This is a genomic window from Paenibacillus sp. SAFN-117 (assembly GCF_051966115.1).
GTDB lineage: Bacteria > Bacillota > Bacilli > Paenibacillales > NBRC-103111 > Paenibacillus_L > Paenibacillus_L residui.
On record NZ_JBQCLK010000041.1, the window covers coordinates 1 to 57,671 of the forward strand.

Here is a 57,671-nt window from a genome sequence, read left to right on the forward strand (position 1 = left end):
AGAAGCTGGCCCGGCTTAAGCGGTAAATTCCGATGCCGACCTCGAAGTGATTCGAGAAGCATTTTCAGCCGGTGCGGGAGGACGTTGCCAAGCGGTTTTTTTTTGCCTGAATTTAACGTCATCTCTCCCGAAGGAGAGTATGCGGAATTTTTTATGAGAACCAAGCCTTGCGGGCATATGCCGGCGAGGCTTTTTTATTTTGTCCTTAAACTCCGGTACGATGTCGATAAGACATCAATGCAACGAAATCCTTTAAAGGATTTCCCGTATCAGGTTGAATAGAGCAATAATTCATCAGCGGTTATTTTAATCAGCCCGTGGGGGTGAACCTGCTTCAGTTGTTGCAGAATCCATAGTCTCGGGAGCAGAGTCCAAATATGTACAAACATAAATGTGGCAAATACCGGGACGGGAACCCAGATGTAGGCTGCTCCAATAATAGCGGCCCCAGTAAGCAACAGGTGCATGTGAATGGAGAGTAAGAAGCGATTACGGATATATCCTTCCGGCAGATATCCGTTCCAAGGCAGGTTCTTCGTCCATAACCAGGAAAAGTCCGCTGACCAGGGAGTAAATCGCTTGATCAGGCGGATAAGCACATAATACAAACCATGAACAGCCGGTAAAGCCAGCAGCAGCCCAAGAGCACCGCTGTAATGCCAAAGGAAACAGCCCGCCCCCCATAATAACAATATGGTTATATAGATTGAAGAGGGCAATTTTCCATACCCGCATTTTTTAAGCAAGGTATAATTATATATCGTAGCCTTTTCAGATAGTCCCCTGTTCATATTTGCCTCCGATTGTATGTATAGACCTATCATTAGTATATTGGAAGTACGCCTAAAGAAAAAGACTTGTTCGCATTAAAGCGTACAGACACCATCGGTCATCAGCTTACATAATATAAATAAAAGATAAAAATAGCGGCGGGGAGTTTAATAGTTTTCTATTTGGGAAATACTAATAGGAAATTCAAAAGCGGGGTGGGGAGGATGGAGGCAGCCAGACCGACTGAAGAAATAAGTCAGACTATATGCATCATATGCGGGCAGCAGAGAGAGGACGGCATTCACATTATTTCGCAATTTATATGTGCCGCTTGCGAAGAGGAGATAGTCCATACGGATGTGCAGGACGAAAAATATCCATTTTTTATTCATCAGCTCAGACAGATCTGGTACCCTAAGGATGCATAATTTTGGCTAACTGCAAAAAAAGCTTTATTAATAAAGCTTTTTTTCATATAGTAAGGGGAGAATAAGTGACTGGCTTATTCTCCTTTTTTCTTAAACATAGGAGGAAAGCCCTGGGCTTCTGGACTAAGGAACAAAGATCAAAGCCATATGGAGGATCATCAGGGTGATTCATGATAGATACATACGCGCTCCATTATATGAAACATTATTAGAATATCATTTTCAAAGACGTTCGAGCTTTCATGTTCCGGGACATAAGGGGGGTTCCGCCCTTTCTGCCAAGAACAAGGGCATGTTGGAACAGATTATGTCTATAGATTTTACGGAAATCACCGGATTGGATGATCTTCATCAGCCGGAAGGAGTCATCAAGGAGGCTCAAGAGCTTGCGGCAGATTGCTTTGGCGCGGACCGGACGTATTTTCTGGTAAATGGCAGCACGGCGGGGAATTTGGCCATGATTACGGCAGTCTGCGGCCGCGGGGATGTACTGATTGTGCAGCGGAATGTTCATAAGTCGGTTATCCATGGCTTGATGCTTGCGGGTGCCAGGGCGGTTTTTGTGACTCCGTGGTTGGATCCGGAAACCGGACTGGCCACGAGTGTCGGCAGCAAGGATCTGGCCGAGGCACTGGATCGGTATCCTCAGGCTAAGGGAGTTTTACTCACTAACCCTAATTATTACGGAATGGCAATAAACTTAAAGCCTATAGCTGATCTCGTTCATTCCCGGGGCATTCCGCTTCTTGTTGATGAAGCCCATGGGGCTCATTTTGGCTTTCATCCGGCATTTCCTGAATCGGCTTTGTCCGCAGGTGCGGATGTGGTCGTCCAATCGGCTCATAAAATGCTAACCGCTCTGACTATGGGTGCGATGCTGCATGTTCGTGGCAACTTAGTCGACGTTCATAAGATAGCCTCCAGGCTGTCCATGCTGCAGACCTCGAGTCCTTCTTATCCGATTATGGCGTCCCTGGATCTATGCCGGAGCATGCTTCAGCAAGAAGGCAGCCGGTTGTTTGAGCGCGGACTTGAGAGTGTCGGAACATTTCGTGATAAAGCGGCGTCATTGGATGCTTTTCAGGTGGTGAAGCTTGAGGGGAATGGGGCTTATGATGCCAGGGATCCGTTTAAAGTTATTTTAAGGGATCGAACGGGAACCTTGAACGGATTTGAGTTACAGCGAGAATTGGAGATTAGAGGCTGTATGATTGAAATGGCGGATCCCCGTCATGTGCTCTTGCTATTCAGCCTTGCTTCCAGCCTGGCGGACACGGAAAAATTACTATCCGCTCTAACGGATATTAACGACAAATTCGGGCTTCATGAGAAGGAAAAGCATGATGCTTTGACGAATAAGATTACAACCGCTTCAATGCCGCATGTATCTCTTCCTATTCCTTTCGACATCGATCTTTCCCGCCTTGATGATTGTGTACAGACGGTTCCCTTGGACAACGCAGTGGGGTACCGTTCGGCTGAGATGGTCATACCGTATCCGCCAGGCATTCCTGTTCTGTATCCGGGTGAGCCTGTTACGAAGGAAGCGGCAGCTTACCTTGCTGTCCTGGCCAATACCGGGGCAAGGTTTCAGGGAACAATGGATCGCTCATTAGCTACACTTCAGGTACTGAATCCTGATTAACCTCTGGGCGCGCGCCTGCATATGTTATATAAGAACCCACTTTCAGGGGGAGGGCCATCGGTTTTTGAGTCTTGGAAGGTTTAGCAGGAGAAGCCGAGCGAAGAGTTCCAATCCTAATATGTTCAAATGATGATAAATACATTCGCTTAAAAAACTGACGATACATCTAGGTATAGTCATTCTTCGGGAGGAATTTTGTGAAAGGAATTTTTGTCACCTTCGAGGGCCCGGACGGGTCAGGCAAGTCGACTCAGCTCCAATTGCTGGCTGATCGTTTAATTAAGCAAGGCTTGGATGTGCTGGTCACACGCGAGCCGGGCGGTACACCGATAAGCGATGAAATTCGCCGAATCTTGCTTTCTCCTGATCATCAAGAGATGGTTGATCAAACGGAAGTGCTCCTATATGCAGCCTCACGGGCTCAGCATGTACATGAGAAAATCATCCCGGCCCTGGAACAAAACCGGATCGTATTGTGCGACCGGTATATTGATGCAAGTGTTGCTTACCAGGCCTATGGGCTTGGTCTTGACTTACAGACTGTCCTGGCCGTAAGCCGTTTTGCCAGTGCGGGCCTGCAGCCTGCGAGAACCTACATGCTGGATGTTCCGGTAGAGATCAGCAGAAGGAGATTGCTGGAGAGAAGCCAAGCTTTCAATGGCGAAGGCTTGGACCGCATCGAACTTAAAGGCGATGATTACCATCAAAAGGTAAGAGAAGGCTTCCTGACCATCGCCGAACAGGAACGGCACCGGGTTCGCTTGATTCGGGCGGATCGGACGGTCCAGGAGATTGCGGACGAAATTGCAGAAGATTTTGAAAAGCTTGTACACCCCGACTCACAAGTTAGGGTATAATAATAGGGAGGGATATCTATGAAACTTGTTATTGCCGTTGTGCAGGACAAAGACAGCAACCGGCTGTCCAACGCGCTGGTCAAGGAAGGCTTCCGCGCAACCAAGTTGGCCAGTACGGGGGGATTCCTTAAAGCAGGCAACACCACTTTCATGATCGGTATTGAGGATGACCGAATCCCTGAAGTGATGCAAGTCATTAAAGCCAACTGTAAAGTCCGTGATCAACTGGTTACTCCCGTGTCTCCTATGGGAGGTTCGACGGATTCGTATATACCTTTTCCCGTTGAGGTACAAGTGGGCGGAGCCGCCGTCTTCGTCCTTCAAGTGGAACGGTTTGAACATTATTAAGCGGCGCCATTGTCCGCGATGAAGGCAGGTCTACAGGCATGAAGATAATACCGGGCTTGCGGCCCCTTGCCAAAGATATCAAGCCGCTGGACAATTCTTTAAACCAGCAGATTCAGCCGAAGCCTTTCTCAGAATTCATGCGGAGGCATGATCAGCAGGTAACCGCGGACGAATTGCAGCGAATTCTGGACCAAATTCATCTGCAGGGCGAACGTCTTGCGAAATCCTTGACACTAAGGGAGCTTCGGCAGTACAAACTGCTGGTCAAGAAGTTTCTGGAGGAGACTGCCCGGCGCGGAGTCCATCTTAAAGAGACGAAGGGCTGGGACCGCCGCGGGCGGGCCAAACGTTATAAATTGCTAGAGGAGATTGACGCCGTTCTCTTGTCCATGGCGGATGAGCTGCTGCAGCAGGAGAACGGTAAAATTGAGCTGTTGAGTAAAGTGGGAGAAATTCGCGGCATGCTTATCAATCTCCTCTATTGAAATGAGGGGGAGCTATGTCCTTTCAAGCGATAGCCGGACAGGCTCAAGCGAAGAGAATTCTGCAGAACGGTTTGCGGTCGGGACGGCTATCCCATGCTTATATATTCAGTGGCCCTTCAGGTTCGGGCCGCAGGGAGATGGCCAAGGAATTGGCCAAAGCGCTCTACTGCAGCGAATTAGTTGACGATAGCTGCGGCCATTGCCTAAACTGCCGTAAGGTAGATCATAACAACCATCCGGATGTGGTATGGATCGAGCCCGACGGCGCCTCGATTAAGATAGATCAAATTCGTGAGCTTCAGAAAGAGTTTGCCTATCGTGCCACCGCTTCCCAGACGAAAATTTATGTCCTGAATGAAGCGGACCGGATGACGGTTCAGGCTGCCAACAGCTTGCTGAAGTTTCTGGAGGAGCCCCTTACGGACATCATTGCAGTCCTGATAACGGAAAATGGACATGCCTTGCTGCCCACCATTCAATCCCGGGCGCAATGGATTTCTTTCGTTCCGGCGAGCCCGCTGGAGATGTCTTCTATTCTAATAGAAGAAGGACTCTCGCCGATACTGGTTTCGCCTGCGGTTCATCTGGCGGCCGGAGTGCATGCGGCGAGGGAGCTGGTATCTGCGGAATGGTTTGCGGAGGCGAGAAATACGGTTTTGCAGCTGGCCAAGGAATCATTGACGAAGCTTCCTCACGCGATGATTACTTTACAGCAGAAGGTGTTCAAGAGTAAGCTCAACGAGCATATAGACATATTAATGGATTTGTGGATGTTATGGCTCAAGGATATGGTGCGTTTGAGCAGCGGTCATAAGGAGAATATAGTTTATATAGATCAGGCTGACTGGATGTCCCCGTTAGCTTTCAGCCGGGAAGTCGGTTTTTGGATTACAGGAATGGAGCGGGCGGTTGATGTCCGGAAACGGATTAGGTTTAACGCCAATCCCCAGCTTACGCTCGAAAAATGGATGATTGACTTACAGGGGGGGTAGCTTTGTATTCAGTAGTCGGTGTTCGCTTCAAGAAAGCGGGCAAAATATTTTATTTCGATCCTATAGACTTGCCAGTGGATAAGGATGATCATGTGATAGTCGATACGGCAAGAGGATTGGAATATGGCAAAGTTGTCATCGGCAAACGGGAAGTGCCTGAAGATGATGTCGTGCTCCCGCTCAAGAAAGTAATTCGCATTGCGGATGATAACGATGCGAAATTAGTGGAAGGCAATAAATTGGCGGCCAAGGACGCTTTTGGCATCTGCCAGGAAAAGATAAAGGACCATCAACTGAAGATGAAGCTGGTTGATGTAGAATATACATTTGATCGCAATAAAATTATTTTTTACTTTACGGCCGAAGGTAGGGTGGATTTTCGAGAGTTGGTCAAGGATCTGGCCAGCATCTTCCGCACACGGATAGAGCTTAGGCAAATTGGAGTCCGGGACGAAGCGAAGCTGCTTGGAGGAATCGGGCCTTGCGGAAGAATATTATGCTGCTCCTCTTTCCTGGGGGATTTCGAGCCGGTATCCATCAAGATGGCCAAAGATCAGAATTTGTCATTAAATCCTACCAAGATTTCCGGACTATGCGGAAGATTGATGTGCTGCCTCAAGTATGAGCATGATAATTATGAAAGTGTGAAGGATGAGCTTCCCAAGATAGGCAAAATTGTAATGACCTCATATGGTACCGGCAAAGTATTAAGCATTAAGGCTAATGAAAAGATGATTAAAGTTCAATTGTTCGAACAGAACAGAATTCTGGATCTTCCTTCGGAAGATGTTGTCGAACAGGAATAGCGGATTTTAACGTCGGGGTGAAACCGTGGACAAAAAAGAACTATTTTTACAGATAGAACAAATGGAAGAACGGATGAGCGCAAATCTTGCCGACCTCAATTCCTTGAAACAACAGCTTGTCCTTGTCATGGAGGAAAATCACCGTTTGACGAACGAGAACCAACAGCTCAGGAAATTATTGAAGAAGGACACCTCTGGCGAAGTCAAACATCAAGAAGGGAAAGAAACGCCGGTCATAGGAGAAGGCTACGATAACCTGGCCAGACTATACTATGAAGGCTTTCATATATGTAATGTTTATTACGGGCATCTTCGTAATGAGGGAGATTGCTTGTTCTGCTTATCTTTTTTGAATAAATGATTCTACCGCAGAGATATAAGTCTCTGCGGTTTTTTACCACATCCGAAAGTTAAATTTACTAAATCATAAAGTAAAGATCTTTCGGATTGGCATGAAAAGTTACCATATTATTTTCAGATTAAAGTTGTGAGGGAAATATCATGGAATCGATTCCGGTAAAACTCCAGGAACACGAACGGGTTGATGATTTATTGACGAATGATTTGCACATCATTCAAAGTGGCGAGGTCTTCAGCTTTTCGATGGACGCTGTTTTGTTGTCTCGCTTTTGTACGGTACCGCCACGAGGCAAAATCATGGATTTATGCACAGGAAATGGAGTTATTCCACTGCTGCTGACAACCCGTACCAAGGCTAATATATGGGGGGTAGAAATTCAGGAGCGGCTTGCCGATATGGCGGACCGGAACGTGCGTCTTAATGGTCTGGAAGAACAGGTCCGCATCATGCAGGGCGATTTGAGGACCATTCATGAGACATTGGGCTATGGGAAGTTTGATTTGGTAACGGTCAATCCTCCTTATATGAAAGCCAGAACCGGGGATCAGAACCTAAACCCCCATGTTGCGGCGGCACGGCATGAAATCTTCTGCACTCTGGATGATGTAGCAGCCGCTTGCAGCAGACTGGTCCGAACAGGGGGCAAAGTAGCGATGGTTCACCGTCCCTCCCGACTGGTGGAGATTTTGCATGCGTTAAGTAAGTACAGGCTGGAAGCGAAGCGTATCCGTTTTGTTCATCCCCGGCAAGGGGAAGAAAGTAACATGGTGCTAATTGAAGCGATTCGCGACGGCAAGCCGGAAGTGAAGCTGCTTCCTCCGCTTATTGTCTATAAGAATAATCATGAATATTGCGAGGAGCTCATGGAAATCTATTATGGCAATAGGGATAGCCTGTCGTCCGAAGAAGGAAAGGAAGGAGGGGAAAGATGAACATTCAGCAAAGCTTTCGAAATGCGGGAAACACGGGAACGCTATATTTGGTGGCGACACCGATTGGAAACCTGGAGGATATCACCTACAGGGCGGTACGAGTATTGAAAGAAGCCGATTGGATCGCGGCCGAAGATACGAGGCAGACGCGCAAGCTGCTGTCCCATCTGGAAATCTCCAACCGTCTGGTCAGTTATCATGAACATAATAAAGAAGCGAGTGGAGCGGAGCTAATCCGCAGGATGGAGGCGGGGGAATCCGTGGCATTGGTCTCCGATGCGGGGCTGCCGGCCATTTCCGATCCCGGTTACGATCTGGTTCGTGCTGCTGTGGAGCATAGTATACCCGTAGTTCCAATTCCGGGTGCTAATGCCGCGTTGTCGGCCTTAATCATTTCCGGTCTGCCGACCGATAAATTCGTCTTCGTTGGATTCCTTCCAAGGGATAAGAAGGGGATGGCTAAAGAACTGAGTTTATGGAAAGACGTCCAGGCGACCGTCATCTTCTATGAATCCCCTCATCGGATTGTCAAAACCCTTAAAGAAATACGCGAGGCCTGGGGAAACCGGGAGGTCGCTTTGGTAAGGGAATTAACCAAGAAATATGAGGAAGTCGTTAGAGGGCGGTTGGATGATTGCCTGCAGCATCTCGATGAAGTGGAACCGTTGGGAGAATATTGTATCGTGGTCGGTGCGGGAGAAGCAGAGGCTGACGACCGAGAAGCCTGGTGGCAGGAGCTGACTCTGGAGGACCATGTGGAGTTCTATATTCGCCAAGGGGAAGATCGCAAGCAAGCGATCAAAAGAGCCGCGCAAGATCGGGGAGTGCCGAAGAGGGAAGTATACAATCAGTTATTATAATAGTAGAAACACAACTAAAAACTCTCCTTGAACAAAAAAAGATCCCTAAGTAGCAGGCGGAAAAATAATGCTTCCATACTTAGGGATTAGAGGAGATATGAAAAAGGTTAGAATTAACAAATTATCGATTATACCCATTATACACCATTATTATTATTTTGTCACAGGTGCGGGCATTTCAGTGACACAATTCTGACAAACTATTTTTCCTTTGAAGTAAGTCACGTCTTCTGCATTGCCGCAAAAGATGCAGGCAGGCTCATATTTCTTCAACATGATTCTTTCGCCATCTACATAGATTTCCAAGGCGTCTTTTTCCCCGATTCCTAGAGTACGGCGAAGTTCTATAGGAATAACAACGCGTCCCAATTCATCAACTTTCCTTACAATTCCGGTAGATTTCAACATAATGAAAACTTCACCTCTTCAATATATTAATCGTCATTATTCGACAATATTTTACTTTATTATAATACCAACTCTTCCCATAATAGTCAACACAAATCATTTCCCTTGCCTATCCATTTACAGGAAAAAGATAGATAGACAGTTGGTTTTTGTCTCTAACCCAGCGTTTACGCGATATTTTAAGGTGCAAACTGGATTTTTCAGTCATGAATCTTGTATATTTATACTATATTTTGGAATAGCAGGGAAGAGAAACTTTTCCTCTAAACCTTTTATATTGGGAAATCATCCATATATTTTTCGACAAATTCCTTCGATATTTTGTCGAATTAATGTCTAGAAAACTAATGAATTTAAGAGATTAAAAGGAGGAACTGACTTATGATGGAAGAGAAAGTGTTCAAAGATCCAGTCCACAAATATGTTTATGTTCAAGACGAGACTATCTGGCACTTAATCAACACAAAAGAGTTTCAAAGGCTGCGCCGCATCCGTCAATTAGGTACCTCCTATGTAACCTTTCATGGAGCGGAACACAGCCGGTTCTCCCATTCTCTTGGAGTCTACGAAATAACCCGCAAAATCATTTCCTTGTTCGAGCGAAACCATTATCCGGATTGGCCGCGGGAAGAGCGGTTGCTCTGTCTTTGTGCCGCCTTGCTTCATGATTTGGGACACGGGCCCTTCTCCCATTCCATCGAGAAAACATTCAAGACGAATCATGAGGATTGGACTTGTCGAATGATTTTAGGAGATACCGAGGTTAATGAAGTTTTGCGCCGGATCGATCCCAGTTTTCCCGAGCAGGTAGCTGCGGTGATTGCCAAATCTTATCCTAAGGAAATAGTCGTCAGCTTAGTATCCAGCCAATTGGATGCGGACCGGATGGACTATTTACTGAGAGATGCTTATTATACAGGTGTTAATTACGGTACTTTCGACATGGAGCGCATTCTTAGAATGATGCGGCCCTATAAGGGGCATGTCGTTGTCAAAGACAGCGGCATGCATGCCGTAGAGGATTATTTAATGTCCAGGTATCAGATGCACTGGCAGGTTTATTTCCATCCCGTAACCCGCAGCGCGGAAATTTTATTGGATAAAATCTTTATGCGTGCTAAAGCTTTATACGAAGATAGATACCCGTTTCGCTTTATGGTGAAACCGATACAGGCGCTTTTTGATCAAAAGTTATCAGTGAATGATTATTTTTATTTGGATGAAGCGCTGATGCAGACGGTGTTCATGTATTGGATGGAGGAAGAAGATGGGGTACTTGCCGACCTGTGCGCCCGATTTATTCACCGCAGGCTGTTTAAGCATGTTCCGATTGAGAAAGAGGACGAAGCGCTGGCTGAAGAGCTGAGGCTTTGGATGAACCGCCGGGGGTGGAAATCCGAATATTATGTCGAAATTGATTTTCCGCTCGATTTGCCTTATGATGTGTACCGACCCGGCGAATTGGATGAGAAGCTGCCTATTTTGTTATTGGATGAGCGCAAACAATTAAACGAAATATCGACCCGGTCTGAGATCGTTCGTTCCATCAGCGGCATCCGCCGGGGCCAGAATCAACTTTATTATCCGGCTGAAATTGTTGCGCTGGACGATATGCCCGAAACTCTGCGCAGGCTGCTGGATGCAGATCGGTAATGGTTTTGGAAAGGAGCAGAACATGCTGACAGATACTCATGCGCATCTGAATGATGAGAAATTTGACGAAGACCGCGAAGCCGTCATAGCCAGAGCGGTAGAGCAAGGAGTTACAAGAATAGTCAATGTGGGTTTTAATCGGGAAACGATCCCTACTTCCCTTAAGCTCGCGGAACAATATGATTTTATTTATTCCACTGTAGGCTGGCATCCCCAGGATGCCAAAGATATGCGGCCCGAGGACCTCGATTGGCTCGAATCGCTATGCCGTCATGAGAAAGTAGTCGCTATAGGAGAGATCGGACTTGATTATTATTGGGATACTTCTCCCAAAGATGTACAGGATCGCGTCTTCCGTGATCAGATCCGTTTGGCCCGCAAGCTGGGGCTGCCGATAGTGATTCATAACCGGGACGCTCATGGCGATATCGTTAAAATCCTGCGGGAGGAGAAAGCTTCGGAAGTAGGCGGCATCATGCACTGCTATTCGGGAAGCTGGGAGACTGCCAAGCTGTGCCTGGATATGAACTTCCATATTTCCTTCGGCGGGCCGATAACCTTCAAGAACGCCAAACAGCCGAAAGAGGTGCTGCAGAAGGTGCCCCTCGATCGGCTGCTGATTGAGACGGATTCGCCTTATCTTACTCCCCATCCCTACCGCGGCAAAAGAAACGAGTCCGCCTATGTCCGGCTTGTAGCCGAAGCGGCCGCCGAACTGACAGGGAAGACGCTGGAAGAAATTGCAGAAATAACGACAACGAATGCTATACGACTGCTAAAGCTGAAGTGAGGTCCGCTTCAGCTTTTTTCTCATGAAGATGAGGCAGTAAGCGCTGATCATCATCAAAGAAACAGCTACCGCGGCCAAGGAGAAGCCGGATCCCCGGGATTGCCAGACAAGCACCGCTCCTAGAAGGAACCATTGGCTGAGCAGGCTTACATAAACAATGCGGATAATCGCTGCTCTCTTGCTCATCGCATCAACAGGGTAGAGCTTAAGCCAGAACGTATAACGGTGATACTGATCCAGAGAAGACATCTGGACACAGGACATCCATAGGAAGATGCCGAACACCGCGATTTTCCAGTTCGGATCGGGAACTAGAAGGAGAAGCAGAGCCCCGGCAACGGTTAATCTGACCGAAATGCTGGCCGTTTCCGAGCGAATATACGTCTTCGTAAACAAATATAAATAAGTGGACGCTTGGCGGAACGGGAATCGGCCTGTAATGGAAGCCAGCCAGCGCCGTGGTTTGACACGATTCGGCAGGTGATCCACTTCAATGAACCAGCTGAAGAACAGATAATGCTTGGAGAGGTGCTCCCGCTCCTTCCGAATCAGATATTCCCAAGGGATCGGATATTGATTCGTCTTCTTGAAGCTTGCCCAGAGGAGGGTTATCCAAAGAAGGCCGATGATGCCTGCTATAGCGGGTCCATACTGGTATACGGTAAAAACGACACTGGTGGAGGCTGTCCATCTAATGAAGCGAAGCAGTCGTCGACTGCGCTCATGAACCTGCCGGGCCTCTTGCCAACTGCCGAGAACATTCCCCCATTTAACAATTAATAGAAATACGCTCAACAGAAGAAAGGAGGTCGAACCGTCTTTGGATACTTTATAAAGTGGCCATAAAATAATCGCCACGACGAGAACTGTGGCAGCCTGCCAAAGATAACTGTACCGTAATGCCCGGGATAAATAAGGCCCGATTCGGCTTTCCACCGGGAGCAAAAACACTCGATCCGCCGGCTGCAGGAATGTACGGATGGGACTGAAGGCTACCGCCCAGGTTATCAGAGGGACCATGAACCAGTAATAAGGAAAGTTGTCCGGCAAAGTTTCCAGCCACTGAATATACATATACATTGCCGCTATAAAGGCAAAGAACAAGACCCCTTGGCTCATGCTTCTGCCGATGAACCGCCAGTAGTAGGCCGCCTCCTTCCAGAAGGATCGGCATCTTCTACCCCATAATTGAATGGGATCAAACATCTCCTTTTCCCCCGTTTTGAATCAGTTTATAGAAAATATCGTCGAGTGGCGCGCCTTCCATATTTGCCAACTGCCCCAATTCGACAAGCGTTCCCTCTCCAACAATGACCCCCTCGTTAAGTACAAGGAAACGGTCGCAGTATTTTTCCAGAGTGGATAGGATATGAGAGCTGATCAGGAAGCTCGCCCCCGCCTCCTTGAAGGTGACCATCAAATCCAGCAGAGAGCGAATACCTAGCGGATCCAATCCGAGGAACGGCTCGTCGATAATATATAGCGGCGGTTCGATCAGAAAGGCGTTCATGATCATTACCTTCTGGCGCATCCCCTTGGACAAATGTACCGGAAAATGCTTGACTTTATTCCTCATGTGAAACAAATCCAGAAGCTTGTCGGCCCGCGTGTTCAATTCCGTTTTGGAAAGTCCATAGGCAAGAGCGGTAAGCTCCAGATGCTCCCAAATCGTAAGCTCCTCATACAATTCAGGGCTTTCCGGAACATAGGCGAAGGCGGAGCGATAGATCTCCGGAGCCTCGGCCAAGGTCTGCCCTTTCACGCGGATATCGCCTTGCTGCGGTTGAAGCAAACCGAGAATGTGTTTGATTGTTGTGCTTTTGCCTGCTCCGTTTAAACCTATCAGGCCTATCATTTCCCCTTCATTGACAGAAAAGGAAATATTTTTTAGGACTGGCTTGTGGATAAAGTACCCTCCGAATACGTTTTCAAGGGTCAAAATCGGTGCCAAAAAACCTACCTCGCTTTCCCATATTATGGATATTTTTAACTTAATTTATGTCTGTCCATTATAAACCTAAGGCGCTTATTTTCCTAATGCAACACGAAAAACGGCGAAATAATCAGAAAACCTTTATTAATGGATAGAAATAGAACGGTTATGTTTTGTAATTTTCAGAATTTGCCGGAATAGGTTCGAAAATCGGGTTTTTATATAGGGCTCACCCTCTTTACAAGGTTGATCGATAGAGCTTATGATAACTTTCATGAAAGCTTAAAACCTATCGCCGAATTTCTAATCGCTAATAATTTTGGGATACATATCCGGACTTTCACATAGAGTTTTGTTTAAGGGGAGGTGGAGCTAGGTCAAGAGCGCCAAAAGTGTGATCTTGTCAATCAAGAAATTACGGTGATATTAATCTAAACCCAATTATCTTAGTCGCGTCAGATCTTAATCATGCGTAACAGTCGACGGCGGGGCTTTGAAGGAGGACCGAAGAAGTGGGCGCAATCCAGGTTGAGAACACCCATGTAAAACGATCATCCAGCATGTCCTTCGCATTGCGTTGGAAGCATGAAAACCTGCGTTTGGTAACAATAATTGCCTTGGCTTCATTCGCATTGACTTTCATGTTTTTCATGTTGTTGTACGGTACGGCAACCAAAAGCGTTTCTTTGGTGGTGGACGGAGAAGAAAAAACGATTCAAACGAAACAGTGGATCTTGAGTCGTCTGCTGGATGAACAAGGAATCTCGGTAGATGAGCATGACCGCATTTCGGCGGATCTCAACACCCAAATCGAGAACGGCGACCGATTTACGATCGATCATACATTGCCTGTTCTGGTAACTGCTGATGGGGAGACCAAGACATTGTACACAACTGGAAGAACGGTTGCCAGTGCGTTGGAAGATTTAAATATACATGTTGGGGAAGACGATAGAGTCGTTCCCGCCATAGAAGATCCCATTGTGTCGGACGCCTCTATTCAGGTGATCCGCGTTACGAAACAGATTGAAGAACAGACGGTGCCGCTTGCCTTTGAAACGATAACCCAAGATGATCATAACTTGCTCAAGGGAAAAGAGCAGGTAGTTCAGGAAGGGAAAGAAGGCAGCAAGCTGGTGCAGACCGAGAAGGTTTATGAAGACGGTCAGTTAATTGCGGAAAGCATCGTAGGAGAGACGATTGTCGAAGAGAGCGTGAATAAAGTTATTGCGGTAGGCGTTAAAAATCCGCAAGTCATGGCTTTGTCCGCAGAGTCAGGCGGCGAGTTCATTCCCGACAACGGAGTTCCGACGAAGTATAATAAAATTTTGAACAATGTTACGCTTACGGCATATACAGCCGGGGCTTCTTCAACGGGGAAAAATCCCGGAGATGAAGGATACGGAATTACCGCATCCGGAACGAAGGTAACGGAAGGGCGTACCATTGCTGTAGACAAGAGTGTCATCCCGATGGGATGGTGGGTTTATATCGATGGAATCGGCTATCGCCGGGCCGAGGATACAGGCAGCGCCATTAAAGGCAACAAGATTGATATTTACTTCGAGAGCGAGTCTTATGCCAATAAATTTGGCGTGAAACGGGGCTATACCGTATATGTTATCGGACCTAAGAAACCAACTGCTGATTAAGCTTGGCTTTTGGGCCAGTTAATGGTATAAATTAAAAGACAGTGAAGCATGACAAGAAGAGGGTAGCTCCTCTTCTTTTTGCTTGTTATAGGTGGTCCGGTTCAATCGTATGGCGGGAACGAACCGCTGATAGCATTATGTTAATCCGAGGATAACAGCGATTGGAAGTCCAAATTTGTCTAGGATAAAAATTTTACGGATAACTTGGAATTCCAACGGTCTCTAAATCACTTCATACCAAGTAGCGCAGCACAAATGGTTCATAATTTTTCGCTTGAGGTGAACCGAATGATCAAGGAATTAATTGTCGTTGAGGGGAAGGACGATACGGCTGCTATTCGTAGAGCCGTAGAGGCGGATACGATCGAAACCGGCGGATCGGCCATTAACGAAGACATCTACCGCCGGATTGAATTGGCGCAGGAACGGAGAGGCGTCATCATATTCACCGACCCCGATCATGCGGGGGAGAAACTGAGAAGACTGATTACTGCCAGAGTACCCGGCTGCAAGCACGCTTTCCTCCAGAAGGAGGACGCCTTATATAAGGATGATATAGGCGTCGAGAATGCCTCCCCAGAGGCAATTCGGACGGCTCTTGCGAATGTTAAGACAGATTTCAATCCGGCCGAATCGGAAATCTCCTGGCAGGATCTGATCGAAGCGGGCTTGATCGGTCATCCCCAAGCTTCCCAACGCCGTCTGGAGGCGGGCAAGCTGCTTGGAATTGGGTATGCTAACGGAAAACAGTTTCATAAGAGATGCCGCATGTTTAAAATTAGCCGGGCGGAATTCGAGCAGGCCATTAAGGAATTAGCCAAAAGAGGGTTGTAAATGGACAAACAACTAAAGGACTACGGAGATATTTCTGCACCGAATCGAACGAAAGAGATTGTGTCCCGACATGGATTTTCCTTTAAGAAAAGCTTGGGGCAAAACTTTCTGGTCGATCAAAATATATTGCGTAAAATCGTTGAAGCGGCTGAATTGGGCCCCGATGATGGAGCCTTGGAGATCGGACCCGGGATCGGATCTCTCACCGAACCGCTGGCCAGGGAGGCTAAGGCTGTGTTAGCTGTGGAGATTGACCAGCGGCTGATTCCCATACTTGACGAAACTCTGGCATCTTACTCTAATGTGCAGATCGTACACGGGGATGTGCTTAAACTGCCTTTGGGTGATTTGCTGCGCCAACATCTGGGGGAATGCGAACAGGTCAGCGTTGTGGCTAATTTGCCCTACTATGTAACGACCCCTATCGTGATGAAGCTGCTGGAAGAGAAGCTTCCGCTCCGTAACATCGTGGTTATGATTCAGAAGGAGGTTGCCGATCGTATGGCCTCGGGACCGGGGACCAAGGATTACGGAAGCCTGAGTATAGCGGTTAGCTATTACTGTGAGCCTCAATTGGTCACCATTGTTCCGCGCACGGTCTTCATTCCGCAGCCTAACGTGGACTCTGCGGTCATTAAGCTGAAGGTAAGAGATCGGCCTCCGGTACAGGTGGAAGACGAAGCCTTCTTCTTTGATGTTGTGCAGGCAGCCTTTGCCCAGAGACGGAAAACGGTTGCCAACAACTTGCTCGCCCGTTTCTTCGGTAAAGGGGAGAGATCGCGTTTGGAGACTATTCTGGCAGAGGCGGGTATAGATCCGGTACGGCGCGGAGAGACACTGTCCATTGACGAATATGCCCGATTAAGCAACATCATGCTGCGCTCCCTGTAAACTTCTTATACACCAAAAGCCCATCCCTGCCATAGGATAGTTCAAGGGGAGGGATTATGGCGATGAAGCAAGGGGATCTGGTAACGAGAAAATCCTACGGCGGAGATGTCATCTTCAGAATCGAAGCGATAAGTCGGTACAAATCCTGGTTGAGAGGGATCAATTACCGGCTTCTGGCCGATGCACCGCCGGCTGATTTGGAACCGGTCAGCTCCGCGAGGATTTACAAGGACGAGGAGGCGTTTCAAAGGAGTGCGGACGAATCCATACGGCGATTTGGCGAAACGCAGAAACAGACCCATAAGAAGGGAAACAGCCGCGTCAATCCGAATAAAGCGCGCCAAGCCCGCTCCTTCTTTGAGCTTCCGGGCAAAGTGCTCCATCTGGACGGAGACCCCCGCTACTTGAGAAAATGTATGGAGCTGTATAAGCAGCTAAGAGTACCCGCTGAAGGGGTACATGTCCATGAATCGGCAATGCCGTCTGTACTATATAAGCTGCTTCCGCAGTCCCAGCCCGATATCGTGGTCATTACGGGGCATGACGGGCTTGTCAAAGGTCAGGGGCAGCCGGATGTCATGAATCTTAGCAATTACAAAAATTCGCATAATTTCGTTCAGGCTGTGAAGATAGCCCGGCAGTACGACAGAAACCGGGACTCTCTCGTTATTATAGCAGGCGCCTGTCAGTCCCATTATGAAGCGTTGCTGCTCGCCGGGGCCAACTTTGCCAGCTCGCCTTCGCGGGTGTTGATCCATGCCCTGGATCCGCTGATTGTGGCATCGAGAGTATCCTTCACTTCCATTGATGATACGATCCAAATTTCCGACATTATCCATCAAACCCAGTCGGGGCTTGAAGGGCTGGGAGGCATACAGACCCGGGGAAGCTTCCGATTAGTTTTGCCGAAGCCGCAGACCCATATGGAGTCCTGATTCAAGCACCTTGCTTATAGGTGCTTTTTTTGTAGAATTATGGAGGTTTAACCGGATTCGGGAACCGTACCGGCAGGCCTCGTTGTTCAAAAAAATTCGGGACAAATTAACCGTTGACAACGCAATTATGATGCTGATATAATATTATCCTTAATTGACAAGCTGCCCATCTTGAGTTATAATGGACTAAGGAAAGAGGTGGTAGCTTACAATGGCTAAAAATGCGCTATTGGAGATCAGACGCAGTTTGGAGCCCCACGTTGGGCAGAAGATTGTGTTGCGTGCAAACGGTGGTCGCCGAAAGACCATTGAACGATCTGGAGTTTTGGAAGAGACCTACCCTTCTGTTTTTATCGTAAAGCTTGATCAAGAGCAGCATGCTTTTAAACGAGTGTCATACAGCTATGCGGATATACTGACGGAGTCCGTAGAAGTAACCGTCTGCCAAGATGAAGGACAAGTCCGCATCTCTTATATGCAAACTTAACTGAACGAATTTTGCAGCAAAGCCCTTTTGGGTTTTGCTGTTTTTTATTTGTAGGGGATATTCAAGGCTCGCCGCAAAGAGTGTAATTAGGGAAGAGCGACAGCGCTTAGAGGAAGTCTTGGCCGCTGACTCTGTTGGAACACGGATGGAATATGCTTCGAAGGCCGGACGTTACTCTGTGGGGTTATTTTATTGTCTGCCTTTACACATACTAACCCTGAGCGAAAGGAGGGATACTGATGAGCCGGAGAAGAAGAAGCGTCATGTCCGAACAGTTTAAATATGAGCTTGCCAAAGATTTAGGATTCTATAATACGGTCAAAGAAGAGGGCTGGGGCGGGATTCGGACCAAGGATGCCGGAAATATGGTTAAACGGGCGATCCAAATCGCCGAGCAGGCCACAAGCGGAAACCGTCCGAACCGTTAAATGCCGAGTTCGCCGGAAGTACATGCCGCAAGCTCTGAGCCGGCGAAACGGGTTGCCAGAAGCCGGAGGCCGGAGGGATAGCCGTTCCGGCTTTTTTTAGTATCATTAGCCGCAAAATGTTATCAAGCTGCTATCGAAAGAAAGTCAGGGAGTGCGACCGGGATTGGAGGACTCAAATGCGTGCCTCTCGCGGCACACGTTGCGGCGCTGCATGGCGGGTGACCAGGACGGAGTACGCTTCGAAGGCATGCGCCACTTTATGGGGTTATTTTGCTGACCAGCCATGTTATAATATGTTAAGCTGTTTAACGGTAAATGCGAAGAAGGTGACTGCATGAAAGTATTTGAAAAGGCTCCGGCTAAAATCAACCTTTCTTTGGATGTATTATACAAAAGGGAAGATGGGTATCATGAAGTGGAAATGGTCATGACGATGGTTGATTTGGCGGACAGGCTGGAAATGCAGGAGCTGTCTCGGGACACCATTATCATATCAAGTCAGGCGGGCTATATCCCGCTGGATGAGAAGAACCTTGCTTTCCAGGCGGCCAAGCTGATTAAGGAACGATATAACGTACATAAAGGGGTTTATATCCACCTGGACAAAAAAATTCCCGTTGCGGCCGGTCTGGCAGGGGGAAGCAGCGATGCCGCCGCCACTCTTCGCGGCTTGAACCGTCTGTGGAATCTGGGCATCCCCGCCCGGGAATTGATGGAGCTCGGAGCCGAGCTTGGTTCGGACGTGCCCTTCTGTGTGATGGGAGGTACTGCTTTGGCAAGTGGCAGGGGAGAGAAGCTCGAGCCCCTACCTTCACCTCCACAGTGCTGGGTTATCCTTGCTAAACCGCCCATTAATGTATCTACAGGGGAAGTTTACGGGAAGCTGAAGGCTTCCGAAATCGAACACCATCCTTCCATTCCGGATATGCTGCAATCCATCCGTTCGGGACGATTTGATTTATTGTGCCGCTCACTGGGTAATGTATTGGAAAATATAACCTTCGAATTATATCCGGAGGTAAGGCAACTGCGGGACAGCATGCAGCGGATGGGAGCCGACGGCGTATTGATGTCCGGAAGCGGTCCGACGGTGTTCGGCCTGGTCTCGAAGTTTTCCAAAGCGGCAAAGATATATAACGGCTTGAGAGGCTTTTGCAAAGAAGTGTACGCTGTACGGCTGCTGACCTGACACTCTTGCGGCAAGCTTGTCTAAATACGTATAAAGATGGTATATTTAATGTTAATATTCGGATTTTAACTTAAAATGCCGACTTGTTGAGTAAACGGTCAGAGGTGTGTCATGAAAAAATTAAAACGCAGTGCAAGATTAGTGGAGATGACGCAATACTTGCTGTACCGGCCTCATTCCTTGATTCCGTTAACCACTTTTGCTGAGCGTTATCAAGCGGCCAAGTCCTCCATCAGCGAAGATTTGGCGATCATTAAGGAAGTGTTTGAAGCGGAGGGCTTCGGTGAACTGCAGACTTTGGCAGGGGCGGCCGGGGGTGTAATATTCATCCCCAAATACCCGAAAACGGCCTCTTTGGAATTGATCCGCAAGCTGTGCGGAATGCTGGAACAACCGGAACGGATCCTTCCGGGAGAATATTTATATATGTCCGATCTTTTGGGTAAGCCGGCGATTATGAATGAAATCGGCAAAATTTTCGCCACGGCGTTCGCCGACCGTGATATTGATGTGGTGATGACGGTAGAGACCAAAGGAATCCCTCTAGCCTATGCGACCGCGACTTTCCTTAATTTGCCGGTCGTTATTGTGCGCAGAGACAGTCAGGTCACGGAGGGGTCGACCGTAAGCATCAATTACGTATCGGGCTCCAACCGGAGGATTCAGACTATGTCATTGGCAAGACGCGCATTGAAGGAGCAATCCAAGGTGCTGATCATCGATGATTTCATGAGAGCCGGCGGGACGATCCAGGGAATGATGGACCTTCTTCAGGAGTTTAAAGCGACTGTGCAAGGCGTTGGAGTGTTGGTTGAATCGGAAGATGTGCGGGAACGACTCGTTACCGACTATGTGTCGCTAGCCAGACTGTCCGTCGATTCGAAAGCGAGAAGTCTGACTGCTGTTCCCGGTAATTATTTTGACTAGAAGGAAGTGATGGAATGAAACCGATCCAAATTGCAACGGAGAAAGCACCGGCCGCCATCGGCCCCTATTCTCAGGCCGTTCAGTTCGGGAATGTACTTTTTACATCCGGACAAATTCCCCTAGGGCTGGACGGCAAGATTGTAGAGGGTGGAATCCGGGAACAAACCCATCAGGTCTTCCGGAATCTTAAAGAAATCCTTGGCGAGGTGGGAGCCGATTTCCAGCATGTGTTGAAGGCGACCGTCTATTTGAAGGACATGGGTATGTTCTCTGAGGTCAATGAAATTTATGCCGAATATTTCGGCAACCACAAACCGGCGCGTTCCACCGTCGAGGTGGCAAGGCTTCCCAAGGATGTTCTTGTCGAAATCGAATTGATTGTAGCGATTGGTGTCGAATAATAACAACTCGGGAAAATATTTTAGAAAATGCCATTTTTTTATCATTGAAAAGAAGGATTTTCCAACAAAATGTGGAAGTCTATACCAAGTCTTTTTGATGATAAAAGGTGGTGAACTTGAGTGCAAATTACAGATGTAAGACTCCGCCGAGTCAACACAGAAGGAAGAATGAAGGCGATTGCATCCATTACGATTGACAACGAATTTGTCGTTCACGATATTCGTGTCATCGACGGGAACAACGGGATGTTCGTAGCTATGCCTAGCAAGCGTACGCCCGATGGAGAGTTCCGCGATATCGCCCATCCGATTTCTTCGACCACTCGCGAAAAAATTCAGGTGGCTGTACTGGCCGAGTATGAAAGAGCCGCTATTGAGGAAGAGCAAGTAATAGAAGAAGGGGCGTAATGCATTTCAGCCCCGCGAAGAGAGCCCGGAATGGGCTCTCTTTTCTTTTTGCAGAAAGTGAGCTATATTCTATAGTGAACCTTATATTAGCTTGGAGTGGTCTGATTTGCAGATAAACAGCATCATATTGGCTGCCGGCTTGGGGAAGCGGATGAAATCTAAGCTGTACAAGATGCTTCATCCGGTTTGCGGAAAGCCGATGGTCGGTCACGTCCTGGATTTGTTGGAAAAGATCGAAACAAAGCGCAAAGTCGCTATCGTAGGCAACGGAGCGGAAGAAATTAAAGCCTACTTGGGAGACCGGGCAGAATATGCGTTTCAGGCCGAGCAGCTAGGCACTGGACATGCAGTGCTACAAGCCAAGCCCCTCCTTGAGAATGAACAAGGAGTCACCATTGTAATATGCGGGGATACCCCTTTGGTTAGAGAAGAAACTCTGAGGGAGATGATCCGTCTTCATCAGGAGAGCGGAGCGGCGGCAACGATCTTGACCGCAGAAATGGAGAATCCCCACGGATACGGCCGGATCACAAGAGACGATCAAGGGCTTGTGACCGGAATTATCGAGCAGAAGGACTGTAACGAGTCCCAGCAATTAATCAAGGAAATCAACGCGGGGACTTATTTGTTCGATAACCACAAGCTGTTCAAAGCTTTGGGCCGCGTGACTAATCATAATGTTCAGAACGAATACTATTTGACTGATGTCATAGGTATTATGAAAGCCGATGGCGACCGGGTAATCGGTTATTGCACCCCCGATCCTTCGGAAGCGGCCGGAATTAACGACCGCATTGGACTGGCGGAAGCGGAGAAGCTTATGAGAGACCGAATTCTCCGGAGGCATATGATAAACGGCGTTACGATTCAAGATCCGGCTCAAACCTATATCGAACCGGATGTGGAGATAGGCCAGGACACGGTACTGCTGCCCGGAACCGTTTTGAAAGGGAAGACCGTCATTGGTGAAGACTGTATTATAGGGCCTTATTCTGAAATTATCGATTCCACCATAGAGCATGGCGGGACGGTCAAGCAGTCCGTGCTGCAGGAAGCGACGGTAGGAGAGCATTCCCATGTCGGCCCGTTCGCCTATTTGCGTCCGGGAGCCCGATTGGGAAGAGACGTTAAGGTCGGCGATTTTGTCGAGATCAAAAATTCAACGCTTGGCGACAACACCAAAGTATCTCATTTGAGCTATGTGGGCGACGCAAAGGTTGGAAAAGATGTCAATATTGGCTGCGGTGCCATTACGGTAAATTATGATGGCTATAAGAAGCACCTGACCGAGGTGGAAGACGGAGCTTTTATCGGCAGCAATGTTAACCTGATTGCTCCTGTCAAAATCGGCAAGGGCGCTTATGTGGTGGCCGGTTCCACTATTACCCATCCCGTAGAGGAAGGGGACCTCGCCATTGCCAGGGAACGACAAACCAACAAACCCGGGTACGCTCAGTTATTGCGCAACCGAATCAAAGCCAGAAACAGTAAAAAAGACTAGCACCGATCTGCCAAGGAGGAACGGCTGGAAATGCCATATTGCGATTCAAAACTTAAAGTGTTTACCTGTAACTCCAATCCTCAGTTAGCCCAGGAAATTGCCGACTATATAGATGTTCCGCTCGGAAGCGCGGATATTGTGCGGTTCAGCGATGGAGAAATCCAAATTAAGCTGAATGAGAGTGTCCGGGGCTCTAATGTATTTCTAATCCAGTCCACATGCAGCCCGGTTAACGACCATCTGATGGAAGTGCTGGTGATGACCGATGCTCTCAAGCGGGCATCGGCCAGAAGCATTAATGTCGTTATTCCGTATTACGGCTATGCACGACAGGACCGCAAGGCAAGATCCCGTGATCCGATCACGGCCAAGCTGGTAGCGAATTTGATTGAGACGGCCGGAGCTCATCGGGTCATTACTATGGATTTGCATGCGATGCAGATTCAAGGATTTTTCGATATTCCGGTCGATCATTTGCTCGGAGTTCCCATATTGGGACAATATTATCGGGATAAAGAATTAAGCAATGTGGTCGTTGTATCTCCAGACCACGGCGGAGTGGTTCGGGCGAGAAGGCTTGCGGACTATCTTAAAGCGCCGTTGGCTATTATCGATAAGAGAAGGCCGGAGCCCAATGTCAGTGAAGTGATGAATATCATTGGAGACATTGAAGGGAAGACCGCCATTCTGATAGACGATATTATCGATACTGCCGGTACGATGACTTTGGCTGCCAACGCACTGATGGAGTATGGCGCCAAGGAAGTTTTCGCTTGCGGAACCCATGCGGTTCTGTCGGGTCCGGCTATGCAGCGGATCGAAGAATCTCCGATTCGCGAGCTGCTGGTAACCAACACCATTCCGATTTCTCATCGCGAGCCATCCCCCAAGATCAAGGCGCTTTCGGTTGCGCCGCTGATGGGAGAGGCCATTATTCGTGTGCACGAAGAACAGTCGATAAGTAATTTATTTGAATAGTTTTGGTTTTGAACCTCCAATATATGGGTAAAGTAACGAGTGAGTATTCTTTCACAAGGTGGTGCTGAGAGTTCTTCTGGGCGGAGCAATCTCCCCATAAGGACTCTGCTATCGCCTCCTTCAGAGAGTCTGCGGTACTCGCTCGCTCTTAAACCTATGCTTGGAGGTATTTGATTATGACCGCTACATTGATAGTGAAGGAACGCCCGGAATTAACGAAGTCTGGACGAAAGCAAGTAAGGAAGGAAGGTTTCGTGCCGGGAAGTGTATATGGCAAGACTATAGGCAGCGTATCGGTCCTGGTGGATAACAAGGAAATTGGGCAGCTTCTAAGGACAAACCCTCATGGAGTCATTGAGATGTCCATGCCTGACGGAGGGAAGCAGCCGGTGATGATCCAGCAGGTGCAGAAGGACCCGCTTTCCGGGGAGCTGCTGCACATCGATTTTCACCTCATCCGCATGGACGAGCCTGTCCGTTCCATGATTCCGGTAGAAATTACCGGAGAGGCGATTGGAGTCAAGGAAGGCGGAATTTTGCAGATAAGGGCTCATGAAGTGGAGGTTAAGTGCCTTCCACAGCATCTTCCCCCGACCATTTCCGTAGACGTATCGAGATTGGGAGTAGGGGAGAATTTGACGGTCTCCGAAATAACCGTACCGTCTGAGCTGGAGATTATTTCAGACCCCCATGAAGTAGTGGTAACTATACTGGCTCCTCAGAAGGAAGAGGCTCCCGATGATACGGAGGCCGAGGAGACAGCCGGAGAAGCACCTGGGCAGCAGGGTGAGGAATAAGATTTCAATTAGGGACACGCCTGATCCGATTCACGAGGCGTGTTTTTTGTCGTTTGATATCATTGCGATATAGTCGGCAGGTGCTATTCTGCCATTAAAAATCCGCCGACCCAAAGGCTTTCCGGCCTTGCCGATTTGATCTTGCGCAAGTTCCCGATTAAAATAGTAAGATAATCATTTATTTACGAAGGTGGATATACGGCTATGAAATGTTTTGTCGGTCTCGGCAATCCCGGAAGGTCCTACGAAAACACCAGGCATAACATCGGTTTTATGGCGATCGATTGGTTTGCCCGTGAGTGGGGAATTCCCATCAAGCAAAATAAGTGCAAAGCGATGATCGGGGAAGGTGTCGTTCAAGGGACTAAAGTATGGCTGATTAAGCCGACGACCTATATGAATCTGTCCGGCGAATCGGTGCGGGCTTTTCTGGATTATTATAAAGCGGAGTTGGAGGATGTTACAGTATTGTATGACGATCTGGATACGGCCTTCGGCAAATTTCGCCTTCGTTATCAGGGAAGCTCGGGTGGACATAACGGAATCAAATCCATCATTCAGCATACGGGGACACAGACCTTCGACCGAATAAGAATCGGAATTTCGCGTCCCGCCCCGGGTTCGGATATTGCCGATTATGTGCTTTCCTCTTTCACCAAGGAAGAATTTAAGCAGCTTCCCGATATATTGGACCGCGTGAGCGAAGCGATGCTTTATTCGATAAGCCATACCTTTGAACAAACGATGGCGAAATTTAACGGTTAGTTACATAATGCCGTCGCCATGGATGGCGTTTGGTCATAATTTTGAATTAAGACCCCGCCAGGCTGACTGGTCAATAACAAACAGTGTGCCCCAACGGTTATCCTATGCTTAATTGCTGCAGAATTGGGCATAATAAGTTGGTATAGGATGACTCCGGGAGGCATAGATATGTCAATACTTTACATTTGCAGGCACTGCCGCAGCCATGTCGGGCAGATTGATAGGGATACGGTGGACGAAGCCCGCCTCGGGTTTCAATTCTTGACCCCCGGCGAGCGCAGAGATATAATATCGTATAACCCGGATGGCAATGTTATTGTCAAGGTTACATGTGATTACTGCCGGGAAGCGCTGGAAGCCAATCCTGAGCTGTCCTTGCTGAGCAATCCGCTGCAATAATCGGAATATATCAATATATAGAGCGTCTATTACTAAGGAATGTTAATGGCCTTGGCAGTTCCGCCGAGGCTTCTTTTTGATGGTCGAGAGGAGTGAATTCATTGCGATCGCTAATACAAGCGCTGTCTCAAGACACCGATTTTCAAACCGTTATATCCGGATTGAAGTCCGGAATGAAGGAACAATTAATAGCTGGTCTGGCCGGTTCTTCGCGTCAGGTGTTGATCGCAGCATTGGCCGATGAGCTTAAGCAGCCGATCCTTGTTGTAACCCACAATATGTTTGCGGCACAGAAAATTGTAGAAGATTTATCCGAGTTCCTTCCTCCGGAGGATGTGCTGTTGTTCCCGGCCCAGGAGCTGATGGCTGCAGAAACCGCTGTGTCCAGCCCGGAGACTCTTGCTCAGCGGATTGATGCGTTAACCCGCTTATCAACCGGATTCAGAGGGGTTCTCGTCACTCCCTACGCCGGCTTGAGGAAGCTGCAGCCGTTGAAGTCCGTATTTGCCGAAGCTCAAGTAACGGTTAGCGTGGGTGAAGCGCTCGAACTGGAAGCCTTCCTGACCCGGATGACGGAGATGGGCTACGAGCGTGTGGATCAAGTAGAGAAGAAGGGCGAGATGAGCGTCAGGGGCGGAATTATCGATATCTTTCCGCTGACATCGCCAAATCCTTACCGAATAGAGCTGTTTGATGTCGAAGTAGACTCAATCCGAACATTTGACGTTGCCAATCAACGATCGATAGACAAAATAAATAAACTGATTATTCCTCCAGGTAAAGAGATTATTGCCGAAGGAAAGCGTTTCCAAAATGCGGCCGAACATGCCTTCGACCTGCTGCAGAAGCAACTGGCAAAAATGACGGACCGTCAAGCCAAGGAGAAGCTGGAAGAGGAGATTCGCAGCGACATAGAACGGCTCAGACAGCAGCAGTCGTTCCCGGGAATCTATAAATATATTTCTTTGCTGTATCCCGAGAGACATACTCTGGCTGATTATATGGACAAAGACACACTGCTGATTCTCGATGAGCCATCCCGTTTGCTGGAAACCGCCAAACAACTGGAAAGAGACGAGGCGGAATGGGTGACCGGGCTGCTGCAGGAAGGTAAAACTCTGCCGGCTTTTGTGCTGTCCAAGACATACGACGTCTTGTTGTACCGACAGCCGTTTCCTACTCTATATGTCTCCTTATTCCTTCGCCAGGTTCCGCAGACCCAGCCGCAGAATATTGTTAACTTCATGAGCCGGGCCATGCAAAATTTCCATGGTCAAATGAATCTGCTCAAAGCGGAAACCGACCGTTGGAAAAAAAGCGGCTATAAAGTGGTTATGCTCGCCAGCGGCGAGGAGCGGATGGAGCGGGTCCGCCGGGTGCTTCATGATTACAAGATTGAAGAGCCGATTTTGCTTGATGGAAATTTACAGAGCGGATTTGAATTGCCTTCGGTTCATTTGGTCGTGCTGACGGAGGGAGAGATGTTCTCCCAGAAGCAGCGCAAGGCCCGTAAAGTAGACAAGAAAATAGAAAATGCGGAACGGATTAAAAACTATCAGGAGCTTAGAGTGGGCGACTATGTCGTCCATGTTAATCACGGGATCGGGAAATATGTGGGCATTGGAACCCTGGAAATCAATGGGATCCATAAAGACTATTTGCATATTCTCTATGCCGGCGGAGACAAGCTGTCAGTTCCTATTGACCAGATAGAGCTCATCCAGAAATATGTAGGCTCTGAAGAGAAGGAGCCCAAGATCTATAAGCTGGGCGGTACGGAATGGAACCGAGTTAAGAGCAAGGTGCGCTCCTCCGTTAAAGATATTGCCGATGATTTAATCAAGCTCTATGCAGACAGGCAGTCCACGCCGGGATATCCTTTCTCCAAGGATACGCCGTACCAGCAGGAATTCGAGAGTCTCTTCCCCTACGATGAGACCCCCGATCAGATACGGGCCATCGAGGAAATCAAGATGGATATGGAGAAGCCTCGGCCGATGGACCGGCTGCTATGCGGTGACGTAGGCTACGGTAAAACCGAGGTCGCTATTCGTGCTGCCTTCAAGGCGGCAATCGACGGCAAGCAAGTGGCCGTACTGGTGCCGACAACGATACTGGCCCAACAGCACTATGAAACGTTCAGGGAAAGATTCTCGGAATATCCGTTCAATATTCAGGTGCTCAGCCGTTTCCGCTCCAAGAAGGAACAGAACGAAACGATTAAAGGAATCAAAACCGGTACGGTTGATATTGTTATCGGGACCCATCGGTTATTGTCCGCCGATATCGTCTTTAAAGAGCTGGGTCTTCTTATAGTGGATGAGGAGCAGAGATTCGGGGTTTCCCATAAAGAGAAGCTAAAGAGGCTTAAAACAAACGTGGATGTTCTTACATTGACGGCTACTCCTATTCCACGGACACTGCATATGTCGATGCTCGGTGTCCGGGATTTGTCGGTCATCGAAACCCCTCCGGAGAATCGCTTCCCGGTTCAAACCTATGTGGTAGAGCATAGCAACACTCTTGTGCGGGAAGCCATTGAGCGGGAATTGGCGAGAGAGGGACAAGTGTATTATTTATATAACCGGGTGCAGGGCATTCAGCAAATGGCCGATCAGATCTCCATGCTGGTGCCGGACGCCAAGGTGGCCGTCGCTCATGGTCAAATGTCGGAGCAGGAGCTGGAGAGGACGATTCTCGACTTCCTGGACGGGGAATACGATGTGCTGGTTAGCACAAGCATCATAGAAACCGGAGTAGACATTCCCAACGTCAACACTCTGATCGTTCATGATGCCGATAAAATGGGGCTCTCCCAGCTGTATCAGCTTCGGGGTAGAGTTGGCCGCTCCAACCGGATAGCTTATGCCTATTTTACTTATCAGCGGGATAAGGTACTTACGGAAGTGGCTGAAAAACGGCTGCAGGCGATTAAAGAGTTCACAGAGCTCGGTTCCGGCTTTAAAATTGCGATGAGAGATTTGGCCATCCGCGGAGCGGGTAATTTGTTAGGAGCGGAGCAGCACGGCTTCATTGCGTCTGTCGGCTTCGATCTGTATTCCCAGATGCTGGGGGAAGAGATCGCCAAGCGGAAGCAGGAGCTGGATGGCGAGGATAAGACCGAGCCCGAATTCTGGAGTACCCAGTTGGATCTTCATATTGACGCCTACCTACCGTCCGATTACATCTATGACAGCATTCAGAAGATCGAAATTTATAAAAAAGTAGCCAATGTGACTACGCTGGAAGAGGCGGGAGATCTTCATGAGGAGCTGGTAGATCGTTTCGGCGATTTGCCGCCGGCAGTCGAAAATTTATTGGCGGTGGCGAGACTAAAAGTTTACGGTTCCATGTATGGGATAGAATCGATTGTGCAGAAGGGAGACGATTATATCCTCAAGATCGATCCCAAGCGGAACAAAGCACTGGAAGGCAAGAAGCTTGTGGCTCTGGCCAAAGAATTTGAAGGCCGTCTGAAGGTTAATCCCGGGGCGCATATCGAGATCGTCGTCAAATGCAAGGGTCTCAAACCAGAACAATCCATAGCATTGTTAGAGCAGTTTTTGGTACAATACAGGGAGGCTTATAAAGAGAAGGGAGAATTGCAAAATGCTGCTAAATAAACCACGCAAGACTAGAGCGCTTATCATAAGCCTCGTCCTGATCGTGATTGTAGCCATGCTGAGCGCCTGTGGGGATAAGAACAAGTCCGGAGCGCAAGGGGAAGTCCTGGCCACTTACAAGGATGGCTCCATTACTCAAAGCGAGTTTGACAAATTTTTCAATACCGTTTCTTTCTTTAATGCCCAGTTCGCCGCAGCCAAAGACATTCCGGGATTCCAGGAATATTTGCTGAAGCAAATGGCCGCACTCGATTTGATGCTTGGACAAGTTTCTGATGAGAGCAAGAAGAATGCGGAAGAGGAAGTCAAGAAGCAGATGGATGAAATCAAAGCCTATTATGAATCTAAAGGGAAAAGCGCTTTGAAGGATCATCTGAAAGAGCTTAACATTACGGAGAAGGACCTGGAGGATTACATTCGTAACAGTCTGGTTGTCATGACGGATTTGGACAGCAAGGTAACCGACGAACAAATCCAGCAATATTACGATAATCTGGTCAATGAGAAAGTATTGGACGTTGTTACGGTGAGCCACATTCTCATCGGAATCAAAGATATGGAAGGTAAGGATCTTCGCACTAAAGAAGAGGCTCTGACTATCGCCAACGAAGTTAAGGGCAAGCTGGACAGCGGAGCGGATTTCGCCGAGCTGGCCAAGGAATATTCCGATGATCCCGGTTCCAAAGATAACGGCGGTAAGTATGAAAATGAGCCGCTATCTGCCAAGAGGTGGGTTCCTCAGTTCCAGCAGGCGGCCGAAGAGCTTCCGTTGAACACCATCAGCGAACCGATCGAAACGGATTATGGATATCATATCATGAGGGTTGATTTCAGAGGCCCGCGTCCATTGGATGATGTAAAGACCAACATTCGCGAAGCCATTACTTCAGAGCAAATTGGCGAGTTTATCGAGTCGGAGCTACCTAATTACGACTTCAAAACCAATCTGCCTGAACCGGAGCCGTCCGAAGCCCCGGATTCTACCGGTACCCCTGAATCCACGGATACGCCGGAATCGGACAAGCCTGCCGATGCCAATGCGGAAACTCCTTCCGAGTCTCCTGCTCCTTCAGCATCGCCGGCCGCTGAATAATATCGATAAACAAGCACTCTCTTCAAGGGAGTGCTTTTGTTTTTTAAAATATAAGAAAGTATAAGTTTTCATCTATACCTGTTCTTATATTTCATCGGTAAACGCGCCCGTCCTAAGGACGGCGATAGCCGTTTATCCTTGGGAGAGAAATAGCGCTATTGGTCCGTCCAGACTAGAAAATTCGAGGGTTCCTGCAATGGAGATTCAAACCCATGTTACTAAGTCACCGTTATTCGTGCGCTCTGTCGAGACTGGCGAAAACATGGAATTGCCCCGGCTTACTAATGTATAAGTTTTTGGAAATCGAAGAATACTTTAAATACACTTTTACTCCAGTGAATCTGATTTCATCAAAGGAAAGAGAGGCATCAGAGACTTATGAAAGCAACTGGAATCGTTCGTCGAATAGACGATTTAGGCCGAGTGGTCATCCCGAAAGAAATACGCCGTACCCTTAGAATCCGGGAAGGAGATCCGTTAGAAATTTTTGTAGATCGGGATGGAGAAGTTATTCTCAAGAAATATTCCCCGATCGGCGAGCTCGGCGATTTCGCTAAGGAATATGCGGAATCATTGTACGAAAGCACTAACCACATCATTCTTATCTCCGACAGAGATACCATTATCGCCGTATCCGGAGCCTCCAAGAAAGATTATATGGAGAAGCAAATCGGTGCATTGGTCGAGAGCTCCATGGAGGGCCGGAAGTCGGTGTTGGAAACCAATCCGGGGCAGCACGACATCTGTAAAGATGTCAAGGAAAGCTACAGTTCTTACGTAATTTCCCCTATCGTTGCAGGAGGGGATCCGATTGGAGCTGTAATTATAACCAGCAAGGATGAGTCTGCCAAGATGGGGCAAATGGAGCTTAAGATGGCTGAGACAGCGGCAGGGTTTCTCGCTAAACAGATGGAGCAGTAATCACGGTTTCAATCATACTCACAGCTTCCTTAAGGCAAGGTGCTCTCACCTTCTGTACAGGAGGCTTTTTCATTTTGCAGTTTGATCAGTTATAATAAGGTCATCCGTTTTATGGAAATGGCATGGAAGTTGGTAATTGTATGGATGACTCTCGCAAACCGTCCTCTTCTGGCCACAGTCTGCTTAAGGGGGCCGCAGTCCTCGGGATAGCTGCGGTCATTTCGAAGCTGCTGGGAACCCTGCAGAAAATTCCGCTGCAAAATATGGCCGGGGACGGAGTATTTGGAATTTATAATGCTGTCTACCCGTTGTATATTCTCATACTGACCATTGCAACCGCCGGTATTCCGATAGCGGTATCCAAATTCGTCTCCGAGCAAACCGTCATGGGGCGTCCCGCGGAAGCAAGAAGAATCCTTAAGCTGGCCAGCGGGGTATTGACTTTGACGGGATTGCTCTGTTTCATTGCCCTGTATGCCGGGGCCGGCGTGATTGCCGGCTGGATGGGAGTTGGGCAGACCGAGAAGGCGATTCGCAGTGTTTCCTTCGCCCTCCTGCTGGTCCCCGTAATGGCCGCGCTAAGGGGCTATTTCCAGGGGATTCAGAATATGATACCCACCGCCGTCTCCCAAGTAGTCGAGCAGCTGGTCAGAGTCGCAACCATGATCGGATTGCTGCTGTATTTCATCGCCCTCGGCATGAGCGAAGAATGGATTGCCGCCGGCGCAACGTTCGGCTCGGTCGCTGGAGCAGGGGCCGGATTGGTCGTCATGCTTCTCTATTGGTGGAAACGAAAAGAGCCCGCTCTGCCTGCAGCCGGGTCGGGAAATCCTTCTTCGCCGGAACCGGCGGCTGCGGGAGATACAGTGCGGAGTGCCGTGGCGGGTAGAATGGATGACGTCGGGGGACAAGCAGCTCGGGCTCGGGAGATGCCTCCGGAACCGGCGCTATCGCTGATCCGACGGTTTTTGCGCTATGCCCTGCCGATATGTTTGGGATCGTTAGTCGTACCGCTGCTGACGCTAGTTGATACGTTTACGATGCCCCGACTGCTGATTTACGGCGGCTTGGACGAAGCCGGGTCCATGTATGCCTTCGGTTTATATAACCACGGGCTGCCGCTCGTGCAGCTCGTATCCATGATCGCGACATCGATGTCCACCGCCCTGATTCCGGCCATAGCGGCAGCGAAAATACGCAACGAGCCCGAAATTATACGAGTTCGCTCGGAATTGGCGATTCGGTTCACCTGGCTGGTCGGTCTGGCCGCTTCCTTCGGTCTGGCGGTGACCGCCGTTCCGCTAAATATCATGTTCTTCAAATCCGCCGAAGGCTGGGAGGCCATGTCTTTGCTGGCCTTCACCGCCGCATTCAGCACGGTAAATATTGTTACATCGAGCATTCTGCAAGGTCTGGGAGCCGTTAAGGTTCCGGTCATTCATCTTTTGATCGGTGTCGTGTTGAAAATAGGCTTCAATCTGCTTCTGATGCCGTTGTGGGGAATTCAAGGCGCGGCTGTGGCGGCAGTGATTGCTTATGGGACCGCCAGCGGCTTGAATTATCGCTACCTGCGCAAGAATATCGGGGTACGAATCACTTTCCGCTCGGGATTGTTTAAGCCGCTGCTGGCAGTAGTATGTATGTGTGCAGGAATTCTGGTTCTTTACTTAGGGCTGGAGCTTGCATTAGATTATCTGGCCCCCGGATTATCGTCGAGAATTCGCTACTCGATTATCGGATTAGCTACAGTCGCCGTTGGAGGATTGATTTACCCTCTGGCCTTGTTGAGGACGGGAGCTGTCAGCCGCTCGGAATTGGCGGCCGTACCGAGCTTCGGGAAAAAAATCGAGCCTTGGTTGGTCCGAATCGGTTTATGGAAGTAAAATTGGTTTAATAGACAAAGGAGGGATGCCCGTGTCCGCTCAAATCACAGTTGTAGGATTGGGAACAGGGGACGAAAACCAGATGACCTTGGGCATCTGGAATAAGCTTCAGACAGCAGCGAGAATATTTTTGCGTACAGAGGAGCATCCGGTTGCGGGGTACATACGCAAAAAAGGAATAGCTTACGAATCCTTTGATGAGATCTACAAGCAATCGCCCACTTTCGAAGAAGTCTATGGCCAGATCGCTGCCCTGCTTATGGAAGAAGCAGTCCGGAGCGGGGAAGAAATCGTCTATGCATTGCCGGGCCATCCTTCGGTTGCCGAGCGAACGACCCAGATATTGAGAGAACGCTGCCCTGACGCGGGAATCGGACTGGAAATTCTGGGCGGTGAGAGCTTCCTCGACCAGGCTTTCCTGCGGTTCGGCTTCGATCCGATTGAAGGCTTCCAGCTGCTCGATGGTACGGCTCTGGATTCCGCTCAGCTGAATCCGATGCTGCATACGGTTGTTGCTCAGGTCTACGACTCCTTCACCGCATCGGATGTGAAGCTCACTCTAATGGAGCTCTATCCGGATGATTATAAAGTCTATGTCGGACATGCCCTCGGAATTGCCGGTGAAGAATCGATTCATGAGATCCCTTTGTTCGAACTGGACCGCCTGAACGGATACGGGAATTTGTCTCTGGTTTGGGTTCCCAAAGCGGAGACGAATGAGCTGGCTAACCGCACCTTCGCCCGGCTGAAGGAAATCGTAGCCATTCTCCGCAGTCCCGAAGGTTGTCCATGGGACCGCGAACAGACACATGCGAGCATTCGCAGCAATCTTATTGAGGAAACCTACGAAGTACTGGAAGCCATTGACGATGATGACCCCGTAGGAATGTGTGAAGAGCTTGGGGATCTGCTGCTGCAGGTAGTCATGCACGCGCAGATGGAGGACGAGGCCGGTTCGTTCACTATTGTCGATGTCATTCAAGGCTTGAACGAGAAGCTTATTCGCCGCCATCCTCATGTATTCGGCGAAAGATCCGCACAAGATGCCGAAGAGGCTCTGTCCAATTGGCAGCAGATCAAGCAGGAGGAGAAGCGGAAACGGGGAGAAGCTCCTGGTCAGCAATCTGTATTGTCGGGTGTCCCCAGAGACCTTCCTGCATTATACAAAGCGGTCAAGCTGCAGAAGAAAGCAGCCAAGGTCGGATTTGATTGGCCGGACCTGCAGGGGGTTTATGACAAAATAACAGAGGAATTGCAAGAGCTGAAAGAGGCGCATAATCAGGATAGCGAGGCCCTGAAATCGGAGTTGGGCGATTTATTGTTTGCGGTTGTTAATCTGGCCAGATTCATGAAGATCGATCCGGAGGAAGCCCTCACGGCAACCAACCGAAAATTCGTGCAAAGATTTGAATACATCGAGAATCAACTGCGTTTAAATGGAAAAACTTTTGACCAAACTGATTTACAAGAGATGGAAGCCTATTGGCAAGAAGCGAAAAAAGTTTAATAAATTGGGTTTTGTCAGCAGGATTTTCCGTTTCCACAAAGAATAACTTATGGCATATCCTTATATGCACTATGTAATTACAGGAGGTAACAACCATGAATAAAACCGATTTGGTAAATAACATTGCACAAAAAAGCGGACTGTCCAAGAAAGACGTGGAGTCTGTATTAAACGGACTTCTGGGTGAAATCACCGACGCACTTTCCAGCGGCGATAAGGTTCAACTGATCGGGTTCGGTACTTTCGAAACCCGTAAGCGCTCCGGCAGAGTAGGCCGCAATCCGCAAACCGGTAAAGAAATCACCATTCCTGAATCTGTCGTTCCGGCCTTCAAAGCAGGTAACAAGCTTAAAGAAGCCGTGAAGTAATGCGACTGGACAAGTACTTGAAGGTTTCCCGTCTGATTAAGAGACGCACTGTCGCCAAAGACGTTTCGGAACAAGGAAGAGTGTGGATCAACGGACGGGAAGCCAAGCCAAGCAGCACCGTTCAGGTAGGTGACGAGCTGACCATTCAATTCGGTCAGAAGTATGTGGTTGTGAGGGTGGACCAGCTCTCGGAATCAACCCGTAAAGAAGATGCTGCTCTTATGTATACTTTATTGCGGGAAGAAGCCCGAACGAATGGTTGAGAGAAAGATTAAGAGACTAACCACAGTTTAGTCTCTTTTTCTACCTTTGCGGTTTCCATTATTTAACCGTATAGGAAGGAACAAGTCCGTGGCAAGGTAAGGTCATTTTCCATAAGATGTATTGGGTCCTGCCAATTAGTGTACCCCTCCGGTTGGCCTCCGATAAACACTCTGTACGTTTTTTTTAAGGCAATCTATCTTTTCCCCGGTTCTAAAATCGGACATCCCTCCATAATGTAGTGTTAGAAGGAGGGGTACATGCCATGGTGGAACAGGGAAAAGTGAAACGTCAGGAAGTCAAGATGCTGAATCGGAAGCTGTTGGAAATCTCCGGTGTGCTGAATGTGGAAAGCTTTGACAGCGAAGAGTTTCTACTCGAAACCGAATGCGGATTTCTTACGATCAAAGGCCAGAATCTGCATATTAAAAATCTCAGTTTGGAGCAAGGCCTTGTAGCGATTGAAGGCTTGGTCCATGCACTAGCTTATTTAGATTCAGGAACCCAGGGAAAATCTAAAGGTTTGTTCGGTAAACTGTTCAAGTGACACTGCACGTCCAGTTTCTCACCATGGGTATGATGTTTGCCAGCGGAGTCGGTATGGGTATTCTATTTGAAACCTATCGCGTGCTGACTGGGCAGCTGCGCGCACCGCGCTGGCTTATTTCCATCCTTGACTTGGTCTATTGGAGCGTTATGACCGTACTGGTCTTTCGTGCCTTATATTTCAGCAATCAGGGTCAGCTTAGGCTGTTCGTATTCATCGGCCTGCTGGCAGGCGGCAGCTTCTATTGGGCCTTCTTGAGGGAAGGGACCGTATGGGTTATCCGTGCATTAATTCGATCGGTTCTATGGCTGGCCGGTTTGATTCGCAGACTGGTTGAGCTTATGATTGTCAAGCCGATTCAACTGCTTTATAAATGTTTAATGATGGTTATCGGGTTTCTTATAGCAGTAGCTATATTCCTCTACAAAATTGTGGTAAAATTACTTTACCCTGTCCTGTTTATATTTATTCGTCCGTTGCTGTTTATTTGGAAGAAGATTCGTTGGCCGCAGTGGATAGCTAACGGTTGGCGAATCATCCGGCAGTTGTTTCAAAAATGGTTCCGAAAATCATAGGAGGAACATTATTCCATGGTACAGGCAAAAAATACAACTAAGAAGAATACTTCCACAATCGGCGCTCGTCGGCGGATTCGTCTGTTGATGATCGTTGTTTGCTGTGTATTGTTGTGGGCAGGCATAACGATCTTGGACCAATCGGATAAACTGGCTGAGAATTCAGCTAAACTTGTGACGCTCGAAACCAAACTGGCGGAAGTAGAGAAAATAAACGAGGAATCCAGAATGGAATTGGACCGTTTGAACGATCCGGAATACCAGGAAGAGAAGGCTCGTAAGGATCTTCAGGTTGCCCGAGAAGGCGAGACCGTATTTGATGTTGTGAAACCGGCCCCCTAGACCTTTGCCTTGTTGACCTCTAATTCCGCTTCATGTATAATCTCCATAGCCAGTCTTTTGAATTTTTTAAGGGAGGAACTTAATCATTTATGGCAATTGAAGTGGGCACCAAGTTAGAAGGAAAGGTGACAGGGATAACTCACTTTGGAGCTTTCGTCGAGCTACCAGAAGGAGGGACCGGCCTCGTTCACATCTCGGAGATAGCCGATAACTACGTCAAGGACGTTAACGATCATTTAAAGCTGGACGATAAAGTCCTCGTTAAGGTGATTAATGTCGATAAGGACGGCAAAATCGGTCTATCCATTAAGCAAGCTGTTGATAAGCCCCTGGCAGCTGAAAGGCCCGCTCGACCTGAACGACATGGTGGGGGATCGTACGGGGATCGAAGAGAAGGCGGCGGAGGGTACCGCGGTCATGACCGAGGCGGACGCCCATTTAAACCTCCCATTGGCAAATCTTCCTTCGAGGATAAAATGATCAAATTTCTTAAAGATAGCGAAGAACGCATCTCGTCTCTTAAGAAGAACACGGAATCGAAGCGTGGAGGGAGAGGCGCAAGACGCGATTAATATACGAAATTATGTCCGCAAGCCTGATTTATCGGGCTTGCGGTCTTGTCTATTCGGGAGTTTCCCGAATTAAAATTATAAGTTGTCACTACCGCTTGACTTCCATATACATCTTGGTATATAGTATTGCTTGTTATGGCGGCGTAGCTCAGCTGGCTAGAGCGTACGGTTCATACCCGTGAGGTCGGGGGTTCGATCCCCTCCGCCGCTATTGTTATTACTCCATTCCGACAGTATGGAGACCATTAATTAAAGAATAGAGGCATCCGTGAGGATGCTTTTTTTTTTTACCACAAAGGAATCTTTAAGTTCTTACCGTTTTAATACGATGAAGAACAAGGATTCCTATTGGCATAGAAAGCTATCTTTAAAACTGGGTTATTCGACTTCGAAAAGGCTTCGTTTTAGAAGCTTTTTTTATTTTTTTCAATGCGAAGACTTCGACACGAACGCTCGGCAAGTTCGGCACCATCCCTCGCCTAAAAATGGCAAAGGCTACTATGAACCCGCAGGATTAGGGAAAGCCGACGCTGTTTTTTTGCACAAAACGGGATAGGTCGGGAAGGTTTTTGTCGGAAATTTTTTTGAATCTACCTTCTCATTCTGACAAACTTCCTGATAGATTCTTTCTATAATAGAGGACACAAGAAAACCGGTTAGGTGGTGTCCGATCTATGCAAAAGCAATCTGGTGTACAAGGGGTGAAGGGCCATTGCTCTTCATGGGTGAAGCAGGTTAAAGAAAACACAGGCAAGAGATTGGCCGATAGCCGTATCATTCAGGCCTGGATGGTGAAACGATGGGCCGTGCTGCTTGTCGTCATTGCTTTCTTGTTGGGAAGAGCGACGATTCTCGATGAACTTTCTCCTTTCGCCCTTGCTTATTTCGCCGTCTTCTATTATCTCCGCAAAGATTTGCTTCATTGGGTCGGAGTGGCGTTATGCGCGGGAAGCTTATTATCCGCACACGGCAGCGCAGGATACATCGTGGCCCAGATGCTGGTATTTCTCCTTATTCAAAAAGGGCTGGAGAAATATGAGAAAGCCGAGCTTTCTTATGTACCGCTATTGGTATTTATGACCGGGTTCTCCGTCAAATTGTTCAGCCATCTGGTAGCGGCCAATCTATCTTGGTATACGTTGATGATGACCGGAATTGAATCGACATTAAGCTTGATTCTTACGCTTATATTCATCCAGGCGGTTCCCGTGTTTACGATTGCGAGAAAGAAGCATGGGCTCAAGACGGATGAAATAATTTGTCTGATCATACTGCTCGCATCCGTCATGACGGGAACGGTGGGCTGGGTAATTGGAAACGTAACGGTAGAGCATGTCCTGTCAAGATACTTGATCTTGTTGTTTGCTCTGGTGGGAGGAGCGCCCCTGGGGGCTTCTGTCGGTGTGGTAACTGGCCTCATTCTCAGCTTGGCGAATGTAAACGCTATTTACCAGATGAGTTTGCTTGCTTTCGCAGGAATGCTTGCCGGGCTCATGAAGGAAGGCGGGCGCTTGGCCGTGGCGCTGGGCATGCTCATTGGTTCGTCCATTCTTTCCATCTACATCGGGGACCAGACAGCTTTTCTCCAATCCACCTGGGAATCCGCGGCGGCGGTCGTTCTGTTCTTGCTCACGCCTAAGAGTATCGTCTATACATTGGCAACTTATATTCCGGGAACCCAGGAAAATATGAAGTCCCATTATGATTATGCCAGAAGGGTCCGGGATATTACGGCCGAAAGGGTGCAGCAGTTCTCCGAAGTATTCCGCCAGCTGTCCCGCAGCTTTAAACAGCTGACGACAGAAGGCTATTCGGCTAACCGTGAAGGGGAAGTGGAGCATTTCATGAGTGCCGTATCGCAGAAATTTTGTACCAATTGCGGCAAGCGGGATGCTTGCTGGAGCCGTGATTTTGCCAAAACCTATACATTTATGACGGAAATGATGACCGCCATTGATAAGAATGAAGCCCCTGCCAAGCGGGATATCCCGAAGGAATGGACTCGCGCCTGCATTAAAACGGAGCGGGTGCTGAACACAATGCTTCATGAATATCAGCTCTACAAAAATAATTTGCACTGGAAAAAACAAATACTGGAGAGCCGGCAGCTTGTAGCGGATCAATTAACAGGCGTATCTCAGGTCATGGAAGATTTGGCCAAGGAAATCAAAAGGGAGGGTCAGGAGCTATTTTTGCAGGAGGAGCAGATCCGCAGCGCTTTGGAAGAACTGGGGTTGTCGATTCACAGTATTGATATTATAAATCTTGAGGAAGGAAATGTTGAAATTGAGGTGGTGCATCAATATTTAAAAGGCTATGATGAATGCCGCAAGATTGTCGCTCCTCTATTATCAGACATTATTGGCGAAAATATAGCGGTTAAGAGAGAAAGACCGTCCGAAAGGGGAGAAGGCTACTATACGGTTATGTTCGGGTCCGCCAAGGAATATGAAGTCGAGACGGGTATTGCCGGAGCGGCCAAAGGAGGGGATTTGCTGTCCGGGGACAGCTTCAGCACCGTGGAGTTGGGAAATGGAAAGTTTGCGGTTGCTCTAAGCGATGGAATGGGCAACGGCGAGCGGGCCCGGGCGGAGAGCAGCACGGCTCTCAATATTTTGCAGCAGCTTCTGCAGTCGGGCATGGACGAGAAGCTGGCGATCAAATCGGTCAATTCGGTCTTGATGCTTCGCTCGCCGGACGAAATTTTCGCTACGGTGGACATGGCTTTGATCGATTTGTACAGCGCGCAAACGACATTTATGAAGATAGGCTCGACCCCCAGCTTTATTAAGCGGGATAATGAAGTGATTTCCATCATGGCAAACAATCTGCCGGTAGGAATTTTGCAGGAAATTGATGTCGATCTCGTCAGCGTTCAGCTGAAGCCGGGTGACGTTCTAATTATGATGACGGATGGTATTTATGATGCTCCCGGATATGCGGTTAACAAGGAGCTATGGATGAAACGGGTCATTCAGGAGATGGATTTGTCCGATCCGCAGGAATTTGCAGATTGCCTGCTGGAGAGAATCGTACGCTATCAGCAAGGGGACATTGCCGATGACATGACGGTTATCGTTGCCAAAATAGAGCGCTTCCAGCCGGAGTGGGCTACCTTTAGCTGGCCCGGTGTTTCCCGCATCGAGCGCCCCAAGGTGGTGAGTTAATAAAGGAGAGACTCAAGTAATCATGCTGAACGAAAGACCTGCAAATCGGCAGGTCTTTCGTCATTTTAAAAAAAGAGAGATCTACTCCCTATTTTTTTATCCTGCCTCCTATATTTACTTACATTAGATATGAGCTTGCTTTAACCCCTCTCCGTATAAAGTCTAGCAAACGGGCAACACTGGTTAATAGGTTGGTAGAAGCAGCCATTCTACTTTATTCAAATCAGGGGAGGGGCATGATGAAACAGATTATTTTGATCACGGACGGTTGCTCGAATGTTGGTATAAGCCCTGTCGCAGCAGCGGCCAGAGCTTTGGCCGAGGGGATCGTGGTGAATGTTATCGGAGTGATTGACGAAGGGGAAACCGGTCATTACGGAATAGAAGAAATCAACGACATCGCCCGGGCTGGAGGGGGCTTAAGCCGTATGGTCGCGCCAAGTATGGTGGCTCAGACGATGCAGATGATGACCCGCAAGACGATGCTGCATACGATTCACGATGCCGTCAATCATGAGCTCAAGCAGATTGTCGGACCCGGAGCCGCTTTGGAAAAGCTGCATCCCGAACAGCGCTCCCAGGTTGTGCAGGTGATCGACGACCTCGCGGAAACGTCGGAGATGAAGGTGGCGCTGTTGGTGGATGCCAGCGCCAGCATGAAGCCCAAGCTGGAGACGGTAAGAGAAGCGATCGGCGATCTTATGCTAAGTATACAGGCTCGTAAAGGGAAAAGCGAAATCGCCGTGTTTCATTTTCCGGATGCGAAAGGACAGAGGGAAGTGTGCATGGACATGGATTGGACCACCCGGCTTGCAAATGTACGCGATTTATTTTATAAAATAAACATGAAAGGTACGACTCCCACCGGCCCCGCCCTGCTCCATGTTATCCGTTTTCTGTCTGGAGAGCGTAACGGCGAAATGGATGGTGGAGAACCGGCTGCGGGAATAACCCATTCCCGGCAGCCGGGCAAGGACGGGATGCTGAGTGACTACGTCGTCTGAGATGGAGTTTATACAAGGGACGCCGATCATTGGCAAGTGGAAGCGAAATACGTACGTGGTGGAGAGAAAGCTCGGGGAAGGAGCGAACGGCAAGGTTTACCTGGTTCGCCGGGACCGCTGCTGGTATGCTTTGAAGCTGGGCTTCAATGCCGTTGATTTGCAATCCGAGATCAACATGATCCGGAAGCTGTCGCAGGCCCCCGGCGATTTCCGCAACTTCTTCGTCGATGCGGATGATGCCGAACATGCCGGGCAGGTCTATTCCTTCTATGTAATGAGATATGTCCGGGGAGACCCTCCGGATGTATTTCTGAAGAATTCCGGAAGGGAATGGATGCAAGTGATCGGGCTTCACCTGCTGAGGAAGCTCGTTGACCTCCATCGGCAAGGGTTTGTCTTCGGCGATTTGAAGCTGGAGAACGTGTTGGTATCCCGGTACGGTGAAGTAGAGCTGATTGATTTTGGCGGTGTAACCGTCATGGGGAACGGGGTCAAGCAGTTTACCGAGGTTTATGACCGCGGTTATTGGAACGGCGGGAGCCGGAAGGCGGATGATGGATACGACTTGTTCTCGTTCGCTATTCTTTGCATGAGATTGCTTGGAGGGCACAACAGCTGCATTACTCCCCAACTCATTCCCCAGAACCGGAACATCGATGTGCTGCTGGAAGAACTGGATAACCCTGCATATTCCGGGTACGAGGATTTCGTGCGAAGATCGCTCATCGGGGAGTTCCGCTCCTCCGAAGAAGCTTTCGCGGAGTGGAAAGCACTGCCGATTTCCGCCATGGCATCCCCGAACAAAGCCCTTGGCTTGCCTCCGGGTGCAGGACATTGGGTAGCCTGCAGCTTCGCCGCATCCCTTCTTATATTTGGATTGGCGCTATATTTTGTCTGGTCCTGACCTTCTTGCCCGCCGAAAGGAAAGAGTGCATAATGGAGCTTATCCGCAGAGTGGAAGACAAGATTAATAAGGAACGATGGTTTGATCCAGGAGAACGCATAGTTGTCGCGGTATCGGGCGGTCCCGATTCGGTCGCGCTGCTGCATCTCCTGTTTCTGCTTTCTAAGCGGCACGGCTGGAAGCTTCTGGTGGGCCATGTCAACCATCAGTTTCGCGAAGAATCGGAGGAAGAAGCTGAATTTGTCCAAGAGTGGGCGGCTTCACTCGGCTTGCCCTGCAAGGTTGGAGTGATCAATGTGCCCCGTTATATAGAAGAAACTGGGGATAACCCGCAGAACGCAGCCAGGGAGCAGCGCTACCGGTTTCTGACCTCCATTGCGAGGGAATTCGGGGCCCGCAAACTGGCGCTGGGACATCATGCGGACGATCAGGCGGAAACCGTGCTGATGAGGCTGATTCGCGGAACGGGTCCGTCCGGGCTTGCGGGCATACCTGCCGCCAATACGATGGATGGCGTCGAGCGGATACGCCCTCTGCTCGAAGTGTACAAGGCCGAGCTGGTGAATTACTGTACGGAGCATCATCTGACCTATTATGTCGACCGCAGCAACGAAGAACGCAAATATGCCCGGAATCGGGTCCGGTTGGACGTCATCCCGGAGCTGACGAAGTATAATCCGCAATTTGTAGAATCACTCAATCGTCTGTCCTTAATGATCCGGGAAGAGGACGATTACATGGATCGGGAAACCGCCGCGGCATATAAACGCATCGTCCGCTCCACCCCGGAAAACGGCGAAATATCATTTTCCAGAAAAGAGTTCATAAGTTTACATGTTGCTTTACAAAGGCGTTTGATTAAACTAATATTAAATTATCTCAATTTTTGTGCGGATTCCGTTGAATTTACGGGCGTGGAATTGCTGCGAGAGGCGATTTTACAGGAGCGGAGCTCCACCCTTACCTTGGAAGCAGGCGACCGGATCCGCTTTTTTAAAGAATACGACCGGATCGGGTTTGTGCGGAACTATTCACCTTCCCGCCCGTTCCATTACCCTGTAGAGCTGAACCGGAGCTCGCTGTACTTGCCCGAATCGGGCATGTCTATGGAGTATTTCATTACCCGTTCTTGTGAAGATTGTCACGGCTTTGGACAGAGGACCAGGGATTGCGCGATGTTCGACCTGGATCTGCTGGAGCTGCCGTTGACGGTCCGAAGCCGGCTAGCCGGCGACAGGATGCAGGTTCTTGGTTTAAACGGTTCTAAAAAGGTAAAAGATATTTTCATCGATGCTAAAATTTCTCCAAGGGAACGGGATCGTGTTCCTTTAGTCGTCGATGGGGCCGGTCGGATTATATGGATACCAGGAATTAAACGATCCGAGCATGCTGTTGTGACGAACCGGACCGCCCGATACTTATATATGAAGGTTACCCGGGAATCCACTTAATGAGATCAGTATGTACGCATTCGTTTTTTCATAGTATAAAGTAGGAGGTTTCATTGTTGCATAACGACATAAAGGAAGTGCTGTACACCGAGCAGCAGCTCGAGCAGAAGGTGCAGGAGCTTGGCCGCAAAATTAGCGAGGATTACCAGGGCCGCAACTTGTTCGTCATCTGTGTTCTGAAGGGCGCATTTATTTTTATGGCCGATCTTGTCAAACATATTACTGTACCGCTTGAGCTTGATTTCATGGCGGTGTCCAGCTACGGGCAATCGACTAAATCATCGGGGGTTGTCAAGATTATTAAAGACCTGGATGTACCGCTGGAAGGCCGTGATGTCCTCATTGTCGAAGACATTATCGATAGCGGCTTGACCCTGAGCTATCTCATCGACATTCTGGAGAGAAGAAATGCTCATTCCGTTTCGGTGGTCGCCCTGTTCGACAAGCCCGCGCGGAGAACGGTCGAGTTAACGCCGGATTATACAGGATTTACCCTGCCGGACGAATTTATAGTCGGGTACGGGTTGGATTACGCGGAGAAATACCGGAACCTGCCTTATGTCGGCATCTTAAAAGAAGAAGTATACTCTAAAGCTTAGGCTGCGAAGTCAATATTACGCTCTATTGTGAAGCCGAGACCTGCTGTGGTAAAATAAAACAAGTGTGCCGCTTGAGAGGAGGTAGGGGATGAATCGGGTCCTCCGAAATACCGGATTTTATCTAATTCTCTTTTTAGTTGTCATCGGTATTGTGCGTTTTATCAGCAATCAGAATGAAATTGAAGAGCAGATAACGTACAATCAATTCCGCGAAGAATTAAAGAATGCAGCAGCCCAAACGACGGGGGATAAGATTGAAAGAGTCATCGTCAAGCCGGAAGGCTATACCTACGTCATAAAGGGAAAGTTTGAATCGGGCAAAAGCTTCAAAACCCGTGCCCCTTTGGATGAGAGGGTTATTGTCCTGATTGAGGAAAGCGGGGTTAAAGAAGAGGTCTATGAGAAAATGGACGAAGGAAGCATATGGATCACGTTCCTGACGTCGATCATTCCTTTTGTCATTATTTTCATCCTGTTCTTCTTCTTGCTGAATCAAGCTCAGGGCGGCGGCGGCAAAGTGATGAATTTTGGCAAGAGCCGAGCCCGTTTATATAACGAAGAGAAGAAGCGGGTCACCTTCGAGGATGTGGCTGGAGCCGACGAGGAGAAACAGGAACTGGTCGAAGTGGTCGAATTTCTGAAGGATCCACGTAAATTCGCTGCTGTCGGAGCAAGAATTCCCAAGGGCGTTCTGCTTAACGGACCGCCAGGGACAGGTAAGACGCTATTGGCGAGAGCGGTAGCCGGTGAAGCGGGAGTGCCGTTCTTCAGCATAAGCGGTTCCGATTTCGTAGAGATGTTCGTCGGAGTAGGGGCTTCCCGCGTTCGCGACCTGTTCGAGAATGCTAAGAAGAACTCTCCTTGTATTATATTTATTGACGAGATTGACGCTGTTGGACGTCAGCGCGGCGCCGGTTTGGGCGGCGGGCATGACGAGCGGGAACAGACGCTTAACCAGCTGCTCGTCGAGATGGATGGCTTCGGTGCAAATGAAGGAATTATCATTATCGCCGCTACGAACCGTCCGGACATTCTGGATCCTGCGCTTCTGCGTCCGGGACGCTTCGACCGTCAGATTACGGTAGACCGTCCGGATGTTAAAGGCCGTGAAGCGGTGCTGAAGGTACATGCCCGCAACAAGCCTCTGGCCAAGGACGTTAAATTGGATGTATTGGCCAGATACACGACCGGATTTACGGGCGCGGATTTGGAGAATCTGTTGAACGAGGCTGCCTTGATCGCCGCCCGCCGCAACAGAAAAGATATCGGCATGGCTGAAGTAGAGGAAGCGTTCGACCGAGTTGTGGTCGGAACCCAGAAGAAAAGCCGTGTCATCAGCGAACGCGATAAGAAGACTCTGGCTTACCATGAAGCCGGGCATGCGATTATCGGGTACTATGCAAGAGATGCATGGATGGTTCATAAGGTCACTATCGTACCGCGGGGCCGCGCCGGAGGCTATGTCATGATGCAGCCCAAGGAAGCGGAAGATCCGCTGGTCATTACCAAATCTGAACTACTGGACCAGGTGGTCGGCCTGTTGGGCGGCCGTGTCTCCGAGGAGCTGTTCATCGGAGAGATCGGTACCGGGGCTTATGATGACTTCCAGAAGGCCACTTCCATCGTAAGACGCATGATTGTCGATTATGGAATGAGCGAGAAGCTTGGACCGATGCAGTTCGGTCACTCTCAGGGACAGGTATTCCTGGGTCGGGATTTGGGGCATGAGCAGAATTACAGTGATGCCATTGCTTACGAAATCGACCAGGAAATGCAGAGCATGATCCGTCAATGCTACGATCGTGCGAAGCAGATACTTAAGGATCATGAAGATAAAGTCCACCTGGTGGCTCAGACGCTATTGAAGAAAGAAACATTGGTTAAAGAACAGATTATTCATCTGATCGAGCATGGTACGGTAGGAGATGAAGCTCCGGGATCTGAGGGAGCAACGGAATCCGCTTATGATGCCTATAAGAAAGAAGAAGAAATGAAAATTAAAATTCAAGGTCAGGACCAGCCGAAGGATACAAATAAACCGGGTTCGGGCCAAGATAAAAATGAAAACGAAGAAGAATAAAGGGTAGGTCAACAAATCCGGGAATCGCCTGCAGAAGGCTCCCGGATTTTTGTTGTTTCCCGCCTTTTTCCGCATTGACACCTTAGTTAAGGTTGTGTAAATTAGGGTTAAACTTACACCATCCTTTAGGGGGAGAAGGGGTTGGGGGTGCCCGACCGCTTGCCGAATAAGGGGTCATGAAGGAAGGAAGGGTTGGGATGGAGGCTCTCGCGTTAGCGCGGAAGGAAGAGCAGAACCAACAGTTGAAGGAACGGATTCTTCAATTGAAGAAAGAGAAGAACGCCATCATACTTGCTCATTATTATCAGAGAGACGAAATACAAGAGGTTGCCGATTTTCGCGGGGATTCTTTCCTGCTGGCTCAGAAGGCGGCGACTACGGATGCCGAAGTCATAGTATTCTGCGGAGTTCATTTCATGGGCGAAAGTGCCAAGATATTGGCGCCGAACAAGACGGTCGTCATTCCCGATGAAAGAGCGGGATGTCCGATGGCCGACATGGTGAATGTGGACGGTTTGCGCGCTTTGAAGAAGCAGCATCCCAATGCCAAAGTAGTAGCTTATATCAACACCTCGGCCGAGGTGAAGGCGGAAACCGATATTTGCTGCACCTCATCCAATGCGATCAAGGTGATTGAATCGGTGGATTCCGAGGAAATTATCTGGGTTCCGGATAAAAATTTGGGCGACTATGTGTCTAAATTCACAGATAAGAAAATGATCATTTGGGAAGGTTACTGCAACACTCACGACATGCTTACCGTGAAGGATGTCGAAGAGATGAGGGCCAAATACCCCAATGCAGAATTTGTCGTTCATCCGGAATGCCGGCCGGAGGTCGTTAAGCTGGCCGATTTCGTTGGCAGTACGACAGCGATCATCCAGTATTGTAAGGAGTCGGATAAGCAAGAGTTCATCGTTGGAACAGAGGATGGAACGGGATACCAGCTTCGCAAGGACAGTCCTGATAAGACCTTCCATTTCGCTACGAAATACTTGGTTTGCCCCAACATGAAAGTAAACAACTTGAAGAAGGTGGCCAAATGCTTGGAGACGTTATCTCCGCAAATTTATGTGCCGCCTCATGTTGCGGATCAAGCGAGAGCTTCGTTAGAGCGCATGCTGCAGGTGAAGTAGCATGCGCTACTTCCTTTGTATGAGAAAAAGGTGAGAGAATGATTCCCCGCTATTTAGTTGATATAGATCTGTCTGCCGCCTCTGTCAAGCAAGCAGAGGTTATTGTGATCGGGGCCGGGATTGCCGGGCTGTTCACTGCCATTCGGGCGGCGGAAACCGATAAAGTACTGTTGATTACGAAGAAATCCCTGCTCGAAAGCAACACGCGTTACGCCCAAGGGGGAATCGCTGCGGTCATTTCGGAGAAGGATTCTCCGGAGTACCATAGACAGGATACTCTGATCGCCGGAGCCGGATTATGCGATCCGGAAGCGGTCAATGTTCTGGTGCATGAAGGTCCCGAGGGGGTCAGAGATTTGATCCGCATGGGGACCCAATTTGATTTGGAAAACGGGGAACTGGCCTTAACGAAGGAAGGGGCCCATAGTCAGAGAAGAATTCTTCATGCCAATGGGGATGCTACCGGATATGAGATTGTGCGCGCTCTATCTGACAAAGCCCTCCAGCATCCCAATATTGAGGTTTGGGATGATCATTTCGTCATTGACTTAATTACCCAGGATGGGGAATGCTATGGGGTATGGGTGCAGAAACCGGACGGCAGCAAAGTCTATGTTCAGGGAAAGGCTACCGTCCTGTGCACCGGCGGAACCGGACAGCTGTATCGCTACACAACGAATCCGGTCATTGCTACTGGAGACGGGATTGCTATAGCATACCGTGCAGGAGCCGTTATTCGGGATATGGAGTTCATCCAGTTTCATCCTACGGCGCTTGTTTATCCGGGGGCTCCCCGTTTTCTGATCTCGGAAGCGGTTCGGGGAGAAGGTGCAGTGCTTCGCAATATTAACGGCGAAAGATTTATGGAGCGGTATCATCATCAGTTGGAGCTGGCTCCAAGGGATATCGTCGCCCGTGCGATTGTCAGCGAGATTGAGAAGACGAATTCGACCTTCGTCTTTCTGGATTTTACCCACGAATCCGAGGAGAAAGTGAAGGCGCGGTTTCCAACGATTTATGAGTTTTGTCTTAATTATGGCCTGGACTTGTCTTCGGACTGGATCCCGGTAGCCCCGGCCGCACATTATATGATGGGCGGGGTTAAGACGGATTTGCACGGGGAGACATCGGTCAAGCGGTTATTTGCATGCGGGGAGGTTTCCTCAACGGGAGTTCACGGCGCCAATCGATTAGCCAGCAATTCCTTGTCGGAGGCTATCGTCTTCGGCCGCAGGATCGTAGAGAGAATCAAGGAGCTGGAGCCGGTCAACCGAATCCCCGATGTGCGGTTCGCTAACCCGGACAGGGAATTGCCGATCCGGCCATTCATTGAAAGGCGACTGAAGCTGCAGAAGATTATGCTCCGATACGCAGGTGTCACTCGGACATCTACGGGACTGCAGAAAGGTTATGAGGAATTATCGAAACAAATTCATATCTTCGACTACCGCCTGACCAAAAGAGAGGAATACGAATTCGCGAATTTATTAGTCTGCTCTCTGCTCGCGACGAAAGCGGCTCTGCTCCGCGAAGAAAGCAGGGGCGGCCATTTCCGCGAAGACTTTCCGGAGAAAGATGATTTAGTATGGAGGAAGCATATTTTGTTCAGCCATACGGATGGAATTTTGGAGGAGAAAATCGGCGATGTTTAAAAAGAATGAAACTTTTCGCGAGTCATTGCGTCTTTGGTTACATGAAGATGTTGGGACGGGAGACGTGACGACGTTGTCGACAATTGCTGAAGACAGCCGTTCCACAGGAATCATTCATGCCAAAGAAGACGGAATTATAGCCGGTCTTCCGGTTGCTGAAGCGGTTTTTCTTGAAGTGGACCCGGAACTGAGGTTCACTGCACAGGTTGAAGAGGGGGCTAGCGTTCGGAAAGGCACGATTCTGGCCGAGGTTGCAGGGAGCACCCGCAGCATCTTGACCGGAGAACGGCTGGCTCTTAATCTGCTGCAGCGAATGTCGGGCATTGCAACCCGTACCCGCCAATTTGTCGAAGCGTTGGAAGGGACCGCTGTGAGGCTGGTCGATACCCGCAAGACGACACCTGGCCATCGAATGCTGGAGAAATATGCCGTCAAGGTAGGAGGCGGCCATAATCACCGCTTCGGGTTGTATGATGCGGTCATGATCAAGGATAATCATATAATAGGGGCGGGCGGAATCACTCAGGCGGTCCGGGCGGCGAGAAGCCAAATTCCACATACGATGAAAATCGAGGTGGAAGTGGAAAATTTCGATCAGCTCGAAGAAGCGCTATCTGCCCAAGCAGACATTATTATGCTGGACAATATGCAGCCGGAGGAAATGGAGCTCGCCGTTACAAAGATTAAGACCCGCTACCCGTATATTTTAGTAGAGGCTTCCGGCTCCGTACAGTTGGAAACCGTGAAACGAATCGCAGAGACCGGAGTTGACGTCATTTCTGTCGGCCGTCTGACTTATTCGGTATCCGCACTGGACATCAGTCTCGACCTTAACCAGCGAAAGGGGGCGACTTCATGATTTTGGTCGTAGATGTCGGTAACACAAACATCGTCCTGGGGATTTATGAACAGGATCAGCTGCTGCACCATTGGAGGGTCAGCACCAACCGTTCCGGTACGGCTGACGAGTACGGAATGATGGTCTATAATTTTTTCCATTATGTAGGAATTAAGCTTGAAGACATTCAAGGTGTTATTATTTCCTCTGTAGTTCCTCCCCTTATGTTTGCATTAGAGCAGCTTAGCTTAAAATATATTAAGAAGACTCCGCTTATCGTTGGGCCGGGAATCAAGACCGGTCTGAACATACGTTACGAAAATCCGCGTGAGGTTGGCGCTGACCGGATTGTCAATGCCGTTGCGGGGATCGAGCTCTACGGGACCCCTCTGATTATTGTAGATTTCGGGACGGCCACTACTTACTGCTATATAGATGAGCAAGCCCAGTACATAGGGGGAGCTATCTCGCCGGGGATCGGGATTTCTACCGAGGCTCTGTATCAGAAGGCGGCCAAGCTTCCGAGAATTGAACTGGTCAAGCCGAAGAGTACGGTGGGCCGAAATCCGGTAACATCGATGCAGGCGGGGATTATCTTCGGATATGCGAGCCAGGTGGATGGAATTGTCAGCAGAATTCGCGAGGAATTCGGAACGAATCCGAAGGTGATTGCAACCGGGGGGCTGGCTGAATTGATTGCGTCGGAATCGAAAGTGATTGATGTGGTAGACCCCTTGCTCACGCTTCAGGGCTTGCGTCTTATTTATGAGCGGAATGTATAAACGAAAGAGGATCATCCATCAACGAAGGACCATTTATCGGTTACACACCCAATAACTTAAGGAATAAAGCAGGTGAACCTATGTTGGATTATTTAATTCGTGCGACCGCATTTGAAGGCAAAGTGCGGGCGCTCGCCGTTCGGACGAACGGAGTAGTTGAGGAGCTTCGCCGAAGACACGGTTTAACCCCGACGACGACCGCGGCATTGGGCCGTACGGTTTCAGCGGGGGCGATGATGGGCGCGATGCTGAAGGGTGAAGAGAAGCTAACGATCCAGGTGAAAGGCGGCGGCCCGATCGGTCAGATTGTTGTCGATGCTAATGCGGCCGGCGAAGTTAGAGGTTATGTAGACGAACCGCAAGTCGATCTGCCTCTCAATGAAATAGGCAAGCTGGATGTAGCCGGAGCTGTCGGGCGGGAGGGTTTCCTCTATGTAACGAAAGATATCGGTTTGAAGGAGCCTTACCGCGGCAGTGTTCCAATCGTATCGGGCGAGCTGGGCGAAGATTTTACTTATTATTTTGCCAAATCGGAGCAAACACCGTCTGCTGTGGCGTTGGGTGTGCTAGTAGATGTCGATCGTTCGGTTAAGGCCGCCGGAGGATTTATCATTCAATTGCTGCCGGGTTTAACCGATGAAGAAATAAGCCGAATCGAGCAAACTTTGAGCGAACTGCCTCCCATCACCACTCTGATGGATTCGGGGCAATCTCTGGAAGCTATTCTGACTTCAGCCGTAGGAGAAATCCATTTGCTGGACAAGATGGATATTCATTTCCGCTGTCACTGTTCCCGGGACCGGGTGGAGCAGACGCTCATCAGCTTGGGCAAAGAAGAGATCTCCCAAATTATACAGGAGGATGGCAAGGCAGAGGTGGTGTGCCACTTCTGCAATGAAGCTTATGAGTTCTCGGGGAAAGAACTGCAAGAAATAGCAGATAAAATCAATTAGTTATCGGATGGAGAGGAGATGAGATGAGAAATACTAAATGGTTAGTTGGTTTGAATGTCCTGCTGGCTGCTGCCGTCATTCTACTGTCCGCTTTGCTCCTGCTCCGCAATTCTTCCGTCTCTCCTTCCGACAACGGTGCCTTGCCGCCCAAGGATGATAAAATTGTGGGCAGGGTAGGCGACCAAGACATCCTATTAAGCGTGCTGGAAGATAAGTTGCTGCAGAAATACGGAGCGGAGCTGCTGAACCAAATGTTGGATCGTACAGCGATTCAATTGGAAGCGGATGAGATGGGATTGGCGGTTTCTGAAGAAGAAATAACGCATGAGCTATCCAGAATGAGTCAAGGGTACGAAAGTATGGATGCCTATTATCGCTCTATGAAGGAACAGCTTGGCCTAACTCGGGAAGAACTCAGGGATGATGTTTATTACAAGCTTCTCCTGGAGAAGCTGGCCACCTCCAACGTGAAAGTAACCGATAAGGAAATCGAGGATTACATTCAAGCTCATAAGGATGAATTCCGGGATACGGTTCATCTTCGGATTTCACAGGTCATATCCGCATCGTTAGAGCAGGCTAATAAAGTATATGAGCTGGCTTCGGGCGGTTCGGATTTTGCCCGATTGGCGGCAGAGAGATCTCTTGACACTATGTCCGCTTCGGATGGCGGCGATCTGGGTTGGATTGAAGATAATGATCCATTTGTAGATGAGAGCATACTGCAAGCGGCCCGAAGCATGGAGATAGGCGAAATTAGCCGGCCTATTCCATTGGATGGAGGATATGCCGTCATTAAGCTGACCAATCGGAAGGTTGATTCCATAGGCACGAAGGAACAAATTCATGAGATGGTAAAGAAGAGGCTGTCCTTACAGAAGGCCCCGCCTTTAAAAGAGGTAGTGGCCACCATCCGTAAGAAAAGAGAGGCTGTCATTCTGGATACATCACTTCAATCATAAAACAGAGAAAACATATTGACAATGCACCCAATAGATTGGTAAAATCAAATAAAACCAACTGAGTTAGTCGGAAATAAACCGGGGAGGGTGTTTTTTATGGCTAAATTGGTACAGAATGTTACGGAATTAATTGGTGATACACCGTTAGTGCGCTTGAATCGGATTGTGCCGGATGATGCGGCCGAAATTTATTTGAAGCTGGAATTCCAAAATCCAGGGGCCAGTGTCAAGGACCGGATAGCGATCAGCATGGTGGAAGCGGCAGAGAAAGAAGGTCTTCTTAAACCAGGGGATACGATTATTGAGCCTACCAGCGGGAATACAGGGATAGGACTCGCCATGGTCGCCGCTGCCAAAGGCTACAAAGCTATTCTTGTCATGCCGGAGACTATGAGTATGGAACGCCGTAATCTATTGCGTGCCTATGGGGCGCAGCTCGTTCTTACTCCCGGACCGGAAGGTATGAAGGGCGCTATTAAGAAGGCCGAGGAATTGCTGGAACAGAATGAAAATTACTTCATGCCGCAGCAATTCAAGAACTTCGCCAATGTCAAAGTACACCGTGAAACCACCGGTCCGGAAATTGTCGAAGCCATCCAGGGACATGACGGGAAGCTGGATGCTTTCGTCGCCGGGGTAGGTACGGGCGGAACGATCACCGGCGCCGGTGAAGTACTGAAGAAGCATTTCCCCGATATTAAGATCTATGCCGTTGAACCGGCTTCCTCTCCGGTTTTGTCTGGAGGCAAGCCGAGTCCGCATAAAATTCAAGGCTTGGGCGCCGGTTTTATACCCGACATATTAAATACCGAGATCTATGACGAAGTTATCAAGGTGGAGAACGAAGATGCCTTCGAGACTGCCCGGACTGTCGCGAAGCAAGAGGGAATTCTGGGAGGAATTTCATCTGGCGCCGCCATTTACGCTGCTATTCAGGTAGCCAAGAAGCTGGGCAAGGGCAAGCGGGTGGTGGCCGTTATTCCAAGCAACGGGGAACGCTATCTCAGCACTCCCTTGTACCAATTTGAAGATTGAGCCGATCCAGGATATCTATTGGAAGACGGTATTTAGAGTACTGTTAACGTCGATCGAATTAAGCTGCTCGGATAACAAACTAATATATTTTATGTACAGTACAACATTGAGCCCCGCTAGGGGCTCTTCTTTTCTAATTGCATGGCGGTCAAGCAGAATGGGGGATATCGGTCAATGCAAGAGAAGATGACAACATGGGAGCAATGGTTGGAGTGGTCTTCGGAAGATTACTCTATGCTTCCTTATGTCTGCAAGTATTCCCTTCCGTCCGGGTATGAACGTCCCCGGTCCTGGGAGCAGGCCTGGAGCGGTGAGAGCCCTTCAACGTTTGTGTTGGAAAGCGGGAAATCGGGAAAATATACCTTCCTTGGGCTTTCACCGCGCTCTGCGATTGAAGGAAAGGGAGAGGAAGCGACCATAACGGTCTATGCGGATGGGACAAGGGAGCGAAGGACGGGCAAGCCCCTGGCCTTAATTAAGGAGTGGATGAAACCGTATCGCGTACCTTCTGTGCCCGGGGCTCCGAAGTTTATCGGAGGATGTGTCGGATATCTCGGTTACGATGTCATGCGCTCGCTGGAGAAGCTGCCCGAAGCGGCTGATGACGATCTGCCGGTTCCCGAATATGTCATGACTCAATTCAACGAATTGTGGATCGTCGATCAAGAGAGCGGCGAGCTTTACTGTGCGGTTCATCTGGATCTGCCGGAACAGGCTAGAGATCAGACAAGCAATAGCCTGTTGAGAGAGCTTTATCAGGAAGCGGAGAGACGCGTGGAGAGGATGAAGCGGCAATGGGACGCCATTATAGAAACCCGGGGGAAACAGCAAGAGGCTGAGCAATCCCGGCGGTTGGAATGGCTTAGGCAGCAGTCTCAAGAGATCGATGTATCTTCTATTAGGGGGATAGAATCCTCTTTTCCCAGGAATGACTTTATTGAAGCCGTCAGACGAATTCAGAGTTATATTGCCGCCGGGGACGTTTTCCAGGTTAATTTGTCCGTCAGACAGAGCAAGGAGCTTCGAGCCCGCCCGGAGACAGTTTACGAATGGCTGCGGTTGATCAATCCTTCCCCTTATATGGGGATGCTGCGCTACCCCGAGTTCCAGCTTGTATCGGGTTCTCCCGAGCTTCTTGTGCAGCTGGAGGATCGGAAGGTCAGAACACGGCCTATTGCCGGGACCAGGCCCCGGGGAGCCGACTGTGAAGAGGACGGGCTTCTCGCCGCCGAGTTAATCCATAACGATAAGGAACGTGCCGAGCATGTCATGCTCGTTGATTTGCTTCGCAATGATCTGGGGAGAATCTCCAGCTATGGGACCGTGCGGGTGGATGATTTCATGGTCGTAGAGAAATATTCCCATGTTATGCATATTGTGTCCGAGGTCCAGGGAGAGCTTGCTTCGGGCAAGGATGCCTACGATGTAATTGCTGCCGTATTCCCGGGAGGTACGATAACGGGGGCGCCCAAAATCCGGACGATGGAAATTATCGAGGAGCTGGAACCGGTCAGACGGGGCCCCTATACCGGAGCGATCGGCTGGATTGACTACAACGGCAATATGGAATTTAATATTATTATACGTACGTTGCTTGTCACGCAAGGAGTCGGTTATGTTCAAGCCGGAGCGGGTATTGTGATCGATTCGGTTCCGGAGAAGGAGTATACCGAGTCGATTAATAAGGCGAAAGCGCTATGGAAAGCGATTGAGTGCAGCGAATCGGCGGCGGTCGCGACGGATTAACTATTCTATATGGAGTTGGACACGAGGAGGTCTATTTGTGATTTTAGTCATTGATAATTATGATTCCTTTACTTATAATTTAGTCCAATATTTAGGCGAGCTTCGAGAGCAAATAGAAGTACGGAGAAATGACGAAATCGATCTGGACGGAGTAGCCTCTCTTCGCCCCGATTATTTGTTGATCTCCCCGGGTCCGTGCACTCCCAATGAGGCTGGAATCAGTCTGGCATTAATCGAACGGTTTAAAGGAGAGATTCCGATCCTTGGAGTCTGTCTCGGGCACCAATCGATCGGACAGGCTTTCGGAGCCGAGGTCGTCCGGGCGGATAAATTGATGCATGGCAAAACATCTTCTATTTTGCATGACGGCAAAACTATCTTTACAGGAATACCCAGCTCTTTCACCGCTACTCGTTATCATTCTTTAATCGTTAAGAGGGATACCCTCCCGACGGAATTGGAAATCAGTGCGGAAACGGAAGAGGGAGAGATTATGGGGATACGCCATAAGGAGTACCCTATAGAAGGTGTTCAATTTCATCCGGAATCAATATTGACCGATCATGGCCTGCAACTGCTGCGCAATTTTATCGAAACCTATAGAGGTTGGAAAGAACGGACGGCTTCTTGATTTCGTTAGTGTGGATATCAGGACGAGACGGGCTTAATGGTCTTGTTTTACAGTTCGGGAAAGCTGATGGATAAAGGATGGAGCAAGGCATGATCCTATACATGAACGGTCAATGGATAGAACATCATCAAGCCGTGGTCTCCGCATACGATCACGGCTTTCTTTACGGGATCGGTTTGTTTGAGACGTTCAGAACCTATAACGGCCGTCCCTTCTTGCTGGACGAGCATTTGTCACGGTTGGAGAAGGATTGCGGAGAGCTGGGAATTCGATATCAGCCTGACCGGTCAGGCATTATGCAGATTATTCGCGAATTATTGGCCCGTAACGGTCTGGACGATGCCTACATCCGGTTATCCGTATCGGCAGGGATTGGGGAAATCGGGCTGCCCTCGGCAGATTACGATTCTCCCTCCGTTATTTTTTATGCCAAATCTCTTCCTCCGCGCCCCAATTGGGAAGCATCCGCCCGCCCTTTGCAGCGGTTAAAGCTGAGGCGGAACAGTCCGGAAGCCGGATGGAGAATGAAGTCTTTTCATTATATGAATAATATTTTGGCGAAAAGGGAATTGCTTCAGTATCCATGGCTGGCCGGAGTCCATGCGGAAGGATTGTTTCTCAATTCGTCAGGTCATCTGGCGGAAGGAATGGTCAGTAATTTGTTCTTTGTATCTGCCGGAGAGTGTTTTACCCCTTCCCTGGACACAGGCATTTTGCCCGGCATTACCCGTCAATTCGTTATCCGCTTATGCGAGAGCAGGTCCATTCCGGTCCATTCCGGGCATTACAGTTGGGAAATGCTATTGGAAGCAGACGAAGTGTTCATAACGAATTCGATTCAGGAAATCGTCCCGATTTCCGTTTTATTTGACGAGGATGGCCAATGCCGCCGGATTGGCGCCGGAGGACCAGGCCCGATCGCAGCGAAATTACATGAGGATTATCAGAGTTATTGTTGGAGTAAATAAACCGGTACATTAAACTCTACCGGGCCAATTCGCATGAATGTAAGCGTGGTGTTGACTGTTCAGCCGGACGCACAGTAATTGTAGAAATCAGCGAGCAGTTGACGAATATTCAACTAAAGGAGGGATCAAGATGGGAGAGCAGGAGACAGGATGGTTGGGCGGCCCTGACCGGAAAGACGGCGGAGCCGGATACAAGCAGCTTGTCTGCCG

At 49.0% G+C, this 57,671-nt stretch carries 58 protein-coding genes and 1 tRNA gene; 55 read left to right on the forward strand and 4 right to left on the reverse strand.

Annotated elements, in window-relative coordinates:
* Positions 1-269: 269 nt before the first annotated feature.
* Positions 270-791: a hypothetical protein gene (locus ACTHRH_RS22020; protein ID WP_379288994.1), complete on the reverse strand. Its 522-nt coding sequence runs from the start codon at positions 789-791 to the stop codon at positions 270-272.
* Positions 792-995: 204 nt separating this feature from the next.
* Here ACTHRH_RS22020 and ACTHRH_RS22025 point away from each other — a divergent pair, with 204 nt between their 5' ends.
* The 10 genes from ACTHRH_RS22025 to rsmI all read left to right on the forward strand — a co-directional run bounded on the left by ACTHRH_RS22025 (position 996) and on the right by rsmI (position 8,485).
* Positions 996-1,199 carry a sigma factor G inhibitor Gin gene (locus ACTHRH_RS22025; protein ID WP_144936659.1) on the forward strand — a complete coding sequence of 68 codons (204 nt, stop codon included), beginning with the start codon at positions 996-998 and terminating at the stop codon, positions 1,197-1,199.
* Between the two features lie 163 nt (positions 1,200-1,362).
* Complete coding sequence (locus tag ACTHRH_RS22030) at positions 1,363-2,844, forward strand: aminotransferase class I/II-fold pyridoxal phosphate-dependent enzyme (protein ID WP_440417669.1); 1,482 nt, start codon at positions 1,363-1,365, stop codon at positions 2,842-2,844.
* A 197-nt stretch (positions 2,845-3,041) separates the two neighbouring features.
* A complete protein-coding gene (tmk, locus tag ACTHRH_RS22035) occupies positions 3,042-3,701 on the forward strand; it encodes a dTMP kinase (RefSeq protein WP_144936662.1) in 660 nt (219 codons plus the stop codon).
* 18 nt (positions 3,702-3,719) lie between these two features.
* Positions 3,720-4,049 (forward strand): cyclic-di-AMP receptor, encoded by a 330-nt coding sequence (locus ACTHRH_RS22040; protein WP_144936665.1) that lies wholly within the window; start codon positions 3,720-3,722, stop codon positions 4,047-4,049.
* A gap of 38 nt (positions 4,050-4,087) precedes the next feature.
* Positions 4,088-4,534, forward strand: a complete 447-nt coding sequence (locus tag ACTHRH_RS22045; RefSeq protein ID WP_144936668.1) for a YaaR family protein — start codon at positions 4,088-4,090, stop codon at positions 4,532-4,534.
* A gap of 14 nt (positions 4,535-4,548) precedes the next feature.
* Positions 4,549-5,526, forward strand: coding sequence for a DNA polymerase III subunit delta' (gene holB / locus ACTHRH_RS22050; protein WP_144936671.1), 978 nt, complete (start codon positions 4,549-4,551; stop codon positions 5,524-5,526).
* A gap of 2 nt (positions 5,527-5,528) precedes the next feature.
* Positions 5,529-6,332: a PSP1 domain-containing protein gene (locus tag ACTHRH_RS22055; RefSeq protein ID WP_144936674.1), complete on the forward strand. Its 804-nt coding sequence runs from the start codon at positions 5,529-5,531 to the stop codon at positions 6,330-6,332.
* Positions 6,333-6,357: 25 nt separating this feature from the next.
* A complete protein-coding gene (gene yabA, locus ACTHRH_RS22060; protein ID WP_144936677.1) occupies positions 6,358-6,693 on the forward strand; it encodes a DNA replication initiation control protein YabA in 336 nt (111 codons plus the stop codon).
* Between the two features lie 140 nt (positions 6,694-6,833).
* A complete protein-coding gene (locus ACTHRH_RS22065; protein WP_144936682.1) occupies positions 6,834-7,625 on the forward strand; it encodes a tRNA1(Val) (adenine(37)-N6)-methyltransferase in 792 nt (263 codons plus the stop codon).
* Positions 7,622-8,485, forward strand: a complete 864-nt coding sequence (gene rsmI / locus ACTHRH_RS22070) for a 16S rRNA (cytidine(1402)-2'-O)-methyltransferase (protein ID WP_150960566.1) — start codon at positions 7,622-7,624, stop codon at positions 8,483-8,485. The genes ACTHRH_RS22065 and rsmI overlap by 4 nt, the downstream gene beginning before the upstream one ends.
* Positions 8,486-8,638: 153 nt before the next feature.
* Here rsmI and ACTHRH_RS22075 read toward each other — a convergent pair whose 3' ends face one another.
* On the reverse strand, positions 8,639-8,893 hold the full coding sequence (locus ACTHRH_RS22075; protein WP_144936688.1) for an AbrB/MazE/SpoVT family DNA-binding domain-containing protein: 255 nt from the start codon (positions 8,891-8,893) through the stop codon (positions 8,639-8,641).
* A gap of 381 nt (positions 8,894-9,274) precedes the next feature.
* Here ACTHRH_RS22075 and ACTHRH_RS22080 point away from each other — a divergent pair, with 381 nt between their 5' ends.
* A complete protein-coding gene (locus tag ACTHRH_RS22080) occupies positions 9,275-10,546 on the forward strand; it encodes an HD domain-containing protein (RefSeq protein WP_144936691.1) in 1,272 nt (423 codons plus the stop codon).
* A gap of 22 nt (positions 10,547-10,568) precedes the next feature.
* Positions 10,569-11,336, forward strand: coding sequence for a TatD family hydrolase (locus tag ACTHRH_RS22085; RefSeq protein WP_144936693.1), 768 nt, complete (start codon positions 10,569-10,571; stop codon positions 11,334-11,336).
* Here ACTHRH_RS22085 and ACTHRH_RS22090 read toward each other — a convergent pair.
* Both ACTHRH_RS22090 and ACTHRH_RS22095 read right to left on the reverse strand, forming a co-directional pair.
* Entirely contained in the window at positions 11,322-12,542 is a 1,221-nt protein-coding gene (locus ACTHRH_RS22090) for an ABC transporter permease (RefSeq protein WP_440417674.1), read from the reverse strand. The genes ACTHRH_RS22085 and ACTHRH_RS22090 overlap by 15 nt on opposite strands.
* A complete protein-coding gene (locus tag ACTHRH_RS22095) occupies positions 12,535-13,287 on the reverse strand; it encodes an ABC transporter ATP-binding protein (RefSeq protein ID WP_379288983.1) in 753 nt (250 codons plus the stop codon). Before ACTHRH_RS22095 ends, ACTHRH_RS22090 begins: the two co-directional genes overlap by 8 nt.
* A gap of 494 nt (positions 13,288-13,781) precedes the next feature.
* On the opposite strand from ACTHRH_RS22095, the gene ACTHRH_RS22100 reads away from it, so the two are divergent.
* The 43 genes from ACTHRH_RS22100 to pabC all read left to right on the forward strand — a co-directional run bounded on the left by ACTHRH_RS22100 (position 13,782) and on the right by pabC (position 57,461).
* Positions 13,782-14,921 (forward strand): 3D domain-containing protein, encoded by a 1,140-nt coding sequence (locus ACTHRH_RS22100; RefSeq protein WP_144936701.1) that lies wholly within the window; start codon positions 13,782-13,784, stop codon positions 14,919-14,921.
* A 288-nt stretch (positions 14,922-15,209) separates the two neighbouring features.
* Complete coding sequence (gene rnmV / locus ACTHRH_RS22105; RefSeq protein ID WP_150960569.1) at positions 15,210-15,755, forward strand: ribonuclease M5; 546 nt, start codon at positions 15,210-15,212, stop codon at positions 15,753-15,755.
* Positions 15,756-16,646: a 16S rRNA (adenine(1518)-N(6)/adenine(1519)-N(6))-dimethyltransferase RsmA gene (gene rsmA / locus ACTHRH_RS22110; protein ID WP_379288980.1), complete on the forward strand. Its 891-nt coding sequence runs from the start codon at positions 15,756-15,758 to the stop codon at positions 16,644-16,646.
* A gap of 62 nt (positions 16,647-16,708) precedes the next feature.
* Entirely contained in the window at positions 16,709-17,581 is an 873-nt protein-coding gene (yabG, locus tag ACTHRH_RS22115) for a sporulation peptidase YabG (protein ID WP_144936846.1), read from the forward strand.
* Between the two features lie 211 nt (positions 17,582-17,792).
* On the forward strand, positions 17,793-18,068 hold the full coding sequence (gene veg / locus ACTHRH_RS22120; protein ID WP_144936710.1) for a biofilm formation stimulator Veg: 276 nt from the start codon (positions 17,793-17,795) through the stop codon (positions 18,066-18,068).
* Positions 18,069-18,307: 239 nt separating this feature from the next.
* The gene (locus tag ACTHRH_RS22125) at positions 18,308-18,496 is read left to right on the forward strand and encodes a small, acid-soluble spore protein, alpha/beta type (RefSeq protein ID WP_144936712.1); all 189 of its coding nucleotides are present in this window, start codon (positions 18,308-18,310) and stop codon (positions 18,494-18,496) included.
* Positions 18,497-18,830: 334 nt separating this feature from the next.
* On the forward strand, positions 18,831-19,685 hold the full coding sequence (gene ispE / locus ACTHRH_RS22130; RefSeq protein WP_144936714.1) for a 4-(cytidine 5'-diphospho)-2-C-methyl-D-erythritol kinase: 855 nt from the start codon (positions 18,831-18,833) through the stop codon (positions 19,683-19,685).
* Between the two features lie 111 nt (positions 19,686-19,796).
* Positions 19,797-20,612 carry a pur operon repressor gene (gene purR / locus ACTHRH_RS22135; RefSeq protein WP_379288053.1) on the forward strand — a complete coding sequence of 272 codons (816 nt, stop codon included), beginning with the start codon at positions 19,797-19,799 and terminating at the stop codon, positions 20,610-20,612.
* A gap of 14 nt (positions 20,613-20,626) precedes the next feature.
* A complete protein-coding gene (locus tag ACTHRH_RS22140) occupies positions 20,627-21,013 on the forward strand; it encodes a RidA family protein (RefSeq protein WP_144936720.1) in 387 nt (128 codons plus the stop codon).
* A gap of 120 nt (positions 21,014-21,133) precedes the next feature.
* Positions 21,134-21,421: a septation regulator SpoVG gene (gene spoVG / locus ACTHRH_RS22145; RefSeq protein WP_144936723.1), complete on the forward strand. Its 288-nt coding sequence runs from the start codon at positions 21,134-21,136 to the stop codon at positions 21,419-21,421.
* A 106-nt stretch (positions 21,422-21,527) separates the two neighbouring features.
* Complete coding sequence (gene glmU / locus ACTHRH_RS22150) at positions 21,528-22,922, forward strand: bifunctional UDP-N-acetylglucosamine diphosphorylase/glucosamine-1-phosphate N-acetyltransferase GlmU (protein ID WP_440417679.1); 1,395 nt, start codon at positions 21,528-21,530, stop codon at positions 22,920-22,922.
* A gap of 30 nt (positions 22,923-22,952) precedes the next feature.
* Positions 22,953-23,900 (forward strand): ribose-phosphate diphosphokinase, encoded by a 948-nt coding sequence (locus ACTHRH_RS22155; RefSeq protein ID WP_144936730.1) that lies wholly within the window; start codon positions 22,953-22,955, stop codon positions 23,898-23,900.
* 176 nt (positions 23,901-24,076) lie between these two features.
* Complete coding sequence (locus ACTHRH_RS22160; RefSeq protein WP_144936733.1) at positions 24,077-24,697, forward strand: 50S ribosomal protein L25; 621 nt, start codon at positions 24,077-24,079, stop codon at positions 24,695-24,697.
* A 204-nt stretch (positions 24,698-24,901) separates the two neighbouring features.
* The gene (gene pth / locus ACTHRH_RS22165; protein ID WP_144936736.1) at positions 24,902-25,462 is read left to right on the forward strand and encodes an aminoacyl-tRNA hydrolase; all 561 of its coding nucleotides are present in this window, start codon (positions 24,902-24,904) and stop codon (positions 25,460-25,462) included.
* A gap of 168 nt (positions 25,463-25,630) precedes the next feature.
* On the forward strand, positions 25,631-25,861 hold the full coding sequence (locus ACTHRH_RS22170; protein ID WP_144936740.1) for an anti-sigma-F factor Fin family protein: 231 nt from the start codon (positions 25,631-25,633) through the stop codon (positions 25,859-25,861).
* A 101-nt stretch (positions 25,862-25,962) separates the two neighbouring features.
* Entirely contained in the window at positions 25,963-29,484 is a 3,522-nt protein-coding gene (gene mfd, locus ACTHRH_RS22175) for a transcription-repair coupling factor (RefSeq protein ID WP_379288058.1), read from the forward strand.
* Positions 29,471-30,577: a peptidylprolyl isomerase gene (locus tag ACTHRH_RS22180; protein WP_379288060.1), complete on the forward strand. Its 1,107-nt coding sequence runs from the start codon at positions 29,471-29,473 to the stop codon at positions 30,575-30,577. The genes mfd and ACTHRH_RS22180 overlap by 14 nt, the downstream gene beginning before the upstream one ends.
* A gap of 378 nt (positions 30,578-30,955) precedes the next feature.
* Positions 30,956-31,498, forward strand: a complete 543-nt coding sequence (gene spoVT, locus ACTHRH_RS22185) for a stage V sporulation protein T (protein WP_144936749.1) — start codon at positions 30,956-30,958, stop codon at positions 31,496-31,498.
* A 140-nt stretch (positions 31,499-31,638) separates the two neighbouring features.
* Positions 31,639-33,381 (forward strand): putative polysaccharide biosynthesis protein, encoded by a 1,743-nt coding sequence (locus ACTHRH_RS22190; RefSeq protein ID WP_379288062.1) that lies wholly within the window; start codon positions 31,639-31,641, stop codon positions 33,379-33,381.
* A 25-nt stretch (positions 33,382-33,406) separates the two neighbouring features.
* Complete coding sequence (gene mazG, locus ACTHRH_RS22195) at positions 33,407-34,888, forward strand: nucleoside triphosphate pyrophosphohydrolase (protein WP_379288064.1); 1,482 nt, start codon at positions 33,407-33,409, stop codon at positions 34,886-34,888.
* 95 nt (positions 34,889-34,983) lie between these two features.
* Positions 34,984-35,256 (forward strand): HU family DNA-binding protein, encoded by a 273-nt coding sequence (locus ACTHRH_RS22200; protein WP_144936758.1) that lies wholly within the window; start codon positions 34,984-34,986, stop codon positions 35,254-35,256.
* Entirely contained in the window at positions 35,256-35,519 is a 264-nt protein-coding gene (locus tag ACTHRH_RS22205; protein ID WP_150960554.1) for an RNA-binding S4 domain-containing protein, read from the forward strand. Before ACTHRH_RS22200 ends, ACTHRH_RS22205 begins: the two co-directional genes overlap by 1 nt.
* Positions 35,520-35,782: 263 nt before the next feature.
* Positions 35,783-36,064: a sporulation protein YabP gene (gene yabP, locus ACTHRH_RS22210; protein ID WP_144936764.1), complete on the forward strand. Its 282-nt coding sequence runs from the start codon at positions 35,783-35,785 to the stop codon at positions 36,062-36,064.
* Positions 36,061-36,639 (forward strand): spore cortex biosynthesis protein YabQ, encoded by a 579-nt coding sequence (gene yabQ / locus ACTHRH_RS22215; protein WP_144936767.1) that lies wholly within the window; start codon positions 36,061-36,063, stop codon positions 36,637-36,639. The genes yabP and yabQ overlap by 4 nt, the downstream gene beginning before the upstream one ends.
* Before the next feature lie 15 nt (positions 36,640-36,654).
* Entirely contained in the window at positions 36,655-36,981 is a 327-nt protein-coding gene (locus ACTHRH_RS22220) for an FtsB family cell division protein (RefSeq protein ID WP_150960552.1), read from the forward strand.
* An 89-nt stretch (positions 36,982-37,070) separates the two neighbouring features.
* The gene (locus ACTHRH_RS22225; protein WP_144936773.1) at positions 37,071-37,553 is read left to right on the forward strand and encodes a S1 domain-containing RNA-binding protein; all 483 of its coding nucleotides are present in this window, start codon (positions 37,071-37,073) and stop codon (positions 37,551-37,553) included.
* A 137-nt stretch (positions 37,554-37,690) separates the two neighbouring features.
* A tRNA-Met gene (locus ACTHRH_RS22230) sits at positions 37,691-37,764 on the forward strand.
* Positions 37,765-38,227: 463 nt separating this feature from the next.
* Positions 38,228-40,720 carry a stage II sporulation protein E gene (spoIIE, locus tag ACTHRH_RS22235; RefSeq protein ID WP_144936776.1) on the forward strand — a complete coding sequence of 831 codons (2,493 nt, stop codon included), beginning with the start codon at positions 38,228-38,230 and terminating at the stop codon, positions 40,718-40,720.
* 239 nt (positions 40,721-40,959) lie between these two features.
* Positions 40,960-41,724, forward strand: a complete 765-nt coding sequence (locus ACTHRH_RS22240) for a vWA domain-containing protein (RefSeq protein ID WP_370451795.1) — start codon at positions 40,960-40,962, stop codon at positions 41,722-41,724.
* Complete coding sequence (locus tag ACTHRH_RS22245) at positions 41,708-42,628, forward strand: protein kinase domain-containing protein (protein ID WP_144936781.1); 921 nt, start codon at positions 41,708-41,710, stop codon at positions 42,626-42,628. The genes ACTHRH_RS22240 and ACTHRH_RS22245 overlap by 17 nt, the downstream gene beginning before the upstream one ends.
* Positions 42,629-42,660: 32 nt before the next feature.
* A complete protein-coding gene (gene tilS / locus ACTHRH_RS22250) occupies positions 42,661-44,079 on the forward strand; it encodes a tRNA lysidine(34) synthetase TilS (RefSeq protein WP_144936784.1) in 1,419 nt (472 codons plus the stop codon).
* A 56-nt stretch (positions 44,080-44,135) separates the two neighbouring features.
* On the forward strand, positions 44,136-44,678 hold the full coding sequence (gene hpt / locus ACTHRH_RS22255) for a hypoxanthine phosphoribosyltransferase (RefSeq protein WP_150960550.1): 543 nt from the start codon (positions 44,136-44,138) through the stop codon (positions 44,676-44,678).
* An 88-nt stretch (positions 44,679-44,766) separates the two neighbouring features.
* Entirely contained in the window at positions 44,767-46,758 is a 1,992-nt protein-coding gene (gene ftsH, locus ACTHRH_RS22260; RefSeq protein ID WP_144936790.1) for an ATP-dependent zinc metalloprotease FtsH, read from the forward strand.
* A gap of 197 nt (positions 46,759-46,955) precedes the next feature.
* Positions 46,956-47,894 carry a quinolinate synthase NadA gene (gene nadA, locus ACTHRH_RS22265; protein ID WP_144936793.1) on the forward strand — a complete coding sequence of 313 codons (939 nt, stop codon included), beginning with the start codon at positions 46,956-46,958 and terminating at the stop codon, positions 47,892-47,894.
* Positions 47,895-47,932: 38 nt separating this feature from the next.
* Positions 47,933-49,546, forward strand: coding sequence for an L-aspartate oxidase (nadB, locus tag ACTHRH_RS22270; protein WP_144936795.1), 1,614 nt, complete (start codon positions 47,933-47,935; stop codon positions 49,544-49,546).
* Positions 49,539-50,405, forward strand: coding sequence for a carboxylating nicotinate-nucleotide diphosphorylase (nadC, locus tag ACTHRH_RS22275; protein ID WP_144936799.1), 867 nt, complete (start codon positions 49,539-49,541; stop codon positions 50,403-50,405). The genes nadB and nadC overlap by 8 nt, the downstream gene beginning before the upstream one ends.
* Positions 50,402-51,166 (forward strand): type III pantothenate kinase, encoded by a 765-nt coding sequence (locus ACTHRH_RS22280; protein ID WP_144936802.1) that lies wholly within the window; start codon positions 50,402-50,404, stop codon positions 51,164-51,166. The genes nadC and ACTHRH_RS22280 overlap by 4 nt, the downstream gene beginning before the upstream one ends.
* An 80-nt stretch (positions 51,167-51,246) precedes the next feature.
* On the forward strand, positions 51,247-52,119 hold the full coding sequence (gene hslO / locus ACTHRH_RS22285) for an Hsp33 family molecular chaperone HslO (RefSeq protein WP_144936805.1): 873 nt from the start codon (positions 51,247-51,249) through the stop codon (positions 52,117-52,119).
* Positions 52,120-52,142: 23 nt separating this feature from the next.
* Positions 52,143-53,081 (forward strand): peptidylprolyl isomerase, encoded by a 939-nt coding sequence (locus tag ACTHRH_RS22290; RefSeq protein WP_144936809.1) that lies wholly within the window; start codon positions 52,143-52,145, stop codon positions 53,079-53,081.
* A 96-nt stretch (positions 53,082-53,177) separates the two neighbouring features.
* A complete protein-coding gene (gene cysK, locus ACTHRH_RS22295) occupies positions 53,178-54,116 on the forward strand; it encodes a cysteine synthase A (RefSeq protein ID WP_144936812.1) in 939 nt (312 codons plus the stop codon).
* Positions 54,117-54,290: 174 nt separating this feature from the next.
* Positions 54,291-55,862: an anthranilate synthase component I family protein gene (locus ACTHRH_RS22300; protein ID WP_440417689.1), complete on the forward strand. Its 1,572-nt coding sequence runs from the start codon at positions 54,291-54,293 to the stop codon at positions 55,860-55,862.
* A 37-nt stretch (positions 55,863-55,899) separates the two neighbouring features.
* On the forward strand, positions 55,900-56,493 hold the full coding sequence (gene pabA, locus ACTHRH_RS22305) for an aminodeoxychorismate/anthranilate synthase component II (protein ID WP_440417691.1): 594 nt from the start codon (positions 55,900-55,902) through the stop codon (positions 56,491-56,493).
* Between the two features lie 89 nt (positions 56,494-56,582).
* Positions 56,583-57,461, forward strand: coding sequence for an aminodeoxychorismate lyase (gene pabC, locus ACTHRH_RS22310; RefSeq protein WP_440417693.1), 879 nt, complete (start codon positions 56,583-56,585; stop codon positions 57,459-57,461).
* Positions 57,462-57,671: the final 210 nt, after the last annotated feature.

What these genes read in the sequence shown, in the direction of transcription:
- spoVT (WP_144936749.1), top strand. Translation starts at nt 30,956, where the DNA reads ATGAAAGCAACTGGAATCGTTCGTCGAATAGACGATTTAGGCCGAGTG.
- pth (WP_144936736.1), top strand. Translation starts at nt 24,902, where the DNA reads ATGAAATGTTTTGTCGGTCTCGGCAATCCCGGAAGGTCCTACGAAAAC.
- ACTHRH_RS22080 (WP_144936691.1), top strand. Translation starts at nt 9,275, where the DNA reads ATGATGGAAGAGAAAGTGTTCAAAGATCCAGTCCACAAATATGTTTAT.
- tilS (WP_144936784.1), top strand. Translation starts at nt 42,661, where the DNA reads ATGGAGCTTATCCGCAGAGTGGAAGACAAGATTAATAAGGAACGATGG.
- pabC (WP_440417693.1), top strand. Translation starts at nt 56,583, where the DNA reads ATGATCCTATACATGAACGGTCAATGGATAGAACATCATCAAGCCGTG.
- hslO (WP_144936805.1), top strand. Translation starts at nt 51,247, where the DNA reads ATGTTGGATTATTTAATTCGTGCGACCGCATTTGAAGGCAAAGTGCGG.
- ACTHRH_RS22225 (WP_144936773.1), top strand. Translation starts at nt 37,071, where the DNA reads ATGGCAATTGAAGTGGGCACCAAGTTAGAAGGAAAGGTGACAGGGATA.
- ACTHRH_RS22160 (WP_144936733.1), top strand. Translation starts at nt 24,077, where the DNA reads ATGACCGCTACATTGATAGTGAAGGAACGCCCGGAATTAACGAAGTCT.
- ACTHRH_RS22190 (WP_379288062.1), top strand. Translation starts at nt 31,639, where the DNA reads ATGGATGACTCTCGCAAACCGTCCTCTTCTGGCCACAGTCTGCTTAAG.
- mazG (WP_379288064.1), top strand. Translation starts at nt 33,407, where the DNA reads ATGCCCGTGTCCGCTCAAATCACAGTTGTAGGATTGGGAACAGGGGAC.
- ACTHRH_RS22045 (WP_144936668.1), top strand. Translation starts at nt 4,088, where the DNA reads ATGAAGATAATACCGGGCTTGCGGCCCCTTGCCAAAGATATCAAGCCG.
- ACTHRH_RS22020 (WP_379288994.1), bottom strand. Translation starts at nt 791, where the DNA reads ATGAACAGGGGACTATCTGAAAAGGCTACGATATATAATTATACCTTG.
- ACTHRH_RS22220 (WP_150960552.1), top strand. Translation starts at nt 36,655, where the DNA reads ATGGTACAGGCAAAAAATACAACTAAGAAGAATACTTCCACAATCGGC.
- ACTHRH_RS22170 (WP_144936740.1), top strand. Translation starts at nt 25,631, where the DNA reads ATGTCAATACTTTACATTTGCAGGCACTGCCGCAGCCATGTCGGGCAG.
- ACTHRH_RS22205 (WP_150960554.1), top strand. Translation starts at nt 35,256, where the DNA reads ATGCGACTGGACAAGTACTTGAAGGTTTCCCGTCTGATTAAGAGACGC.
- ACTHRH_RS22140 (WP_144936720.1), top strand. Translation starts at nt 20,627, where the DNA reads ATGAAACCGATCCAAATTGCAACGGAGAAAGCACCGGCCGCCATCGGC.
- cysK (WP_144936812.1), top strand. Translation starts at nt 53,178, where the DNA reads ATGGCTAAATTGGTACAGAATGTTACGGAATTAATTGGTGATACACCG.
- ACTHRH_RS22280 (WP_144936802.1), top strand. Translation starts at nt 50,402, where the DNA reads ATGATTTTGGTCGTAGATGTCGGTAACACAAACATCGTCCTGGGGATT.
- ftsH (WP_144936790.1), top strand. Translation starts at nt 44,767, where the DNA reads ATGAATCGGGTCCTCCGAAATACCGGATTTTATCTAATTCTCTTTTTA.
- ispE (WP_144936714.1), top strand. Translation starts at nt 18,831, where the DNA reads ATGAAAGTATTTGAAAAGGCTCCGGCTAAAATCAACCTTTCTTTGGAT.
- nadB (WP_144936795.1), top strand. Translation starts at nt 47,933, where the DNA reads ATGATTCCCCGCTATTTAGTTGATATAGATCTGTCTGCCGCCTCTGTC.
- ACTHRH_RS22180 (WP_379288060.1), top strand. Translation starts at nt 29,471, where the DNA reads ATGCTGCTAAATAAACCACGCAAGACTAGAGCGCTTATCATAAGCCTC.
- nadA (WP_144936793.1), top strand. Translation starts at nt 46,956, where the DNA reads ATGGAGGCTCTCGCGTTAGCGCGGAAGGAAGAGCAGAACCAACAGTTG.
- holB (WP_144936671.1), top strand. Translation starts at nt 4,549, where the DNA reads ATGTCCTTTCAAGCGATAGCCGGACAGGCTCAAGCGAAGAGAATTCTG.
- rsmI (WP_150960566.1), top strand. Translation starts at nt 7,622, where the DNA reads ATGAACATTCAGCAAAGCTTTCGAAATGCGGGAAACACGGGAACGCTA.
- nadC (WP_144936799.1), top strand. Translation starts at nt 49,539, where the DNA reads ATGTTTAAAAAGAATGAAACTTTTCGCGAGTCATTGCGTCTTTGGTTA.
- ACTHRH_RS22075 (WP_144936688.1), bottom strand. Translation starts at nt 8,893, where the DNA reads ATGTTGAAATCTACCGGAATTGTAAGGAAAGTTGATGAATTGGGACGC.
- ACTHRH_RS22155 (WP_144936730.1), top strand. Translation starts at nt 22,953, where the DNA reads ATGCCATATTGCGATTCAAAACTTAAAGTGTTTACCTGTAACTCCAAT.
- yabP (WP_144936764.1), top strand. Translation starts at nt 35,783, where the DNA reads ATGGTGGAACAGGGAAAAGTGAAACGTCAGGAAGTCAAGATGCTGAAT.
- ACTHRH_RS22290 (WP_144936809.1), top strand. Translation starts at nt 52,143, where the DNA reads ATGAGAAATACTAAATGGTTAGTTGGTTTGAATGTCCTGCTGGCTGCT.
- ACTHRH_RS22300 (WP_440417689.1), top strand. Translation starts at nt 54,291, where the DNA reads ATGCAAGAGAAGATGACAACATGGGAGCAATGGTTGGAGTGGTCTTCG.
- ACTHRH_RS22065 (WP_144936682.1), top strand. Translation starts at nt 6,834, where the DNA reads ATGGAATCGATTCCGGTAAAACTCCAGGAACACGAACGGGTTGATGAT.
- ACTHRH_RS22200 (WP_144936758.1), top strand. Translation starts at nt 34,984, where the DNA reads ATGAATAAAACCGATTTGGTAAATAACATTGCACAAAAAAGCGGACTG.
- ACTHRH_RS22085 (WP_144936693.1), top strand. Translation starts at nt 10,569, where the DNA reads ATGCTGACAGATACTCATGCGCATCTGAATGATGAGAAATTTGACGAA.
- yabG (WP_144936846.1), top strand. Translation starts at nt 16,709, where the DNA reads ATGAAGCAAGGGGATCTGGTAACGAGAAAATCCTACGGCGGAGATGTC.
- purR (WP_379288053.1), top strand. Translation starts at nt 19,797, where the DNA reads ATGAAAAAATTAAAACGCAGTGCAAGATTAGTGGAGATGACGCAATAC.
- ACTHRH_RS22040 (WP_144936665.1), top strand. Translation starts at nt 3,720, where the DNA reads ATGAAACTTGTTATTGCCGTTGTGCAGGACAAAGACAGCAACCGGCTG.
- ACTHRH_RS22090 (WP_440417674.1), bottom strand. Translation starts at nt 12,542, where the DNA reads ATGTTTGATCCCATTCAATTATGGGGTAGAAGATGCCGATCCTTCTGG.
- spoIIE (WP_144936776.1), top strand. Translation starts at nt 38,228, where the DNA reads ATGCAAAAGCAATCTGGTGTACAAGGGGTGAAGGGCCATTGCTCTTCA.
- veg (WP_144936710.1), top strand. Translation starts at nt 17,793, where the DNA reads ATGGCTAAAAATGCGCTATTGGAGATCAGACGCAGTTTGGAGCCCCAC.
- rsmA (WP_379288980.1), top strand. Translation starts at nt 15,756, where the DNA reads ATGGACAAACAACTAAAGGACTACGGAGATATTTCTGCACCGAATCGA.
- ACTHRH_RS22025 (WP_144936659.1), top strand. Translation starts at nt 996, where the DNA reads ATGGAGGCAGCCAGACCGACTGAAGAAATAAGTCAGACTATATGCATC.
- rnmV (WP_150960569.1), top strand. Translation starts at nt 15,210, where the DNA reads ATGATCAAGGAATTAATTGTCGTTGAGGGGAAGGACGATACGGCTGCT.
- ACTHRH_RS22125 (WP_144936712.1), top strand. Translation starts at nt 18,308, where the DNA reads ATGAGCCGGAGAAGAAGAAGCGTCATGTCCGAACAGTTTAAATATGAG.
- ACTHRH_RS22240 (WP_370451795.1), top strand. Translation starts at nt 40,960, where the DNA reads ATGAAACAGATTATTTTGATCACGGACGGTTGCTCGAATGTTGGTATA.